Annotated in this window: 42 protein-coding genes (1 of these 42 running past the window's edge); 26 read left to right on the forward strand and 16 right to left on the reverse strand. The window is 52.7% G+C overall.

Features of this window, described 5'->3' with window-relative positions:
- Positions 1-290: 290 nt before the first annotated feature.
- The 7 genes from V8I28_RS11915 (at position 291) to V8I28_RS11945 (ending at position 16621) form a co-directional block, all read left to right on the forward strand.
- Positions 291-1661 carry an MFS transporter gene (locus V8I28_RS11915; RefSeq protein WP_341780313.1) on the forward strand — a complete coding sequence of 457 codons (1371 nt, stop codon included), beginning with the start codon at positions 291-293 and terminating at the stop codon, positions 1659-1661.
- A gap of 14 nt (positions 1662-1675) precedes the next feature.
- On the forward strand, positions 1676-3724 hold the full coding sequence (locus V8I28_RS11920) for a glycoside hydrolase family 31 protein (protein WP_341780314.1): 2049 nt from the start codon (positions 1676-1678) through the stop codon (positions 3722-3724).
- A gap of 328 nt (positions 3725-4052) precedes the next feature.
- Positions 4053-6224 carry a MucBP domain-containing protein gene (locus V8I28_RS11925; protein ID WP_341780315.1) on the forward strand — a complete coding sequence of 724 codons (2172 nt, stop codon included), beginning with the start codon at positions 4053-4055 and terminating at the stop codon, positions 6222-6224.
- 282 nt (positions 6225-6506) lie between these two features.
- The gene (locus V8I28_RS11930; protein WP_341780316.1) at positions 6507-9116 is read left to right on the forward strand and encodes a MucBP domain-containing protein; all 2610 of its coding nucleotides are present in this window, start codon (positions 6507-6509) and stop codon (positions 9114-9116) included.
- Positions 9117-9356: 240 nt separating this feature from the next.
- Entirely contained in the window at positions 9357-11465 is a 2109-nt protein-coding gene (locus V8I28_RS11935) for a MucBP domain-containing protein (RefSeq protein ID WP_341780317.1), read from the forward strand.
- 425 nt (positions 11466-11890) lie between these two features.
- Positions 11891-14254: a MucBP domain-containing protein gene (locus V8I28_RS11940; RefSeq protein WP_341780318.1), complete on the forward strand. Its 2364-nt coding sequence runs from the start codon at positions 11891-11893 to the stop codon at positions 14252-14254.
- Positions 14255-14476: 222 nt separating this feature from the next.
- Positions 14477-16621, forward strand: coding sequence for a collagen-binding domain-containing protein (locus tag V8I28_RS11945; RefSeq protein WP_341780319.1), 2145 nt, complete (start codon positions 14477-14479; stop codon positions 16619-16621).
- Between the two features lie 285 nt (positions 16622-16906).
- Here V8I28_RS11945 and V8I28_RS11950 read toward each other — a convergent pair whose 3' ends face one another.
- The gene (locus V8I28_RS11950) at positions 16907-17650 is read right to left on the reverse strand and encodes a sulfite exporter TauE/SafE family protein (protein ID WP_341780320.1); all 744 of its coding nucleotides are present in this window, start codon (positions 17648-17650) and stop codon (positions 16907-16909) included.
- Positions 17651-17789: 139 nt separating this feature from the next.
- Here V8I28_RS11950 and V8I28_RS11955 point away from each other — a divergent pair, with 139 nt between their 5' ends.
- Positions 17790-18512, forward strand: coding sequence for an SDR family oxidoreductase (locus V8I28_RS11955; protein ID WP_341780321.1), 723 nt, complete (start codon positions 17790-17792; stop codon positions 18510-18512).
- Positions 18513-18567: 55 nt separating this feature from the next.
- Here V8I28_RS11955 and V8I28_RS11960 read toward each other — a convergent pair whose 3' ends face one another.
- Positions 18568-19269, reverse strand: coding sequence for an SDR family NAD(P)-dependent oxidoreductase (locus V8I28_RS11960; protein ID WP_341780322.1), 702 nt, complete (start codon positions 19267-19269; stop codon positions 18568-18570).
- Between the two features lie 305 nt (positions 19270-19574).
- On the opposite strand from V8I28_RS11960, the gene V8I28_RS11965 reads away from it, so the two are divergent.
- Entirely contained in the window at positions 19575-20432 is an 858-nt protein-coding gene (locus tag V8I28_RS11965; protein WP_341780323.1) for an AraC family transcriptional regulator, read from the forward strand.
- A gap of 75 nt (positions 20433-20507) precedes the next feature.
- On the forward strand, positions 20508-21371 hold the full coding sequence (locus V8I28_RS11970) for an SDR family oxidoreductase (RefSeq protein WP_341780324.1): 864 nt from the start codon (positions 20508-20510) through the stop codon (positions 21369-21371).
- 287 nt (positions 21372-21658) lie between these two features.
- On the opposite strand, the gene V8I28_RS11975 is transcribed toward V8I28_RS11970, so the two are convergent.
- From V8I28_RS11975 to V8I28_RS11985, 3 genes are all read right to left on the reverse strand, one after another.
- Positions 21659-23974, reverse strand: a complete 2316-nt coding sequence (locus tag V8I28_RS11975) for a CDP-glycerol glycerophosphotransferase family protein (protein WP_341780325.1) — start codon at positions 23972-23974, stop codon at positions 21659-21661.
- 10 nt (positions 23975-23984) lie between these two features.
- The gene (locus tag V8I28_RS11980; RefSeq protein ID WP_341780326.1) at positions 23985-24917 is read right to left on the reverse strand and encodes a hypothetical protein; all 933 of its coding nucleotides are present in this window, start codon (positions 24915-24917) and stop codon (positions 23985-23987) included.
- 541 nt (positions 24918-25458) lie between these two features.
- Positions 25459-25821 (reverse strand): winged helix-turn-helix transcriptional regulator, encoded by a 363-nt coding sequence (locus V8I28_RS11985; RefSeq protein WP_341780327.1) that lies wholly within the window; start codon positions 25819-25821, stop codon positions 25459-25461.
- A gap of 122 nt (positions 25822-25943) precedes the next feature.
- Between V8I28_RS11985 and V8I28_RS11990 the strand changes: the two genes are divergently transcribed.
- Complete coding sequence (locus V8I28_RS11990) at positions 25944-27149, forward strand: MFS transporter (RefSeq protein ID WP_341780328.1); 1206 nt, start codon at positions 25944-25946, stop codon at positions 27147-27149.
- Between the two features lie 174 nt (positions 27150-27323).
- A complete protein-coding gene (locus tag V8I28_RS11995; protein ID WP_341780329.1) occupies positions 27324-29453 on the forward strand; it encodes an L-type lectin-domain containing protein in 2130 nt (709 codons plus the stop codon).
- A gap of 220 nt (positions 29454-29673) precedes the next feature.
- On the opposite strand, the gene V8I28_RS12000 is transcribed toward V8I28_RS11995, so the two are convergent.
- From V8I28_RS12000 to V8I28_RS12010, 3 genes are all read right to left on the reverse strand, one after another.
- A complete protein-coding gene (locus V8I28_RS12000) occupies positions 29674-30327 on the reverse strand; it encodes a TetR/AcrR family transcriptional regulator (RefSeq protein ID WP_341780330.1) in 654 nt (217 codons plus the stop codon).
- Between the two features lie 208 nt (positions 30328-30535).
- Positions 30536-30802, reverse strand: a complete 267-nt coding sequence (locus V8I28_RS12005) for a hypothetical protein (RefSeq protein ID WP_341780331.1) — start codon at positions 30800-30802, stop codon at positions 30536-30538.
- 441 nt (positions 30803-31243) lie between these two features.
- Entirely contained in the window at positions 31244-32194 is a 951-nt protein-coding gene (locus tag V8I28_RS12010) for an aldo/keto reductase (RefSeq protein ID WP_341780332.1), read from the reverse strand.
- Positions 32195-32877: 683 nt separating this feature from the next.
- On the opposite strand from V8I28_RS12010, the gene V8I28_RS12015 reads away from it, so the two are divergent.
- From V8I28_RS12015 to V8I28_RS12045, 7 genes are all read left to right on the forward strand, one after another.
- Positions 32878-33636, forward strand: a complete 759-nt coding sequence (locus V8I28_RS12015; RefSeq protein ID WP_341780333.1) for an ABC transporter ATP-binding protein — start codon at positions 32878-32880, stop codon at positions 33634-33636.
- Between the two features lie 11 nt (positions 33637-33647).
- Positions 33648-35468 (forward strand): FtsX-like permease family protein, encoded by a 1821-nt coding sequence (locus V8I28_RS12020; protein ID WP_341780334.1) that lies wholly within the window; start codon positions 33648-33650, stop codon positions 35466-35468.
- Positions 35469-35506: 38 nt separating this feature from the next.
- Positions 35507-35884: a GntR family transcriptional regulator gene (locus V8I28_RS12025; RefSeq protein WP_341780335.1), complete on the forward strand. Its 378-nt coding sequence runs from the start codon at positions 35507-35509 to the stop codon at positions 35882-35884.
- 351 nt (positions 35885-36235) lie between these two features.
- Positions 36236-36640, forward strand: a complete 405-nt coding sequence (locus V8I28_RS12030) for an iron-sulfur cluster biosynthesis family protein (protein WP_341780336.1) — start codon at positions 36236-36238, stop codon at positions 36638-36640.
- A gap of 204 nt (positions 36641-36844) precedes the next feature.
- On the forward strand, positions 36845-38185 hold the full coding sequence (locus V8I28_RS12035; RefSeq protein ID WP_341780337.1) for a collagen binding domain-containing protein: 1341 nt from the start codon (positions 36845-36847) through the stop codon (positions 38183-38185).
- 251 nt (positions 38186-38436) lie between these two features.
- A complete protein-coding gene (locus V8I28_RS12040; protein ID WP_341780338.1) occupies positions 38437-40230 on the forward strand; it encodes a heavy metal translocating P-type ATPase in 1794 nt (597 codons plus the stop codon).
- A 191-nt stretch (positions 40231-40421) separates the two neighbouring features.
- Complete coding sequence (locus V8I28_RS12045; protein ID WP_341780339.1) at positions 40422-41957, forward strand: multicopper oxidase family protein; 1536 nt, start codon at positions 40422-40424, stop codon at positions 41955-41957.
- Between the two features lie 399 nt (positions 41958-42356).
- Here the strand turns inward: V8I28_RS12045 and V8I28_RS12050 are convergent, their stop codons facing one another.
- Complete coding sequence (locus tag V8I28_RS12050; RefSeq protein ID WP_341780340.1) at positions 42357-42695, reverse strand: ArsR/SmtB family transcription factor; 339 nt, start codon at positions 42693-42695, stop codon at positions 42357-42359.
- A 73-nt stretch (positions 42696-42768) separates the two neighbouring features.
- Between V8I28_RS12050 and V8I28_RS12055 the strand changes: the two genes are divergently transcribed.
- A complete protein-coding gene (locus V8I28_RS12055) occupies positions 42769-43383 on the forward strand; it encodes a cadmium resistance transporter (protein ID WP_341780341.1) in 615 nt (204 codons plus the stop codon).
- 164 nt (positions 43384-43547) lie between these two features.
- Complete coding sequence (locus V8I28_RS12060) at positions 43548-44324, forward strand: CPBP family intramembrane glutamic endopeptidase (protein ID WP_341780342.1); 777 nt, start codon at positions 43548-43550, stop codon at positions 44322-44324.
- 86 nt (positions 44325-44410) lie between these two features.
- Here V8I28_RS12060 and V8I28_RS12065 read toward each other — a convergent pair whose 3' ends face one another.
- Positions 44411-45454 (reverse strand): YeiH family protein, encoded by a 1044-nt coding sequence (locus V8I28_RS12065; RefSeq protein ID WP_341780343.1) that lies wholly within the window; start codon positions 45452-45454, stop codon positions 44411-44413.
- Between the two features lie 113 nt (positions 45455-45567).
- Here V8I28_RS12065 and V8I28_RS12070 point away from each other — a divergent pair, with 113 nt between their 5' ends.
- The 4 genes from V8I28_RS12070 (at position 45568) to V8I28_RS12085 (ending at position 51638) form a co-directional block, all read left to right on the forward strand.
- Positions 45568-46443, forward strand: coding sequence for a LysR family transcriptional regulator (locus tag V8I28_RS12070; RefSeq protein WP_341780344.1), 876 nt, complete (start codon positions 45568-45570; stop codon positions 46441-46443).
- Positions 46444-46542: 99 nt separating this feature from the next.
- Positions 46543-47748, forward strand: a complete 1206-nt coding sequence (locus V8I28_RS12075; RefSeq protein WP_341780345.1) for an MFS transporter — start codon at positions 46543-46545, stop codon at positions 47746-47748.
- A gap of 1272 nt (positions 47749-49020) precedes the next feature.
- The gene (locus V8I28_RS12080) at positions 49021-49881 is read left to right on the forward strand and encodes an AraC family transcriptional regulator (protein ID WP_341780346.1); all 861 of its coding nucleotides are present in this window, start codon (positions 49021-49023) and stop codon (positions 49879-49881) included.
- Between the two features lie 131 nt (positions 49882-50012).
- Positions 50013-51638, forward strand: coding sequence for an ABC-F family ATP-binding cassette domain-containing protein (locus tag V8I28_RS12085; RefSeq protein ID WP_341780347.1), 1626 nt, complete (start codon positions 50013-50015; stop codon positions 51636-51638).
- Between the two features lie 291 nt (positions 51639-51929).
- Here the strand turns inward: V8I28_RS12085 and V8I28_RS12090 are convergent, their stop codons facing one another.
- Positions 51930-52874 (reverse strand): DMT family transporter, encoded by a 945-nt coding sequence (locus tag V8I28_RS12090; RefSeq protein ID WP_341780348.1) that lies wholly within the window; start codon positions 52872-52874, stop codon positions 51930-51932.
- Positions 52875-52967: 93 nt separating this feature from the next.
- The gene (locus V8I28_RS12095; RefSeq protein WP_341780350.1) at positions 52968-53909 is read right to left on the reverse strand and encodes a nucleoside hydrolase; all 942 of its coding nucleotides are present in this window, start codon (positions 53907-53909) and stop codon (positions 52968-52970) included.
- A gap of 179 nt (positions 53910-54088) precedes the next feature.
- Between V8I28_RS12095 and V8I28_RS12100 the strand changes: the two genes are divergently transcribed.
- Complete coding sequence (locus V8I28_RS12100) at positions 54089-54307, forward strand: hypothetical protein (RefSeq protein ID WP_341780351.1); 219 nt, start codon at positions 54089-54091, stop codon at positions 54305-54307.
- A 132-nt stretch (positions 54308-54439) separates the two neighbouring features.
- On the opposite strand, the gene V8I28_RS12105 is transcribed toward V8I28_RS12100, so the two are convergent.
- The 4 genes from V8I28_RS12105 to V8I28_RS12120 all read right to left on the reverse strand — a co-directional run.
- Positions 54440-56158, reverse strand: a complete 1719-nt coding sequence (locus V8I28_RS12105) for an aryl-sulfate sulfotransferase (RefSeq protein WP_341780352.1) — start codon at positions 56156-56158, stop codon at positions 54440-54442.
- Between the two features lie 323 nt (positions 56159-56481).
- On the reverse strand, positions 56482-56697 hold the full coding sequence (locus V8I28_RS12110) for a helix-turn-helix domain-containing protein (protein WP_341780373.1): 216 nt from the start codon (positions 56695-56697) through the stop codon (positions 56482-56484).
- Between the two features lie 150 nt (positions 56698-56847).
- Positions 56848-57366 carry an amidohydrolase family protein gene (locus tag V8I28_RS12115; protein WP_341780353.1) on the reverse strand — a complete coding sequence of 173 codons (519 nt, stop codon included), beginning with the start codon at positions 57364-57366 and terminating at the stop codon, positions 56848-56850.
- Positions 57321-57671: the final stretch of an amidohydrolase family protein gene (locus V8I28_RS12120; RefSeq protein WP_341780354.1), read on the reverse strand. 441 nt of this gene lie beyond the right edge of the window; the window shows 351 of its 792 coding nt (coding positions 442-792); its start codon lies off the right edge, out of view — the gene reads right to left on this strand; it ends in the stop codon at positions 57321-57323. Before V8I28_RS12120 ends, V8I28_RS12115 begins: the two co-directional genes overlap by 46 nt.

The following is a 57671-nucleotide window of genomic DNA, read 5'->3' on the forward strand; positions in this document are numbered from 1 at the left end:
CTCCTAAAAAATGGGTTTGTGGTAAACACCATTTTAAAGGAAGCTGATCTTTTTTGTCCGAACAGCGTTCGGATTAATTTTACAATCTACCGTTACCACTTGTAAAAAAGGCCAGAGGTTTAGACAAATCAAAGGTGTAATAAGGCATTGTGGGTTCCTCCTAAAGTTAATGTGGCTTAAGTTCCTTTTTGACACAATAAGTATAATGTCATGCATTTTATTCAGGTCAAACACCAGTTACAATTAACAACGTAAGCGCTTGCAAATAAATTACAAAGGGAACGGGACTTATGGAAAATCAAACTACAGGGGTCACCCAGACCGATAATGTTAAATTGTCATGGCGGGAACGAATCGGTTTTGGACAGCTCGATTTGGCCGGACAATTAGTTTTTAACATGATTACGGTATATTTATTATACTACTTTACGGACGTTGCATTAATTCCTGTTGGAACAGCTGGTACAATTTTGTTTGTAGCAAGAATATTTGATGCATTAGATGCACCAATTTGGGGGACATTAATTGATATGACCCATACTCGTTGGGGTAAAGCCAGACCATATTTTTTGTGGGTCATTTTCCCATTCACAATCAGTGCTATTCTAACATTCTCAGCGCCTAGTTTATCATTACATGCAAAAATCTGGTATTGTGCCATTACATATATTTGTACTGGAGTTTTGTACACGGGGTTAAATACACCGCTAGCCACTGTTTTACCGCTCTTAACTCGTGATCCACAAGAACGTTTGACTTTAAACTCCATCCGTATGACTCTGGGACAAGTTGGTGTCTTAATTGTTAATGCGTTTGGACTTCCCCTGGTTGCATTCTTTGGAAAAGGGAACAAAGTTGCTGGGTTTCGTGGGACCATCATCTTATTTGCTTTAGTCGGGATGGTATTGACCCTATTCTCATTCGGAAACATTAAAGAGCGTGTAAAGCCAGTTGTTCAAAAAGTTTCAATTAAAAAGAGTGTACGAGCAATGAAGAATAACTGGCCATGGGTAATTATTATTATCAGTAACTTATTCCTTTGGATTGCGTTAACGTCACGTTCATCAACGATTGTGTATTACATGACGTATAACTATGGAAATCAAGATATGACGTCTGTTCTCAATAGTATGAAAGTTATTCAGGTAGTGACAACACTCTTAATTCCGTTGTTTGCCCGCAAATTATCTAAGAAGATTATCTGGATTACCGGTCTAGTCATGTGTATTGCTGGACAATTAATTATTGGGGTCGCAGGTATGAACTTACCAATTATTATTGCAGGTTGGTTATTAGGATGCTTAGGAATTGGTTTTGCTGTAACAATGCCATTTGCATTGATTGGTGCAAGTGTCGACTACGGAGAATGGAAAAATGGAATTAACGCTGCGGGATTATTGACCGCAATTGGAACTTCATTCTGTATTAAATTAGGTAGTGGAATTGGTGGAATGATTTCGGCTAAAGTTATGGCGGCTTTTGGATATGTTGCAAATAAAACGCAAACGGCAGCTGGATTACAAGGTATTAGCATTTCCTTTGTGTGGGTTACAATTATTGCGTTAATTATTGCAATGATTCCATTGTTCTTCTACGGGAAATACGAACGTCTTGAAAATCAAGTGACGGATGATTTAAATGCACGTAAAGCCCAAGCGTAGAAAGAAGGAGAATAATGATAGTTGCTGAAGATAATAAGTTAGTTTACGAAAATGAAGGAGAACACTTGGAAATAATTCCTTGGGGAACTGATGGGTTCCGAGTTCGCTCCACCAGATTTCCTATGTTAAGTACAGAATCAAATGCACTTTCTATGGATGTAAGTCATAAGGCAACTCAATGTTTAGTTGAAGGAAGCCGTGGCGAAATCACTAATGGAAAAATTAAAGCGGCAATAAATGGACGCGGAAAGATTACACTTTATAATCAAAATGGTGCAATTGTCCTTGACGAATATCAACGTAGTCGTAATGCAACGATGAAAAAGGGTGTGGATAAAGACAGGACAACGCGATTCAATAGTGCGCTAAAGATTGAGCCACGGATGTTTACTGGCATTGCAGGGGGTGATTTTAAATTAACACTACGTTTTGAGTCTGATCCGGATGAGAAAATTTTTGGAATGGGCCAATATCAGCAGGATAACTTGAATTTAAAAGGCACTGAATTAGAATTAGCTCAGAGAAATTCTCAGGCGTCTGTACCGTTTATGATTTCTAACCTTGGCTATGGATTCTTATGGAATAATCCCGCCATAGGTCGTGTCAGTTTTGGGAAGAATATTACGACTTGGGAAGCAGAAGCCACTAAAGAACTTGATTATTGGATAACGGTAGGTGATACGCCACAAGAGATTGAACGGCATTATGGCGAGGTGTCGGGAACAGTGCCGGAAGCTCCGGACTATAGCCTAGGTTTTTGGCAAAGTCGTCTTCGCTATCGAACGCAGGAAGAATTATTAAAGGCTGCTCACGAATATAAAAGGCGTCATTTACCCATCGATGTGATAGTTATCGATTACTTTCATTGGCCAAAGTCTGGTGAATTTCGTTTTGACAGTAAATATTGGCCAGATCCAGAAGCAATGTGTAAAGAACTAGAAAAGATGGGAATTAAGTTAATGGTTTCCATTTGGCCTACGGTAGACAATACGGCAACTACTTTTGATGAACTAAATGAACGAGGGCTACTAGTTAGAGCCGACAGAGGGCCTCAGATTATGATGGACTTTCTAGGCAATAACGGATTTGTTGATTTTACCAATCCAAAAGCCCAAAAGTATGTTTGGAATCTGGTTAAGCAGAATTACTATGATAAAGGTGTGACACTGTTTTGGTTGGATGAAGCAGAACCAGAATATAGAGCATATGATTTTGACAATTATCGTTACTATGAAGGGTCTGCTTTAGAAGTTGCTAATAAGTATCCAGTAGGATTTTCTAAAGCATTTTATGATGGCATGTACGCTCAAGGTGTTAAAAATCCAATGAATTTGGTTCGATGTGCGTGGGCAGGAAGCCAAAAGTATGGGGCACTTGTTTGGTCGGGCGATGTGGATTCTAGTTTTAAATCACTTCGTAACCAATTAGCTGCGGGGTTAAGTATGGGAATCGCTGGTATCCCGTGGTGGACAACTGATATTGGTGGCTTTCACGGTGGTGTTGATACAGACCCTGAATTTCAAGAGTTAGTAACTCGGTGGTTCGAGTTTGCTACTTTCTGTCCAGTAATGAGGATGCATGGTGATCGGGATCCACATACAGAACCATTAGGAGATGGTGGTGGCCGTCAACCGTCAGGTGCAGAAACAGAAATTTGGGCTTATGGTGATAAAGCATATGATATCATGAGACGCCATTTGAGTATTCGTGAAGCACTCAAGCCATATTTAAGAAAACAAATGGACACGGCCCATAAAAGTGGGGACCCTGTTATGCGACCGCTGTTCTTTGACTTTCCAGATGATAATGTTTGGGATATAACTGATGAGTATATGTTTGGTACAGATATTTTGGTAGCACCAGTATTGTATGCAAAACTTGAAAAGCGTCAGGTATATTTACCAGGAAATTCTGATATAAATTGGATTGATGTATACACTGGGGAGAAGTACTCTGGCGGGACGACTATTGAGACTGAATTGAAATTGGACCATTTGCCAGTATTTATAAGAAGTGAAGAATTACTCGAAGCATTTAAACCTTATCATAAAGCTAATGATTAAATTGGTTTAGAGAATACGGCTGGGATTGTCCCAGCCGTATTTTTTAGACCATGATTCTATACTTTCATTGAGTACCCAATAATAATCGTGACTTATGTGTAAGAAATTTTACGTACGATTAATATAATTATAGGATACGACATTTTTAATTTGTCGACTTGTCAAGCAATGCCACGTATTGTAAATATTAACGCCTATATACTAGATATTTTACCCCTTTCTAGGTATACTAAGGGCAACGTGCAGGCTTCATCTTTGAGCGGCTAACTGTTTGATGCATCACACAAATAGGATACTTTTCTGAGCAATCATTGAGGAGGAACAAACAATGACTAACTCACCAAGCGCCACCCAACGAGGGAAAACCTGGCTTTACGCCGGTGTCATTTCAGCCGGCTTGAGCTTGGGCTTCCTGGGAACTCAGGCTACGACCGTCCATGCGGCTACGCCCACGGTTCCCGACAAGTCAGTGACAACGGACGGAACGACTCAAGAAACCCGGGTAACCCTGAGGACGACGCCAGCTCATACGCAAACGGCGGATGGCGCCACTGTAGCTGAGTCCGAGCAGACGACCGAACCCGTAGCGGAGACGGATTCGGTGCAAGACGAGAGTCTAGAACAGAATGAAAATGTAAGCGATAACATTAATGACGTTGATTCCGACGACACGGAAACTGCCGGCACAACGCCAGTAGTGGATGAAACGACAGAAACGGTAGAAGCGGCCGAATCAGCAGAACCAGCAGAACTAGCAGAACCAGCAAGATCAACACCAGATACGACGCCAGCGGCTTCCAAACGAGCCGAGACAGCGGCGGTCGCAGCGTTAGCGGCCAAAGCGGCGAGCCCCGTTGCGGTGACCGCGAAGACCACGCCACAGGTAAAGGCCGAGATTGACCAGTGGATGCCCAACGAGACGCTTCAGGATTTAGTTTGGCAGACGCTGAAATATTATAACAAGGACCGCACCTGGGCGAGTGCCAAGGACATCACGCAGGAGGACATGCTGCTGTTGACCGAGCTCAGTGCGCAAACTTTTCTGGTGTCGTTGTATATCGATGGCCAGTCCGAGTTTTCGCTAGAGGGCTTGCAGTACGCCACCAACTTGGTGAAACTGGACCTCTACAACAGTTTGAATATTCCGAACAACGCGATGCGTGGTGACATTGTGGATATTTCGCCGCTCAGTGCGTTGGTGAACCTGGAGTACTTGCAGCTGGGCGGCAACCGGATCAGCGATATCCGGCCAATTGCGAAGTTGGAAAGAATCACGGAGTTAATTATCGGGACGAACTGTATTGCCGACTTTTCTTCGTTGAACGCGGCGCAGTACACCAAGAAGCTAAACATAGAGGGTCAGGTGCTGAATCCGGCGGTGGTTTACGTCAACAAGAAGACCCGGACCTATTCCCTGACGAATCCTATGAAGGCGCCGCAAGGAATGACGCTGTCTCCGGCGCCCGTAAAGTCTGTGATGGGCATTCCGATTTTTCCCATCGGCGTTGCGGACAAGCCGCTAGCTAGAATTTACTACAACGGCGCCGCCAGTCAGAAAGTCGTGGGCGATCAAATTGTCTATACCGGAATCGTCGATCAGAAGATGCCCGGCGTGACTACCAGTCCATTCCCGGGATATGGCGCCTACCCAAGCGATTACACCTACTATCTGATTTCGACCTACGAGACTTCGGATGGTGCGAAGACGATTAACCTCTTCACGCCGTATATTCTGGCCGATGAGGCTGAACCGGTGACGGTGAACTATGTGGATGAGCAGGGCGTGGCCTTGAAAGATCCAGTAGTTCTGACCGGGATGATCGGTGAAACGTATGTCGCGGTGGCGGAAGACTTTGACGGCTATACCCTGACGGAGACGCCGGTGAATGCGACCGGTAAATTTGGCGAGGAACCGGTGACCGTGACCTTCGTTTATCAAAAGGACGGGGAAGTCACGCCACCCGTCGATCCCCAGCCGGATACCACGGTGACGATTACGGTGCAATTCCTGACGGCCGATGGGGTCAAGGTCGCCGCTGATCAAACGCTGACGGGGAAAACGGGCCAGAGCTATACCACGTCACCCGTGACGGTGGCTGGTTATGAGCTGGTGACCACGCCGGCCAACGCCTCCGGCACATTCGGTGAGACCGATGCCACAGTGACCTATCTCTATGCGGCGGTGGTCGATGAGGGCGATGGCGACCAGATCACGACCGATCCGGATGAGGTTAACCCGGGCGGTGATGACGAGGCAGACGGTCAGGTCACGGTGGATCAGCCGGACACGTCGACTGGTGGTCAGGGCGACCAGGTCTTGGCGACTAGCCAACGCCCAACGGGAACGGATCAAACAGCCACGCAACCCCTAGCAGCGCAAAAATCCCGGCAAACGGCAACGACCCTACCACAGACGAATGATCGGGCCATTTCTCCGATTTGGGGAGTGGGCCTGTTACTCGGCTTAATTGGATTCTTCGGTTTCAGACGGAAACGGTAAAGCTAGATGTTTCAAGAGACACCCCGCTAAGTTGGCCCAAACGGCCGACTGGCGGGGTGTTTGTGCATTTCACCGGTAATCGGTAGCGCGACGAACCAATAGAATTGTGGACAATCAAGTGTCAACTTTCACATGAATTTTTTTGTTTTTTAACTATTTTCTCTCCGGACCACTCTTTTCGGATATACTCACGTCATTGGTAAACGGTGGTTGTCCGCGACAAGACCGTTTCTCAAAGCATTGTCCATGACATCAGTTATTAAAATTTAGGGGAGTAAATGAATGCATAAATCGATGGGGACCAAGACACACTATAAAATGTATAAAAGCGGTAAAGCTTGGGTTATCGCCGGCATCGTGACCGGCTGCTTAGCCGTGGGGGGCGTAACCGCCCAGGCCGATGAACAGGGGACCACGACCACCGAAACGGCGGTGGTGACTCAGCCGGCCACATCAACACCAGTAGCCAATACCGCGGGGAACGACGCCAGTGCGACCGAAACGCCAGCGGGCGAGGCACCAGTGGCAGAAGCGCCAGAGACTGAAGGTTCGGTGTCCGAGACTCCCGTGGCGGAAACGCCGCCGGTAGAGACACCGGAGACGCCGGTAACGGAAGCGCCAACGCCTGAGGCACCCGCCACGGGAGACTCGGCAGTAGACACGCCGGTCAGTGAAGTACCAACGCCGGAAGCGCCGACAGTGGAAGCGCCGGCCACGTCAACGACGGATACCCCAACAGTGGACACGCCGGCTACAGACACACCGGCCGCAGAGGCACCAGCGTCGGAAGGACCAGTAGGCGAAACGCCAACTGCGACAGCCCCCGTGGTGGACACGCCGGTGATTGATGAAAGTATCGACGATGCCACTCAGGCGCAGGACGCAACGACCAGCGAAATGGATAGCTCGGCGGCTGAAACGGTCACCAAGCCGGCATTTGACGAAGAAGTGGTCGCAACGCCCACGGCACCCGTGACGCCAGAAGTGACTACGCCGGCCGTAGTTTCAGAGGCGCCAACCGCTTCGGTCGATACCGTACCGATGACGCGGCCGGTCGTGGAGTTGGCCCGGCCCGTTCAACCGGAGATGCTCTCAACCATGGGGGCCAGTCACACCACCGCGGCCGTGGCGATGGTCCAAGCGGAGATGCTTAAGCCAGCCACCATGAAGGAAACGCACGCCCCAACGGCAACGACCATCGACGATTGGATGCCGAATAAGGTCTTACAGCAGGCGGTCTTGCTTCATTTGCAAAGGCTCACCGGGGTCGATAAGCAGTGGCATAGCGTGGCCGACATTACGCAAGAAGACCTGCAACTGCTCAAGAAGTTACTGGTTTTAGGAAATGACGGCTTCGATACCTATATCGACGGGCATACGGCCTTCTCGCTGGAAGGACTACAATACGCTACCAATTTGGAAACCATCATGATGGAAGCCTCATTGAATCATAAGCCGGGGGCCTTCTTCGGGGATATCGTGGACGTGTCACCGCTGGCAAACCTACAGCATTTAACGACGGTCCACCTGCAACACAACCGGATTGAAGACGTCACGCCGCTGGCCAACTTGCAAAATGTCACGAGCATGGCACTGGCGTACAATCACATCCATGATTTCTCGCCGCTTAAAGGGAAGCCGTACGAAGATTTTACCTATACGGGTCAATTTATTTTCTTGGACCCGCTGATGGTCAACGATGCCGACAGGGAAGGCCACTTGCAGATTCAATGCACGACAATTAATGGTGACGTGGTGACGTTAACGGCGGGAATGGCGTTGGCTGAGCCGGTCTTCTACACCGATGAAGCGGGACACACCTACCACGTTTACTATACGGGGGGGAATCCTAAGCCGGATGGTCAAGGCGGGATTTACTACACCAACATTCAGAATCAGAAGCCGGGGGCCACGGAATTCCCGGGTGCACCGAACGTGGCCGTTTTACCGGACTACTACTATCTTACCGGAAATTATAAGCCGAGCCCTGGTGTAGTAGACTTCGCGGTTGTTCAACCTTACGTGATCTCGCATGCGGCGAACAATGTGACGGTCCACTACCAGGACCAGGAAGGCAATCCGATTGCGGACGATGTTGTGCTGAAACCAGGTTTGGTCGGCGAACACTACACGACGACGGCGCCGGAACTGCCGGGTTATACGTTGACGACGACGCCTGAAAACGCCAACGGCACATACAGCGACGAGGCAATCGACGTGACGTACGTGTACGCCCTGGTTGAAGATGGCGACGAAGATACGAATACGCCGGGCGAAACCCCGGGTGGTGAAACGCCAGGAGGTGAAACCCCAGGAGGTGAAGCGCCAGGAGGCGAAACCCCGGGTGGCGAAACGCCAGGAGGTGAAACGCCAGGTGGCGAGACTCCAGGAGGCGAAACGCCGGGTTGCAACACGCCAGGTGAAACCCCAGGAGAAACACCAGGTGGCAACACGCCGGGCGAACAACCAGGCACCGGTGGTCAAGACGACAATGGCTCCGAAGGTGATGGTGTTGTCTCGGAAACGCCAGGCGGTAACCAACCAGGCACGAGTCAACCAGAATCTCCAGTTGCGGACGATGAAGGGAGTTCGGAAGCCGGGACGGAAGGCGATACGGTTTCGACTGGCCAGGGTACGAGTAACGGCAGTACTGGCGGCACCACGACTACGGTCGCACACACAACTGCTGGACACCCCGTTCAGTTGGCAACCGGCCAGAGTGCTGCGACCGCAGAGACTGCTCCAGCAAACGACAATCAGCTGGGCAGTGGACTGGTACCGGATGCCTTACCACAGACAGATGAGCAAGCCACGTCCCCAGTGTTAGGCGTCGCACTGCTAGCCGGATTGTTCGGATTCTTAGGATTTAAGCTGAAACGTAAACACGAATGATTCGATTAAAGATCGCTTCTCTAGGTCACTAGGGAGGCGATTTTTTCGTGAGTCAGGACAATCTGGTAGCAGACTAATACGAATAATAAGGAATAAGATTGTAAAAAATCAAATATGGCACAATCCAGTTTGTTTTTTGATTTTCCGCCGATTAATTTAAAAGGTTTGCCTATACTGGATTTAGGTGGTTAACCACCTTGGATCATTTCCGAAAACGATGATAACTTGGGGAGTTTGAATATGTCAAAGAAAATTAGACAACATGTGCAGTATAAGCTTGATAAGAAATGGGTGATCGTTGGGGCCGTGAGTGGCTGCCTGGCCCTGACTTTCGATGGGCTAACCGCGCAGGCCAGCAACAGCGGTGAAGCGCGAATGAAAACAGCGGTTGTGGCGAATCCGTCAGGCACACCAACTAATGTTGTGTCGTTATCCGGGCAATACGATGGTGAGACTGACGATTCTAAAGTGCCTGTTGAAGCGGCCCCCGTGGTAACTGAATCGGTTGACCTTACCATTCAGAATGCGGAAAAGCCAGCAGTTCCGCAGCCAAGTGAGCAGGGACCGACAGATATTTCGTCCCAGTCGGTAGGGGATCCTTACTCAGAGTCACTGCCAATTTCGGCTGAGCGACCAACCCTGCATTCGGAGTCTACAGTATCCGCTGAAAATGTGGCTAAGCGACCGATTCGGCAAGAGCACGGTAAGGAGACCACTACAATGGGCGCCAGTCATGCGGTTCCCGCCGTGGCTTTGGTCAGAACTGAAGTGACTAAGCCGGTGACGGTTGCTACATCAACCGTGCCGGTTACCTCGGATATTGACCAGTGGATGCCGAATAAACGGTTGCAGGAAGTGATACTGTCGGCGTTACAGGAATTTCGTTCAGAAAACTTAGGTAGTGTGACGAAAGATTGGCAGAGTGTCACGGATATCGCGAAAGAAGACTTAAAGTTGCTCAGTGAAATTGTAGCAACTAATTACAGAAAGGATACTTATATTGACGGCCACACGGCTTATTCCCTAGAAGGACTACAATACGCAGTTAATCTCACAACACTGGTTTTGAGAACTGGAACAGACCAAGTCTCGAATCATGTGTTTGGTGATATTGTTGACATTACGTTATTGGCTAGTTTGTCGAAGTTAACGCATCTTGATCTCACAGGCAATCGAATTGAAGATGTGACTCCTCTGCTTAATTTAAAAAATGTGACGTCTTTGGATATAAGATCCAATCATATCCGTGATCTTTCACCACTTAAAGCGATGAAATTGAATTCATGTTATTGGGATAATCAATTAGTGACGTTAGAGCCGATTATTATTGATGGGGCCAAGCGAGAGTATCATTTACAGATTCAGTGCATTACGCCAGAGGGAAGTGTGTTAGAGTTATGGGCCGAGGATGATTCAGAAGTGGCCCCGCTAGTCTACACCAAAGATGAAGAATTCAGATATCGTGTCCTTTTTACTGGTGGTGTAGCAAATCCTGACGGTCAGGGGGGACTTTACTATACGAATATTCGTGACCCAGAGGAAGGGTTCGATGCGTATCCCTGGCCAGATGAGAATACGGACGATTATATTAATACCATAGAGTACGTACCGTATAAGTATGCTTTAACAGGGATGTATGGAAGTGGCGTGAATCCTAACTTTACGGTCATTCAGCCCTACACCCTGTCTCACCCTGCCGCCGCCATTACCGTCCACTATCAGGACCAAGAAGGCCAGGCCATTGCCGACGATGTGGTCTTGCCTCAGGGCCTGGTCGGTGCGTCATACACCACTCAAGCGGCCGATGTTCCGGGCTATACGTTGGTCACCACGCCAGAGAACGCCACGGGGACTTATGGGGATGACCCGATTGACGTGACCTACGTTTATGCGCTGGCGGAAAAGCCGGGTGGGCATCAGCCCGGATTACCGGAAATACCCAGCGTGAGCCAACCGGATACGGACTTGGACCATTCCAGTTCGGATCACTCGAATGGTGGCGGTGCGGTCACGCCAGAGACTCCCGACACTTCGTCTCCTGGCGACCAATCGGAACCAGTGGTGACCGGGGATGTCGAACTGCCCGCCACGTCTCTGGAACAGTCTACGAGTGGCGCGTCAGATACGTCGGTGTCCCCAATGCATCCGGTAAACGGGCAACCAGCCCAACTAGCCGTGGTGACCGGTTCTGCCGCACAACTAACGGAACCGACCACGCCAGCGATGGCAGCGTCCTCGGGTAAAACATCGCTCCCTCAAACTGGCGAACGAACGCGCTCACCACTCTGGGGTATCGCCCTATTAACAGGCCTATTGGGTCTCCTGAAAATTAGAAAGCGAGTAGAGTAAACGACTGGTTTGATAGTTGGACAAAGCAACTAAATCACCGTTAAATTAGGAACGATCCGACAATTGTTGGATCGTTTTTTAGGTCAGAAAGTGACAAATATTCGAATCTGAAACATAAATCACCACAAAAGTAGTGGCCAATTAATGTTTATGCCCATAAAACGACTGATGGCTGAACCATAAACCGGGATGGCTAAGTTAGCAATTGACCGAGCTGTGTAACGTTTTACGTATTCCCCTGATCGACCGCTTTCCAGAGATAAAAGACAGAATCTAAGCAACTGGTCAGGAAATAACCTATCTTTCACAAGTGAAACCGGTTACAATAAGATTGAATATAAAAATACACATATTGATAAATATGTAACATTAAAATTGACTAGGTAAAAATAGGTAGGGTTATAAATAATTAGGGAGGAAATATCATGCGTAACTGGGTACGGGATACGAAAGTCCATTACAAGAGCTATAAGGCAGGGAAGCACTGGGTCGTTGCCGGTATTACCGCGGCAACCCTGGGATTAGGCATGATGGGTGCCACCGAGACGGCCCAAGCTGATGAGGCTGCGCCTAACGCGGTGGGCGAGGAAACGGCCAGCGCACAAGCAGCTCAACCGGAGCAGAAGGCGACTTTGCGGACGCCAGTAACTGAAGTACCTGCCCAAGAGGCGCCCGAGAATGAGGCGCCCGCCAATGATGAGCAGGTGGTCACAGAAGAACCAGACGTTAATCCAGACGAGACGCCACAAGGAATTGTTACCGACGATAAGCCAGACGTTAATGAACCTGCTCAGCCGGAGACGCCTAAGACGCCAGAAACGCCAACGGCTCCGGACAATCCGGTCGAGACACCAGCAACGCCAGCCCCACAACAGCCCGCAACGCCGCAACCTGAAGACGTAAAGGGTGCCCCCCAAGAAGAAGTAACGCCGCAGACGCCAGCGCCGAAAATGCTACGTGCAATGGCCGCAAACGTTAAGGCCTCGCCGATCGATGGAATCGATGCTAGCGAGTGGATTCCGGACGCAACGCTCCGTTCCCTGATTATCAATCAACTGAATAAGCAAGTGCCCAAGTCGGGAATTACGGGCCAGCCGTATTATGTTGCGGATGATAGTAACCTCTATCGGTATGTTGGGGATTTAACGAGCTTATACGATTATGATATTAGAGGAACCGTGAACAGTCTGGAGGGGTTGTCCTATTTCCAAAATCTCCATACGATTAACCTGATTCACGTGAAGGTGGCCTCGACTGGCCTCATTGATTTTTCGGTATTGCCATTACTCGACGATATTAATATGAGTTTAACCGCTGATAACGGCAATCATGATTTCACGACGATTATGGATACGTATTTCTCTAAGAGTACGAACTTACGCTTCTTCCGGATGTGGGATAGTCATCTGACGGGAAATATTCCCGACTTGAGTAAATATTCCAAGTTGGAAATGGTCTATCTGCCCAATAACAACTTGACCGGTAGCATTCCCGACCTGAGTAGCATCCCTAATCTGTGGTCTCTCATGCTCAACAATAATCAGTTAACTGGTTCGCTGCCTGACATGGCGCACTGGCCAGCTCTCAGCGATCTCGATGTTTCTTACAACCAGCTATCGGGAGAGTTGCCAGATATTGGCAGTTGGCCGGCTCTTGAAGATCTCAACGTTTCCTATAATAACTTCACGGGGGCCTTGCCCGATTTGAGCCAGTTCCGTGGGACACTCACCTACATGTTCAACCGCCTTACCAATGGGGTCGTCACATTATTGGGTAAGGATAACCAACCCATCATAAACTATGGGGTCTACCAACGGTTGGACGGGAAGACCTTCAAGCTCAGTCAGGATAATCAGAGCTTTGATCCCGTGAGTGGCGTCGTCATGCGGATGCAGGACATGACGACCGGTCAACCCGATGAGAATGAGGGCGTCTGGACCGCGCAACTGGGTGGTCGTGTTGCCATCGCCTACGGGGACCTTAACCCGAACCTTCCAACTACCGACATTGCGAACTGGGCAACCACCACGGCCGAGGACGCCACGGGTTGGTTTGAAGTTAAATGGTACGGTGATCAATGGGGCTTAACCTTTACGCCAAAACAGGATGTGCCGGATGGCATGTACACGATTCAAGTGGTCAACCAGAGCTTTGGGACTAACTCTAACTGGGGGTACAGCGCCTATATCACTTTCAAGATTGAAAACGAAGTGCCGATTGATCCGGACCCTGGCAATCCCGATCCCGGCGTGACGACGGGGACGGTGACCGTCATCAATGTTGACCAGGACGGCAACGTCATCAGTCAATCGCAACAGACCGGGAACGTTGGTGACGCCTTTACCATCAACGCCCCAACGCTCGATGGTTATCGGCTAGTCGGCGATGGTGTGGCCAGCGGGACTTACACGGCGGCCAATCAGACGATTACCTTCACGTACCAGGCCGTTGAGTCCGGCGGTGATGGCGACGCGGTCGATCCCGATCAACCAGCTGTCGATGAGTCGAATAACGACGGTAGTGATGTCGTAACCGGTGGCGATGGCGACCAGATTGCCCCAGACCGGTTCACCACGACAAAGCCGGGCGCGGCAACCACGTCGCTGAAGACTGCGACTGGTGCGGCGGCCGCCCAAGCGACGACCACGAAGTCCGATGTCGCGACGGCGAAATCCGCCACAACTTTACCACAGACGGATGAAGCCACGGTTTCCCCGTGGGCCGGCTTGGCCTTACTGCTGGGCGGTGCGCTGACGGGCTTGGTATTGAAACGTAAGCGTAACCATTAACTCTTCAATTAACGGAGCGGCTTCGATGATGAATCGGAGCCGCTTTTTTCTGACGTATTTTGGAAAAACAATCGGCTAGGGCCATGACTGAGTGGTCAAGTCTTGACGAGATACTGCCAAGTCTAAACGATATTAGCGTTAATTTGTTAATTTAAAAAATAATTTCAAAATAACGTTGATTGTTTTTCTTCGGAGGACGAAAATGGAGATGGATTCTTTTTGATGAAAGGTAGGGATTTAGTCGATATGGAATTGAAACGGACGCATTTTAAGATGTATAAAGTTGGGCGTAAGTGGGTCTTCGCCTGTGCGGTCGTGCTCGCCATGGGGAGCAGCGCAACGGTGACGGCCAGTGCTGATGCCAACAGTAGTAGCAGTCAGCCACGGGTTTCGCAAGTTGGCAGTAGCAGTGAATCGGAGCAGTCTGGAGAGTCGGACTCGGATACACAGAATTCGACGGCCAAGCAGACTAGCGAGGAGTCGGACAATCAAGTTGGTGACAACGTTGATAACGGTAACCAATCGGATGGTGAATCTCAAAGCGACTTGAGCAGTCATTCAGACAGCGAGTCTTCCAGCGAAAAGCAATCTTCTCAGGAGTCTAGCAGTTCGGCAAACAGCCAAAAGGAGATAGTTGCCGAGAGCGAATCGGTGAAATCCAGCTCGTCGTCGCGTAACGTTGAGCAGGTGAAGTGGACGGCACCAGTCAAGAAGAACAAAAAGGTCAGTTATCAACATCAATCTAAGCTCAGTGCTGCGGCATTGGCGGCACAGCAATCCGTTAAGACCTTAACCTCCGCGCAGGTTAGAGAAAAGGTCAATGCCTTGATTGAAAAGGCCCAGGCCAAGTTGCCGGCAACCACCACGGCTCTGGAACCAATTGCCGAAGCCGAAATTCAATCCGGTGGGACCGTCTACGATGACTATCCGGACTTAGATAATCTGTTGGGCGTTTCCTCCGTCTTCCATATTTTCGCGCGGGAAGCCGAATTGAATGCGCATACCAACGGGAACGTTGCCGTTCAGAATCTGATTGGGAACGTGAACTTCGGGACTAACGTGATCGAAGAGTTACTGGACAAGGATATTTCTTACATACAGAACATCACCAACATTGCGGGAAGTTCCTTCGTGTCTAAGGGTGATACGCGTGAAAACAAGGTCGTCTTCGGTGATGGGATTACCATCGATATTAGTAATCCCAACCGGCCAATGGTCAATGGCGTGTACATCGACCACTTGCTGGCTTCCGAGGTCTACCAAGACCAGAACGGGCAAACGTACATCGACTTTGATGCCGAATTTGCCAAGTTAAAGGCCTTAAATGAATCGCTTACGGGCAAGCCGAGTGAGGCCACTTACAGCAATAGCGACTTTGCCGACCAGAATAGCCGCGTCATCGACATCACCGACATGACGCCTAACGCCAACAATCAGATTGTGATTAACTTGACGCCGGACGTCTTGAACGGCAATACGCCGCTGACCATCAAGGGCTTATCGCCGGATGCTGAGGGCACCACGGTCATCATTAACGTGGATACCGGCGGCCAAGCCGACTACGACGTGAACTCACAGATCAAGCTGATCTACAGTGACGGTAGTGAGCGGGATAACCAAGAAACCGAACACTTCGGCGATAACCACCTGTTGTGGAACTTCTACGACAGCACCGCTAGCGACAAGCAATACGGCGGAACTATTAACGTCAATGCCCCATTCCAAGGCAGTCTGTTGGCACCATCCGCCACAATCATTGCCAACCAAAACATCGATGGGAACTTGATTGCCGACAAGGTGATTGTTAGAGCCGAAACTCACCGCTGGGACCTGCAAGGCAATAGCGATGAAGAGGATGAAGACGAAGACGTCGAGGAAGAGGACTTTGAAAAGCCAATTCACCCCGGGATCGACGTTGAAATGCCGAACATCGAAGAACCCGATACGGAAGAACCCGGGACTGAAGAACCCGGCACCGAAGAACCTGGCGAAGAAATTCCGAACGAGGGCGGCGATGAAGATTTAACCTACGAACACGAACATCCCGACTATGCCGAGGATGAAGAGACCGCGGATTTGTGGGACGATCTAATTGACGCCGAGGCCGAGGAACCAGCCGCAGCGCACGCCGATGAGCAAGCGCTGTTAAGCCGGGTTGACCAGGCGATTGCCAACGCCAAGGCGCAGGGCAATACCGCACTGGTCGCTAAGCTAGAAGCCATTCGTAGCCGGATCTTAGGCGATCTGGGTGGTTTGCCACAGACCGGCGAAGCTCAGAATAACTGGGCACCGGCCGTGGGAGCAGCCCTCTTAGCTAGCCTATTGGGAACCTTAGGCGCGGTTAAGATCAAGAAACGTCGGAATTAATTTTTTCCAAAATGAAAAGCATGACCTCGCCAAATGGTGGGATCATGCTTTTTTTGCGTTCATCGCTAGAGAGTTAAAGGTTGAGAAATATAAATTGACCAAAACTAGGGTTGTCGTGCGACCCATGACGTTAATTTTAGTCGTTAACCGTTCCGTAGCGGAAATTGGTTGCTTTGCCGTTCGCAAAATGTGGGGGGGAACGCGGTGGACGGACCGGACCTGAGAAGCGGTCTCGCTTTAAGACGAAGCTGTATTTGACGAACTCTTGGTTACAAGGCTTCCAAGCTAGAGAACCATCTTGACCGCCATGGCCATGATGAGAACCCCCATGAATGGCTTGAGATAGGCGTTGAGCTTCTGTGGATCGGCGTGCATCAGCAGGCGCGGGGCACAGAAGGCACCCAACATCGCGCCAATCATCAGGCTAATTCCGATCTGCCAGTTGACGCTGTTGGCCGACATGTGGAAAATCAGGCCAACTAGCGTGGTTCCGACCAAGACGTAGGCGGAGGTCGCCGCCGCGGGAATCATGTCTAGGCCGAGAACCAGAAGCCCGGCAATGATGGGGCCCCCGCCGGATAACCCGGCAACGCCGACCATCAGACCACTGATGATGCCGTAGCTGGCGGCCTGCAGACCTTGATGGTGAACTACCTTGGCCTGCCGATGACTAAATCGTTTAACTAGGATCTGAATCCCCAGTGAAAATAAAATAATGGCGACCAGCCAAGTGTAGATTCTAACCGGAATGTAGGGGGAAATCAGTGCCCCAACAATGGTCGCCGGAATGGCCGGAATTAGCATTTGATTTCCAATTTTAAAGTGAATTTGACCGGTGCGGTAATGGCCGTAAGCTCCGACCAGTAGCGAAGGGAAGGCCGTGAACAGTGAGGTAGCGGCAGCCGATCCCGGGGCGAGGTGGAAGACGGTGGTCAAAAGGCCTAGATAGATGGCCGCGCCGCCACCGCCGGTTGAAATCACCAATAGTCCAACAATAAACCCAGTAATTAATAAAGTTAACCCTGTCATTGACCCGCACAGCTCCTTACCCATTAAATCGTCTGGTTTCAGTGTACAAGTCGGGGGGCGGAGCGTCAATTTTTTCAGATGATTTGCGAATGTTGCGGTATGATAGGAATTAACTAGATTTTTAACTGGAGGTAAGCGAATGAAATTAGCACAGCAACGACTCGTCATTGTCGGTGGAACCTCAGGATTTGGGGAAGCAGTGGCTGCTCAGGCCTTGGTTCGGGGGGCCAATGTTCAAGTGGTTGGCCACAGTCAAGCGCACGTGGATGCCGCGGTGGCCCGCCTCAAACAAACGGGAGCGACCATCACCGGTACGGCGTTGGACGCTCAGGACAGGCAACAGCTCACCGCGTTTTTTGCGCAACAGGAGAAGCTCGACCACGTTCTGTCATTTCTCGGTGGAGCCATGGGCGGCGGCTTTTTGGACAATTCGGTGGCGGCGATTCGCCAAGCGATTGAGGATAAGTTCTTCGCCAATCTTCAACTGGCCCAGATTGCAGCGACTCGGCTGAAGCCGCACGGGTCGCTGATCTTTACCTCGGGTGCGGGGGGGCATCCCCACGATGCCTCCGGCGCCATCGTGGGTAACCAAGCGATTAATACGATGGTGGCCGGTCTGGCGGTTGAAATGTCACCGGACTATCGGGTGAACGCGGTCGCGCCCACCTGGACGCCCACCGGCCTCTGGCGAAACTTAACGTCCGAACAGGTCGAACAACAGGCCACCGACTTTGCTCAGGGAGTACCGTTGAAACGCGTGGCTACGCCGGATGAGGTGGCGGCGGCTTACATTTACCTGATGCAAAATGACTTTGTCACCGGACAGGTTTTACACGTGGACGGCGGCGTGGATTTGATGTGACGCGAACGAGCCTGGGCGATTTTGTCCCAGGCTCGCTTTTGCGAAGACTTATCGTTTAAAATTTTACCGGTACAATCACGCCGTTGACATAGCTGGCGGCGTCGGAACACAGGAACAGGGCCGTCTGGGCAATCTTGTTGCCACTCGGTGAGGTTGGGACCGTAATGCCCAATGGCGTCTCGGCATCTTTACTGCCGGGGGCGATGGCGTTGATCCGAATTCCGGCGTTCTGGTACATGAAGGCTGTATTCTTGGTTAAGCCGACCACGGCATGCTTAGACGCCGCGTAGGCCGCGCTGGCCCGGTCGCTGGTGTCGCCTTCCACGGCGGCGATGTTCAGGATGACGCCGGAACCTTGCTGCGTGAAGCGTTTGAGGGCTTCTCGCGTGGCCAACATGACGCTGGTGGTGTTGACCGTCATCACGCGATCCCACAGCTCGTTGGTTAACGTCTCGGCGGGGGCTAATTTATCTAGCATCCCCGCGTTGTTAACCAAGATATCCAAATGACCAAAGTGGTCGATGGCCGCTTGTACCATGGCGGTGACGTCCGCGTCTCTGGTGACGTCGGTGACAGCGGCAATGGCCGTTCCACCGTCTGTGGTGATACCGTCAACCACGGCGTTTAACGCCTCGGCATTGCTATCAGCGGCGACGACCTGGGCGCCTTCTTTGGCGAAAAGTTCGGCGATGGCTTGACCCTTACCAGACCCGGCACCGGTGACAATGGCAACTTTTTTCGTTAATTGTTGAACCACGTTACTCACTCCTCATAGAAACTATTTTAGGGGATTGAAAGGTTGGGGGCTAATGCTTAGCCGTGACGTTCGCCAATCTCAGATCATCCTCACCTTCATTATAGGCGTTTGCGGCTGGCGTGCGGTGTCTTTTTTGAAATGACGACCGGTTCATCCGCTTCATGGTTTTGCAAAAAATAAGATACAATGAGTTTACCCATGATCTTTAACAGCCGGCCCTACCCGACCAAAGTGGGCTGACGATTATCAAGTTTTTCGGTGGTTCACCGAGTAGACTGGCTTTAGGAATGAAGGAGGACTTTCTCATGCAACCCTTGAATCAGTTGATTGATTTTGTTGAAGCACATTTGACGGACGACCTCTCGTTTGCCGCGGTGGCTCGTCAGCAAGGGGTTTCGGAATATCACTTGCGTCGGACTTTTTCTTTTATTGCTGGGATGACGCTTCATGATTATGTGCGTCAACGGCGGCTAGCCGTGGCTAATGGGGATTTGGTCAATGGACAGTCCGTCACGACGGTTGCCTTTAAGTACGGCTACCAATCCGTTGAGGGGTTCTCCCGGGCCTTTCGCGAGTGGAGTGGTCATCTGCCATCTGAGGTTCGTCAAAGTGGCTTGCAGAAGGCCTTCCCTAAACTTTTATTCCACATTGAAATCAAAGGAGGCATCCCGATGAACTTTAAAATTGAACAGAAACCCACCTTTAATCTGGTTGGCGTCACGGAACGCGTCCCCATTCAGTTTTCCGGGGAAAATCCAGCTATTCAGGCGTTGGCCCAAAGCATTACGCCCGCGCAACGGGCACACATGCACGCGTTAGGTGATCTCTATCCCCATCAGGTCTTAAACGCTTCTTATGCCTTTGACGAGGGGCGGCTAGACGAGCAGGGTCAGCTTACTCAGATGATTGGCTTTGCCACAACTAAGGAAAACCCTTATGCTGACTTGAACCAGGTCACGGTACCCAGCCATACCTGGGCCATCTTCCCCAATAAGGGTCCCTTCCCACAGCAACTTCAAGAGACCTGGGGCCGTATCTATAGCGAGTGGTTGCCCGCTTCTGATTACGAGCTGGTTGAGGCGCCCGAAATTTCCTTTTCACAGTTTGGCAGTGCGGATGTTGCCAGTGAGATTTGGATTGCGGTGACGTCAAAGAAGAAATAGCGGGTCAGCTTGATTGACCGGGGGAAGATGGGATGTTACTTTTAAAGTAACATGAATTTGGAGGCGTTTATTCTGATGAAATACGTTGTTACCGGTGCCACGGGGCATCTTGGAACGCAAATTGTAACGGCTTTAGCGAAATTAGTGGTGCCCACCACCATGACGTTGGGCGTGCACACGCCGGCCAAAGCCGCGGCATTCGCCCAGCAGGGGATGACCGTTCTGCCGCTGGATTATCGCCAGCCGGCAACGGTGACGGCCGTCCTGGACGCGGCGGACGTGGTGATTTACGTCCCCAGCAAGAGTCACGACAGTTTTAGCCGGGTCACGGAATTTGAAAATGTCCTAGCCGCCGCTGAGCAAGCCCACATTGGCCATCTGATCGTGATGGGGTTCATCGCCGACCAGACGAACAATCCGTTTGACCTGTCCGCCTTTTACGGGTACGTGCCACGGCGATTGGCGGCTAGCGGCCTGTCCTATACAATTCTGCGTAATGCGCTATACGCCGATCCGTTGGTGCCTTATTTACCGGAATTAATCGACCGCCACAACGTGATTTATCCGATGGGGGATGCCTCGCTTAGCTTTATCAGCCTGCAGGATAGTGCGGCGGCCTTTGCCAAGGTCGCGGTGACGCCGGCTTTGTGGCGGCAACCCAGCTACACCCTGACGCAGGAGCGGTCCTACACGATGCCGGCACTGGCCGCCGTCTTGAGCCAAGTATCCGGTCAGTCGATTGGCTACGCGCCGGTCACGCTGCGTAAATTCGCCGAACTGTACAATCAGGGTAATGAGGGCCACATGCTGGCGTCCATGTACGCTGCCGGTGCGCGGGGTTTGTTGGCCACCGTAACGGACGATTACCAGACGATTATGGGCCATCCCGCCCAGAGTTTGCCAGACTTTTTGACCGCACAACTGGCCAGCCAAGGCTAGAAGCTGTTTAAGCGAAATAAACCGGCTTAACCGCCGAGGATCGGTCGCGCCTGCTGAGCTATAACCGCGGTGGGCGTTGTATTCAGCGATTACCTTCGCGTTTTGAATCGACAATAGGTTTGTCAGACTAATCACAGAGATTAAGTCAGTGAAAAACACCCCCGTTAACGACGATGCTTGTCGTTGACGGGGGTGTTTTCGCTGTTTAACAGCGGGTTGAAAGTGGAATTAACGCGTTAATTCCCAGAATGATGGTGTGCCGTCACTAAAATTAGGGTAACCACCGCTTATTTCAGATCGTCTGCATCGAAGAAGGCTTCGACCACCCGTTGCGTGGCGTGACCGTCTTCCCAGGCGTTGAAGCGTTGGCTGAAACGGTCGTAGGCTGCCGCGTAATCTTGCGTGACCTGGGGGAGATGGTGCAGGGCATCCAGAACGTCATCGTTGGTCTTCAGCAGCGGTCCGGGCAGGTCCTTTTCCATGTCGAGATAAAAGCCACGCAGGACGCTGCCGTATTTCTCATAATCGTAAACGAAGTAGAGAATCGGCCGCTTCAGGATGGCGTAGTCGAAGAAGACGCTGGAGTAGTCGGTAATCAGAACGTCCGAGATCAGGTAGAGTTCAGCAATGTCGTCGTAACTGGACTCGTTGTAGACGAAGTCGCCGAAGCCGGTGGTGTCGAGATGCTCCGTAATGAAATAGTGGGTTCGCAAGACCAGCACGTACTCATCGCCCAGCTCGCGTTTCAACCGGTTAATGTCCAATTTTAACGTGAACTTGTAGTCGCCGACGCCGTAGTAATCGTCGTCTCGCCAAGTCGGTGCGTAGAGAATAATCTTCTTGTCCAGGGGAATTCCCAGCTTCTCCTTAATCTGCCGGGCGCGGGTATCACGGCCCGGGGCGCTGAGGATATCGTTGCGGGGGTAGCCCGACTTCAACATCTTAGCGACCGGATACATGAAGGCGTGCTCGAACACGTCGACCGAGAATTGGTTGGCCGTGACCAGGTAATCCCACTGCCGCGATTGCTGGAAGAAGATCTGTTTATACAGCGGGTTGGCGCTGGCCACGTTGTCCATGTCGAAGACCAGGTGCTTGAGCGGCGTCCCGTGCCAGGTCGCAAGGAATTTCGTCCCCGGCCGCTTGACGAACCACTTGGGCTGGCGCATGTTGATGACCTGAAATTTGGCCGTGGCCAGATAGTACATGTACCGCCAACCAAAGCGTTTGACAACCTTGGTATTCGGCTGGCCGGTCGGCATACCCGTCACGCCGGGATTGGAAATCCAGACGTGCTTGAACTGGCCGGGATAGGTCGTTTGTAAATAATTGTAGACGGCCTTGGGACTATCCGAAAAATTTCGTCCGAGGAAGGATTCGTAGAGAATGGTATTCGGCTTGAGCGGGAGCTTGGTGAACCACCACATGTAGGATAAGCGGGTAACCCCGCGGCCGCGGTGCTTGATGACCCGGCCGAGTTGGCGCAGGTGGACAATTCGGTCGACGGCGCGTTGTGGACAGGTGGCGTGTTGGCGAATGTGTTTGAGAATCCGTCGACTGAGTAACGAAACCTCATCGAGGGCGGTCTCGTCGACCAGCCGTAGAAAGGCCTGTAGCTGAACCATCAAGCCGGGCACGTCGGTTACCGAAGGGTCCTCGGCGGTGGCACCGGTCGCGAGCGCCATATAGAGAAAGCGGTGCAGGCGATACAGGCAGTAGCGACTGAATGCCAGGTGCAGGTCGGGTGCCGTGATGGCCGCCAGACTGGCCTGCCAGGAGGCGATTCGCTGTTGCCAACGGTCGGCGACGACCAGCTGGTGCACGGATGGCTGATTGACCGGGTCGTTGTGTTTAACGCGAATGTAGGTGGGGTTGGCTAGCCGCACGTAGCGGTTGGTGTGGGCCATCACCTGCGTGAGAAAGGGATAGTCGGGGTACAGAGCATTGGTCTCGTCAAAGGCGAGGTGGTGGTCCTGAACCAATTGCCGGTTAACGACCTTCCCGGTGATCTTAAGTTGCCGGTTAAATTGGTTCCAGCGCGAATCGCCGGCTAGGCTCACGTATTTATGCTGAAGCCAGTTATCGGCGGTGGGCGTCACGGTTAGGCCAGGCGTTAGTTGCCCCAGCATAGCCGTGCTGAGGTTGACGGCGCGGTTCTTGGGTTGGCGGCGTTTGGCCCCGCCCCATTTCGGCAAATTGTCTTGTACCGCCGTCTGGGCCGAGCTCGCCACGAAAGAGGTGTGGGGCTCGTAAGTCGGGTACTGGTAGAGGTCGCCGAACGTCTCGGCGGGAAATGGCGTAATGGCGGCCAGGGTTGCCAGGGCATCGGCGGTTAAATAATCATCGCTGTCCACGAAGACCAGCCAGTCACCACTGGCGGCGGCCATTGCGGCGTTGCGCGCGGCCCCCACGGTTGCCCCGTGAAAGGTCACCTGGCGCACGGCGAAGGGCACCTGCCAGTCGGCGCTAGTGAGGTTCAGCGGTTCGTTTAGGGCAATCACCCATTCGAAATCCGTGGTCGTCTGGGCCAGTAAGTTGTGGCGGAGCGCCAACAGTTGGGGAAGCTCTTCATTTTGACAGGGTGTGATTAAACTAAATTTCATGGTCGGCCTCCTAGTAGAACAACTGATGGGCCACGCGAGGTGACAGCAGTTGTAATAATCTCAGGCGGGACCAGTGATGGAGCGGCCTAGTGGTGTTTTGTTTGATCCGCGCCAATAGTTCGGTGTGATCTTCTTTGGTCAGTTGCTTGCGGTCGATGCTCTTCAACAGGGCGTTGAGTTGCCGTTGGAAATAGGCCTGGTAAACGGGCTGCCACATGACGTCCAACTGCTCAACATCGATTTTCTCCAGTTCGTTGAGCCAGGCAATCGGCGTAGCTTCGACCCACATGGCGCGTTGCAGCGTGGGGACGTGGAGCCGAACCACATCCGGACTCTGCCGCAAGACGGCGAAGGCCTGGGCGGCGGAAGCCAGCGGGAGCGTGGGGTTAAGCAGTTCGGTCGGCAGGAGAATGCCGGTCGGCCGAATCCGTTGCGTCAGGTGCCGAACGCTTTGCAGGTTGGTCTGTACCGAGTAATTTTGCAGGCTCCAGAGCGTCAGCAGTTGTTCGTCCGGGTTATCGAGTGAATCACTCGCCAGTTGCCGGTAGGTCTGTTGCAACGCGGCTTCCTGGTGATCGACCACGTAGGCGGCGATTTGGTCGTGAAGTGGTTGGTGCGCGTCAAAAGCCGCCAAACTGATGGGACTGCCCGGGTGTTGGGCCGTGACCTGGGCCCACTGTTGCAGGGCGCCGGGTAAGACGTGATCAGTTTCGCGGAGGTTAATGAGATAATTTTGCGGGGCCAGGGGTAACTGGAGCTGGTTAATCGTCAGTTGCCAGTCCTGGGCCTGCTTTTGTTGCGTAGGCGTTAATTTTTGGGGCGCGTTTAAGTGCAAGTTAAAAGATGCGGCTGCAAAGTGCTGGTTGGTTAATTCCCCGATGAGAGTACTGAGGCACTCCCAGTCCAACGTGGCTTGCGGCACGATATTGATGAATACGTGCATGATTTTTTCCCTTCTCCGATGAAATCTGTAGCTAGTTAATAACCTGACAGAGCTATAACAGCCCTATTATACAGAGTTTGTTTGCTGGGTGCACGAACTCTTTAAGAATGAGGCGAAAACTTAAGGATTCTCAATCTTTTTGACCATGAAACGTCCAGGCGGGGGATGTTTCATGCCGCCTTACCGTTCGCGCCAGATGAGCTGGAACGCGGTGGGCAGGACGGTTAAAGACTGAGGAAGCGGTCTTTAGCCTCGCTTTGAACCGCCCAACCCGTGTTTCAAAGTCGCCATTATCTAACCGGCTGACGCCGCTCAGATGATCCCACGGCTGAGCTCATCTGGCGCTTCACTCTCGGCTACTGCGTGTCAATGCCGAAGCCACGCCGATTTTAGTAATCAGCGTGGTTAGCGGATTGTGCCGAAACATTTTTGTAGGAAGCGGCCAATTCCGTAAGACGACGCCGGTTCTATAGCCACTAACATCTGGCGCGAACGGCAAGGCGTCCAGCCCGCACCCACAACCAGAAAAAAAGCCGGATGGCTAAACGTCATCACGGCTAAGTAAGGTGATTTTTTCGCCCGCGGCCTCGCGGCGGTCGATGTTGTCCTCGCCCCAGACGCAGAGCTCGTGGAGGATGCCCGACAGCGTCCGGCCGTAGTCGGTCAACGCATAGTCGACGCGCGGGGGAACCTGTTGGTAGACGTGGCGGGAAACGATGTCCGCCGCTTCTAACTCCCGGAGTTGCTGGGTCAACATCTTTTGCGAGATTTGCGGGATGGCGCGGGCGAGTTCACCTGTCCGCATGGTGTGGTGGCGGAGATGGCAGAGAATGATGGATTTCCATTTGCCGCCGATGATTTCCATCGTGGCTTCGACACCAATGTGATAAGTTTTTGTGGGCATGAAACGGCCTCCTGACTGATGGTTACTTTTTGGTGGGTAGGGCACTTTAAAGTGGGTTCTTGTTCTAAAGTTCTTAGCAAGTATAATCAATAACTATCGTATTAGCAATCAAGGAGGTCATGATGACACAAAAAATTTCACCAACTTTAACGTTACTGGCGTTGGCCGTGAGTGCCTTTGCCATTGGTTCTACCGAATTCATCAGCGTGGGGCTGATCCCGCTGTTGATTCAAAGCTTTCACGTTAGCCTGGCTCAGGCCGGTCTGACGGTCTCGGTCTATGCGCTGGGTATCATGGTCGGCGCACCGGTGATGACGCTATTGACGGGGCAGATTAACCGCCACACGCTGATGGTCATCATCATGTTACTCTTTATCACGGGTAACCTGGTGGCGGCCTTCGCCCCAACCTTTACCGTCTTGCTGGCCGGGCGAGTAGTCGCGGCCTTGGCCCACGGTATCTTTATGACGGTGGCGTCCGTGATTGCCGCGGACGTCGTGGCACCGTCTAAACGGGCATCGGCCATCGCCGTCATGTTTACCGGGCTAACCGTCGCCACGGTGACTGGGGTTCCGCTGGGGACGATGATTGGACAGTTGGGTGGCTGGCGTTGGTCGTTTATCTTTATCAGTCTGATTGGGTTGATCGGGTTGGTGGCCGACTACGTCCTAGTTCCCCGGAATTTGCCGTTGCCGAGCAAGGCGACCTTCCGCGGGATGCTCCGGGTGCTGAGCAATCCCCAGTTACTTCTGGCCCTATTGGTCACGGCGCTGGGATACGGCGGGACCTTCGTGGCCTACACCTACCTGTCCCCACTCTTGGAGCAGCAGATGGGGTGGTCGAGTAGCGCCGTGGTCGTGATTCTGGTGATTTACGGTCTGATGGTGGCGTTCGGCAACACACTGGGTGGTCGCTGGGCCAATGCCAAGCCGTTAGCGGCGTTGCTGAAGATGTTTACCGGCTTATTCGTGACGTTGTTGGTATTGACGGTGACCGCCAATAGCCAGTGGCTGGGGTTGCTGACGGTTCTGGCCATGGGATTCTTCGCGTTCATGAACGTGCCAGGGCTGCAGTTATACATTGTCCAACTCGCCGAAGCCTATACGCCGGCCGATATTACCATGGCCTCGGCGTTAAATATCTCAGCCTTCAACGTGGGCATTGCCCTAGGTTCCGGGATTGGTGGGCAGGTTACTCACCAACTGGGGCTGGCCTGGACGCCATTCTTCGGCGCCATTATGGTCGCCCTCAGTATTGGTTTGACGTGGGGACTGATTCGCTTGGCCCGGCCGTCGAAGCGACTGGTTCATAAATTCAATCATAATTAGGCAACATGACACGGCAGGGCTGTAACGGCGCTGTCGTTTTGTTTTAATCGCAAATGGAATCGCTAACATAGGTTTGGAAATAACTAATTATTTATATTCAAAAAATTACATAGGATTAATGATAATTTTCTGTATAATTTAGTATTAGTAAAAAAATATAAAGGGGAGAGGACAGTGAAAAGAATAGGACAAGCCCTGCTGTTGCTGGGTCTAGCGTGGGTCGGTTGGGGTCAGCCGGCGCAAGCTCGAGCCGATACCGGCGACGTTGATCTCGCTCACGCGATTGCCACGGCGCCACGGGGGATTCCGTTATCGCGGGAGTTTGCGGTCGATATTCCGGGGTCCGCCACGAAGTTGTTGGATTCCCCCACGGTACCGCAGTCAATCGCGCAGATTACGCCGGATGCGCCCAATCAGGTGGGCGCCGTTTGGTCACGAATGGGCAGCGGTGGCCAGCAGAATCAATTCGATCTAACCCAGGACATGGAGATGGGGTTTTGGCTGTATTTCGGCAATAAGCAGGCATCCGCCGGTGAGGGACTGGCCTTTGTGGTCCAAAACTCGCCGCAGGGCGACCACGCGCTGGCCAGCGGCGGCCAATCGCTGGGCGTCTGGGGACGGGCAACCACGGTCAAGGAAGGCCACGCAGCCGAGATTGCCCAGACGGCGATTCAAAACAGCTGGGCGTTGGAGTTCGACACGCACGTGAACGCCGAAATCACGGACGTAGCAGGGTATTTCGATGGGGCCGAAGCCACGAAGAAAACTCCTCACATCGCCTATGCCTCACCGGCCGACCCGAGTTATTACAAGTGGACGCCGGAACTGATTAACAGTAGCTGGCAGGCGGGCTATCTATTGCGGCACTACCACGCTAACCCGTTAAACCACGCCGCAGATGGGAATTGGCACCATTTCTCGCTATTCTGGCAACCAACGACGCGGCGGCTAACTTACTACTATGACGACCGGGACCCGGCGACGAATCAGGCGCGCGAGATATTTGACTCCGATGTCTTTGACGTCAATCCCGAGGACCTGGCCAATGGGGTGACGGACCCGACCAAGGCCTACTGGGGGATCACCGGTGCGACGGGTCCCACGAACAGTGCCAATCAGCTGGTAATGGTCGACCACGCCTCATCGTTGGGCAAGGTCACCACGGCCGTTCATCTGGACGACGAGACCACTCATAGCGAGGTGCAGGCCGACACCACGGTGGCCGCGGGAGATCGGCTCACCTACCGCTACGAGTTTGACTATCAGCCCACGGTCGATGAGCAGGCGCTGGCGCCGCTAACCATGACCATGCCGGTACCGGAAGGACTCGAGGTGAGCGGTGGTCGCGTGACTTATGACGATCAGACCGCCGATCAGATTGCCAAGCCCACGGGAAAGACCATTCGGGTGACGTGGTCCAGGGGGCTCACGAAGCGCCGACACCACGCCACGGTCACCGTGACCGGGCATGCGTTGCCGGCTAAACAAACCGTGACTCGGCCGAGTGTGACCGCGGCCTTCTACGGCGACAATTATCAGGCCAGTCTTACGTCCTCTACTTATCAGGTGAAAGGTGGCTTGTATCTGCGGTTAACCAACTTGGGGGATGAGGTGGTTGTGGTGAAGCGCCACGAGACGGCGACCGTCAACGTTCGGCTGCAAAATGGCGAATTTTCCCTGAGTCCGGCGGAGATTGCCCAGTATCCCTTGCAGATTCACCTGAACCAGCGCGACTACCAGCTGGCCGATTTTGCCGGTCAGCAGGCGGCCAACGGGGATTATCGACTCCACATTCCGGGAAAATTACTGGCAGCGGGGGAGAATACGCTGGCGGTGCAGGCCAAGAACGCGCAACACCAGTCGAACGTCCTGAACATTTCGCTGGTCCGGTCCCCGGGGACGCTGAGTTTCGAGCGAATTCCGGCGCAGGCGTCCTTCGAATCGTACAGCCTGACCGGCCAACACCTGCTGTTGCATCGGAATAACGACTGGCAGTTGGCTGTGCGTGACGAGCGAGGCACCCATCAGCGTTGGCGCCTGGAGGTGGCCTTGCGCGGGGCCTTTGAAACGGCGACGGGTCGGCAACTCAGTGGTCAACCCCTCCTGGTCGGTCCTCATGGTCAGGCGCCCATTGACGCTAAAGGCGCGACTGTGGTGGACAAGGTCAGCCAGTCCGACGATGAGGTGACGGCGGTCGACCGGGAGTGGACCACCAACACGGGAATCCTCCTGGACGTGGCTGCGGACGCCCTGGCCGGCGACTACCAGGGAACGTTGCAGTGGTCGCTGGTCAATGCGGAGTAGCCGTGAGTTAAATTTGGTCTCAGCCGTGAGATTATCCCAAACGTTTTACTGGGGATAACGGCGACTTTGAGCCGTGGTTTTCAGCTCAAAGCGAGGGACCAGACCGCACCGCGTTCCAGACCAAATTTAACGAACGATAAGGCGGCCAGCGCAGGCGCAGAGCAATCATATTGGTCAAAAAATCCCAAGAAGGTGAATAATCACCATCTTGGGATTTTAGTTATTCGGGTTGTAAGACTTTCTCCAATTCCGCCACCATATACTTGGCCTCATCGGCGTCCTGCCAATCCCGATTGGGAAAGAGGACGTAGCGGTCCAGGATGTAACCGGCAATGATTGACGCGATATACCGAAAGATCATATTGAAGGGCCAGTCGATAATCAAGTGGTGTTGCTGGAGCTTCGTGACGGTGCCCTCGAAGGACCCCATGAACTGGTCGCGGGCAACCTCGATAAATTCTTGGCGGAGATCTTCATTATAGAGAAGTTCGCTGAAGAAGACCTTGATGGCGTCCTGGTTGGCCGCAGCGAATTCCATCCGATTCTGAACGAAGATGACGAGAAAGTCGTGGAGATTCGTGAAGGGCTTGCTCAGGGTATCCTTCTTTAACTCGGCGGCAACATCGGGGATGATTTGCTGGATGACCGGTTCCAGGGCCACCCGTAAGATGTTGGCCTTAGACTTAAAGTGCTTGAACATCGTGCCCTCGGACTGATGGGCGGCAACGGCGATTTGGTGCGTGCTGGTGTTGGCATAGCCCTGCTTAGCGAAGAGTTGGATACTCGCAATCAGCACGTCCTTTTGTTTTTGCGTAAGATCCTTCGTCGCTTGAATCGTGGCGGGAAATTGGTCCAAAATTTTATTAATCGACATGACGTGACCACCTTTACGAGTGTTAGGGGTGACCGGCGTGACGCGGCGGCTCCCGTTTCTTTCGAAAAAAGCTTCTGTCATCATCTTACCAGCTTGAAAGGGAAATGCCAGCCAAATGGTGACCAAGCCGGCGAGGTCGCAGACATTAAAAATCGGGCATGCTCGCAGTCATCCCCGGTTTTTAAGTAAAGAGCTTATTGTATTTAACTTAATGTGCCTGTGCGGTCGTCTTTCTGTAGGCGAAGTAGAACTGTGTAATCGCCAAGATAACGTTAATCCAGTTGACTGCCGTGAACCAACCCGTCAGACCAGCGACGCCAGCAACCCCGTAGAATACCCAGAAGCCGGCAATAATAGCAACTACGTTAATCCAGCCGAACCACTTCATTAATTCCCGGTTTGTCGTTGCCGTGCACGTCCAAATACCATTGATAACTAACCAAATAGCAAGAATCCAAAATGTTGTGGTAAACATATTAAAATCCCCTTTCTAGTTATCGAGCGAGTAATCACTCGCCCTTGATTACACCTACAGTGTATCACCATCTTGGAAAAGGTCAACCCCTCTGGCTAATCTTTTTGCCGGGGTCATAATCTTTTTAAAATGGTGGCCGTTAATCGCTGATGTGACAGTAATTGTGGCGCCTGATGGCTATCGAAAAATTCGAGAGATGAGTGGCTTATTTGTCTAGACGTTGGTCAATCGGCCGGCCGGTTAACGGTCGCGGGTGACGACCCCAGCGAAATCGGCAGTTGAACGCAGAAACGGTGGATTTTGGAATGGGGAGGCCGGCTGTTTTGGTAAAAACAAATCGCTTTAAGTTTAGTTAACGGGGTGTTTCAATTGTTGCGGAAACTTTGACAAAAATAAAAAGCGCCCAGCCTACGCCAGACGCTTCAAATTCACACGTTAGATTTAAGGTAAGACATTCCCGGCAGCCAGGTAGATGTCGTACCATTCCTGCTTCGTCAAGGTCACGTCGGCACCGGCCGCGCTGTCCTTGATGTGGGTCGGATTCATCGTTCCCAGTAAGACTTGAATGTTGACCGGGTGCCGGAGAATCCAGGCTACGGCAATCCCGTTCTTGGAGACGCCGTACTTGTCGGCCAGCTTTTGGAGAACCTTGTTGAGGTCGGCATACTTCGGATCGTCGATGAACATGCCGGCAAACAGGCCGTATTGGAAGGGCGACCAAGCCTGAATGGTAATGTGCTTGCGCCGAGCGAATTCCAACATCCCAAAGTCGTTGTGCGTTGGCACGTCGCCCATGTTGACGTGTAGACCTTCCGTAACCATCCCGGAGTGGGCCGCACTGAATTGGAGCTGGTTGAACATTAACTTTTGATCGACGGCCTCTTGAACCATCAGATATTGTTGGACGTTAAAGTTGGAAACACCGAAGTGCCGAACTTTTCCTTCGCGTTGTAAGGTGTTGAAGGCGTCCGCGATTTCTGCGGGTTCCATCAGTGGGTCTGGCCGATGGAGTAAGAAGGCATCCAGGTAGTCAATGCCCATGCGTGACAGGATGCCATCCACGGCGTCAATCAGATGTTGCTTGCCAAAGTCGTAGCGGGACCCGAAGACCAGGTCGTCGTGGCTGCGGTTCGGGTCGAGGATAATCCCACCCTTGGATTGGATGTAGAAATCGTCTCGCGACAGACCAGAAGCTTTCAGGGCTTGGCCGAAGACTTCCTCGGACTTCCCGTTGACGTAGATGTCCGCGGAGTCAATGTAGTTAATGCCGGCTTCGTGAGCAGTCTGGAGGGCCTTTACGGCGTCTGCTTGATCCAGAACGCCCATGCGCATGATTCCTAGCGCAACGGCGGATGCTTGCCAGTTACTGCCACCTAATTGCAGTTGTTTCATCAAGAAAAACCCCTTCATTTTGAGATTTGAAACTTACAACCATAATTGTACAACGAATAGGCTGAAATATCTCGTGAGGACATCCCTGAGTGGGTGATGGGCCGCTAATGGGTGGTGAATGGCGCGGCTTAATGATGGCATGGCGGGACCTCCCCTATTTTCGGAAGTGAATGAACCAAGTGTTGGGGGATTCGGTTAAGTCAGGTGAGCAATGACGTTGTCCATTTTGTCCACCTTACCGTTCACCAAATAACCCGCCGCTCACCTTCCGTTAAAAGCTAAAGGTTGAAAGTAGAATAAACGTGCTGATTCCCGTAACAGCAGTGTTCTGGCCACTAAAATTGGTGAAATCAGGAGCCTACGCCTGCCAGGGGTTCCGCCTGCTGTGGGGGACACCTCCAGCCTGAGAGGCGGGCTTCCGGTTCGCTGGGAAGCTTTGCCGAACGGTAAGGCGACCGTTTTCCACTACGAAATTGTAAACGACTAAACTTAACGCGATGACACTAGTTTTAGTCGATTTCTGTCTTTCAACCTTCAGTTAAAAGAATTAAGACCTAACTTTCCTAGCCCGGCGGCGTTTACGACCGGTCCGTAAAAATTGAGGTTGACAATTCGCGGCGAACCATTATAGTTAATTACACAAGTAACTAACCAATACACTAAAGAGCGGGGGATTTTTAAATATGACAACGAATACTGTGGTTGATGTCCACAATTTAGAGAAAACATACGGCAAAGCCAATGAACGCCAGTACCGGGCGTTAAAGGGACTGAACTTTACGGTGGCGGCCGGCGAATTCGTCGGGATCATGGGGGCGTCCGGGTCGGGGAAGACGACGCTGCTGAACATGCTGTCCACGCTGGACGTCCCTACGCGCGGCGATGTGGTGGTCAACGGCCACGACGTCACCAAGATGCGGGGCAATCAGCTCGCGGACTTCCGGGCCCAAGAAGTCGGCTTTATCTTTCAAGATTTCAACTTACTAGAGAGCTTAACGGCCGAAGAAAATATCGGCTTACCGCTGGCCTTGAAGGGCACGTCCTCACGGGTGATGGATCAGGCGATTCACGAGGTGGCCGAGACGCTGTCGATTGCCGACCTATTGCCGAAGTACCCATCCGAGTTATCCGGGGGGCAGAAGCAACGGGTAGCGGCGGCGCGGGCCATCGTCCACCATCCCGCTATCCTGATGGGAGACGAACCCACCGGGGCGCTGGATTCCACGAGCGCTCGCGACCTGCTGGACCTGTTGACGACCATTAACCAGAAGCAGAAAATGTCCGTGCTCCTGGTCACGCACGATCCCTTCTCCGCCAGTTTCTGCCAACGGATTCTATTCATCAAGGACGGTCAGATTGGTTCCGAGATTAAGCGTGGCGATCAGGACCGGAGCGCCTTTTATCAACAGATCTTAAACGAGCTGGGCACGTTCAACGAGTAGGGGGAGTCGAAATGTTAGGAAAATTAGCACTGGCCGGGATTAAGCACCGGCGGCGAGACTACCTCGTCTTATTGGTGGGACTGACCATGTCGGCCGCCATCTTCTATATGTTTGCCAACCTAGCGACCAACCAGGCCTTCATCAAGGCCAATGCGGTCGTGAGTCAGGCGTCACTTATCTTCGGGTTTGGCGCGGTTTTACTGATTTTAATCACCATTGTCTACATTATGTATGCCAATAGCTTTCTGCTCAGCATGCGCCAGCACGATTACGGGCTGTTCATGATGCTGGGGGCGACCCGTAAACGTGTGGGCGAACTGGTCTTCCTCGAAACCCTGATCCTGGGGACCCTGGCGACCGCCGTGGGCATTGTCCTGGGACTGGCGATGAGCCAATTCCTGGTGGGCCTTCTGCTGGATAGCTTAGGTCTGCACCTGGCGCACCTCTCGGCATTTTATCTGCCGGCGATTGTGGTGACCGGCGTGCTGTACGTGGGGCTATTTATCCTGGCCTCCCTCTTTAATCTGGTGCGGTTGACGCGGACGACCGTCTTGAAATTATTGCACACCGACGAGCAGGCCAATCAGCCGGTGATTCATCCCTTCCGGCAAATGGTGGCGGCCGTTTTCGGCGTCCTCTTCCTGGCCGTGGGCTACTGGGCGATGGCTGCGATTACGGACTTAGAAATGACCGCGATTCCACTCGCCCTGGTCACCATCACGATTGGGACGTATCTGCTCTTCCGGGCCACCATTCTGGTGATTATCCAGGGCCTAAAAAAGACGCGCTGGGCGAAGAAACACCTGAATGGTTTTCTCCTCGGTCAGCTGAACTTCCGGGTTTACAACTACACGCGTATGCTGACGATTGTGTCGTTGCTCTTTGCGATGGCGCTGGGAGCGATTACGGTGGGGTCCGGGTATCACCGCCAATTGCCGATGATGGCCAACAGCCTGGGAACCTACACGATTGCCGTCCATAACAAGACGGCGCAAGAGCAACGGTTGATTGATCAACTGAACGTGAAGCACCAAGCGACCTACACGCAGAAACGCCAAGGGAAGGTCGTGTACTACAACGCCGCCGAACTGCAGCGGCAGCCGTTTGAACTGAACAAGGGGACCACGGAGGCCAAGTACGCGACCCATCCGAAGTATTACACGGAATCCCTGAAGCAATTCAAAAAAGGTGGCAGTCAAAGTTTGGATTTCCTGAGCCTAGCGATTCGCAGCAAGCAGGGCTTCTACGCCCCACAATTCCTCAGTGCGCGGCAATTCGCCAAGCAACCCGGGAAAACGGTGACGGTCACCACGGTACGGGTCAAGGACCTCAACCAGGACCGCCGGATTTTGAAGCGGCTGAACAAGCTGGAGTTGAGTCGCTTCGCCCAACCGGCCGCCATGACCGTGGGAAATTACCAATCCTATGAGTTGATGAGTGGCTTCTTCGGCGGCCTAGAATTCATGGGCTACTTCTTAGGGATTGCCTTTCTGGCCATGCTGGCCTCATGTCTGATGTTTAAGATTCTTTCCGGCGCGCCCGGGGACCAACGGCGCTATCAAATGTTGTACAAGGTCGGTGTGCGTCAAAAGCTGATGCGCACGGGGATTGCGAAAGAAATCGGGATTTTATTCCTAATTCCTGGTATCATGGGAGTAATCGATGTTCTGTTCGGTCTTCAGATGTTTAAGCCGTTGATGCAAAGCCCAATGAGCCCCTACCTGGGGATTGGGAGTATCTTTGCCATCTTCATTGGTCTCTATGCGATTTACTATGTGATTACGTTGACGCTGTACTGGCGAATCGTGTTACCCAAGGCGCCGACTGATTAGGCAGCAGGACGAGTTCACAAAGAATGTGGGAAAGCATAATGAAATTTAATTTTGATAGTCCGGAACCCATCTATCTCCAGGTCGCCGAACAGGTGGAAGAGGCGATCTTCACGGGGATCTATCGGGCGGGAGAGCAGGTGCCCTCCACGACAGAAATGTCCAAAGAATTTCATATTAATCCGGCGACGGTGCTCAAGGGCATCAACCGACTCGTGGCGGCCGGCGTGATTGAAAAGCGCCGGGGCGTGGGGATGTTCGTGACGGCCACGGCCGCAACAACCATCCGCGAGAAGCGCCGCGCGGAGTTCTACGACCGTTATGTGAGCAGCTTTACCAGCGAGGCGCAGAAGCTCAATCTCTCCGAAGACGAGGTGATTGCGCTAATCAAACGCGGGTACGAAGCGCACGATGACTAGTCGTTGCCTGCGATGTTGCGAGCTGGCCGCCTTACCGTTCACCAAATGGGGGTTGGAGCGCGGTGGGCGGACCGGAAGCCCGCCTCTCAGGCTGAAGGGGTCCCCCACAGCAGGCGGACCCCGTGGCAGGCGCAGGCTCCTGGTCTCACTAATTTTAGTGGACAGAACACGGCTGTTACGGGAATCAACGCGTTTATTCTACTTTCAACCTTTAGTTGGCAATGCTTCATGCCCTCATGAATTAACAAAGCAACTGTTGAGGCGAAATGTTTTACAAACGGGTCCAATCACGTTATAGTAGATTGTGCACAATTGAGTGCGGCTTAATTGGCAGGAAAGAGGGAACTAATAATGGAAATCACAATTAAAGATGCAGCTAAAGCGTACCTGACCGAAAACATTCAACCAGGTAGTGTTCTGTTGTTAACCACGGACGACGGGTCCAACCGTTATTCAACGGTGGGCGGAACGTGTGCGATTGGTGATAAATTCCAATTCGTCGCGCTGACCGCTGACGACCCCGACTATGCCATTTCCTTAGACAACAACGCCGGCTTGAACATCAAGACTAACGCTGATACCGAGCTTTACCTGAGTAACGGCTTGGTTTTGGACCGCGTCTTCAACCAACTGTCCTTGCGTGATGATAGCGGGATTCTCGACAGTGCAGTGGGCCTAATCACCTACACCGCTGAAGAGAAGTCCGAGTTGGATTTGAAGAAAGAAATGCAAACGCTGGGAACCCGGATTTGCTAAACGGCACAACCACTGACAGACTGATCAATTTTTAAGGGAACGGCTTCGGCCGCTCCCTTTTTTTATCGCCATTTTCCGTATCCGGTTTCTTCGTTGCCTCTCAGGGCTTTTCGTCCATTTTCAACAACTTGTCCGGTACCTATTGCCAAGCGGTTGCACAGGCCGTATACTTTGATTACGTAGAAGTTTTGGGAGGGGATATTTTTGAAGTTTAATAGTAAAGTTTGGCGATGGCTAATCGGGCTGTTTAGTTTAGTCTTTCTATTAGTCGTCGGCCAAACGACACTGGCGCAGGCCGCCACCAACCACAATGGCGCGGACTTTACGACCTCGGCCAGCGTGACGAACGGACCGGATTTTAAGCATGCCGACACGATTGATGTGCAGTACAACTTGGATTTCGGCAGTACACCCATCAGCAATGGCGATACGATTACGCTGGATTTTCCAGAGAATTTAAAGGGCAAGACGCCCGGCGATACGTTTAAGGTTTACGATCAGGACGGCACCGTGATTGGTGAGGCCGTGATTTCCGATAAGGGCGTGGTGATTACCATGAACGATGCCCTGGAAGGCAAGACCAACGCCAAGTTAACCCTGAATATGATGACCAAGTACCGTTACGAAGATACGGGTGAAAAGGACGTCGTGTTCCCGCTGGAAAATGGCAAGACGAGCACGTCTGAAATCAACATCGTGGCCAACGAAGCCAACCTTTCCAAGAAGGGAACCCTACAGGACGACGGCACCATCAAGTGGACGATTCTGGTCGATCGGCGCGAGATTGAACTGAAGAACCTGGACATCAAGGATACGATTGGTGCAAACCAGGAAATGATTCACGGGGTGACCGTCAGCAATGGCCATTGGGAAACGACCACGACTTACAAGCGTGAGAAGCCCGCAATGACCGAAGGCACGGATTACGACATTACATATAACGACCAAGGGTTTGATTTGTCATTTAAGAATACCGTCAACAACCTGGTCGTGATTGACTACTACACCAAGGTGACCGACACCTCCCTGATTGATTCCGGCTATAAATTCAGAAACAATGCCGTGATGACCTGGGGCGGTGGCACCTCTGGCAATAAGAATTCCGAAGAGGCCAACGGAAAAGTCTCCTCGTCTAACGGCAACAGCGGTTCTGGGAGTGGCGACACCAACGAAACCGATGAACCCGGTATCGACACGGATGAAGACACCGGCACCGGGACCACCGATGTCGATGGCGGCACCGAAACCGATGAGGAAGAGGCCGCTCGTGAAGAAGACGAGGCCAAAGAAGAGGCCGCTAAGGAAGCCGCTAAGCAACAGGCTGCCAAGAAGGCCAAGGCTAAAGCTGCTAAGGCGGCCGCTGCCAAGGCTAAGGCTGCTAGAGCAACGGCTAAGGCCACCGCTACCGAGAATCCCGGGACGACGCGGACGACCAACACCAAGTTGCCCCAGACCGATGATCGCGGGAGCTTAGCTAGCGTGATCGGGGGCACTCTGGCCCTGGTAACGTTAGGATTGGGCGTTGTTTTACGTCGGCATCAATAAAATTTGAAGCGAAACGGAAGGTCTGGGACAAAGGTCTCAGGCCTTTTTGTCGCCGAATACCGGGCATTGAAATCGGCGACAAGGGCAGCTAGTTCCGCTTAAACCAGATAATTTGGGTATCGGTCTTCATGCTCGCCGGCCAGACGGCTTGGGTCTCACGCTTTTCTTTTAGGTCGAAGTCTAACTCATGTGGAAAAATACACAAGCTCTGGTATACTCTGGTTAAGAATGATTCTTAGGGAGGGACCACGATGCAACGATTACGACAATATCGTCAATTCTGGTTTGTGATTATTTTAGGGGTGCTGGCTCTGTGGCTACAGTTCGTGAGCCATCAGGCGAAATGGGCCCAACTGCTGATTACCGGCTTGGGCCTGTTACTGGCAATTGTGATGTTTGTCGAGATGGTTAGGACTCTGCGTTCTGGCAAGTTCGGCGTCGACCTGCTGGCCATTACGGCGGTTCTTGCGACGTTAGCCGTGGGAGAATACTGGGCCGCGTTGATTGTGCTCCTGATGTTGACCGGGGGCGATGCGCTGGAAGACTTTGCGGCCAGTCGCGCCAACAGTGAATTACAGGAGCTCCTGAACAATTCGCCTCAGACGGCTCACCGTGCGGATGGCGAAGCGTTGACGGATATCGCGGTCAGTCTGGTGGCCGTGGGTGACCGCTTGCTGGTGAAGCCCGGCGAGGTTATGCCGGTCGACGGCACGCTATTGACCGGGCCAACGACGGTGAACGAGGCCTCGCTAACCGGGGAGGCCCGGCCGATTGATAAGCGGGTCGGCGAAACGGTCATGTCCGGGAGTATTAACGGCGAGGCTTCCGTTTATCTGCGGGCGGACCAGACGGCCGACAACAGTCAGTATCAAAACATTGTTCGGTTGGTCAAACAGGCCGAGGCTCAGCCGGCGAAGTTCGTCCGGATGGCGGACCGCTACGCCGTACCCTTTACGCTACTGGCCTATGTGATTGCGGGATTAGCGTGGTACTTCTCCGGCGACCCCGTTCGGTTGGCCGAGGTCCTGGTGGTGGCGTCGCCTTGTCCCCTGATCTTGGCGGCCCCGATTGCCCTCATCTCGGGGATGAGCCGGGCCAGTCGAAACGGGATTATCGTTAAGACCGGGACTACGCTGGAGAAGCTGGCGCAGGTCAAGACGTTTGCCTTCGACAAGACCGGGACGATTACTCAGGGCCGCTTGGTCGTGGACCGCGTGGTGCCGGTCACCGCGCTACCGGCCGAAAAATTACTGCAGCTGGCGGCCAGCACCGAGCAGCACTCCGGGCACGTCCTGGCGCAGTCGCTGGTTGCGGCCACCCAAGCGCCGCTGTTACCCGCCACGGACGTCAACGAGACGACTGCGCAGGGGGTCGCCGCGGTGGTGGATGGCCAGGAGATCCGCGTGGGGAAGAGTTCATTTGTGACCGAAGAAACGGTTGAGAAGTCCGATCAAACGGCGGTTTACGTCGCCATCGCCGGAATTTATCAGGGCTACGTCAGCTTCAATGACCGCGTCCGACCGGAAGCCCGTGAGACCATGAGTGCGCTACGAGCGGCCGGCGCCCAGCACCTGGTCATGATTTCCGGGGATCGCCGGCCGATTGCCGAAACCATTGCCGGCGAGGTCGGTATCGACCAGGTTCATGCGGAATGTTTACCGGCCGACAAGATTAAGGTCCTGGCGGATTTACCCGCCGACCAACGTCCAGTCGCGATGGTCGGCGACGGGATCAACGATGCCCCCTCACTGGCGACCGCGGATGTGGGGATTGCCATGGGGGCGCACGGCGCCACGGCGGCCAGCGAATCGGCCGACGCGGTGGTCTTGAAGGACGATTTAACTCGGGTGAGTGCGGCCAGGGGGATTGCGCACGACACCATGCGGGTGGCCAAACAGGCCGTGTTGATTGGCATCTTCATCTGTACGGGGTTGATGTTAATCGCGAGCTTCGGTGTGATTCCGGCAATTATCGGGGCAGTCTTCCAAGAAGTGGTCGATACCGTCACGATTCTTTACGCGTTGCGGGCCCGGACCGATCGTTGATAATGAAGATTTAGGGAGAAGGATAAGGGGCCTAATCCCCTGAGTATCGAAATAAAAAACGTGAGACTAGAGGGAATTAATCGCCTTCTGTCCCACGTTTTTTCCTATTCCGATTCGTTTCTTTCAGTTAGTGAATGCGGTATCATGGAGTTGGACAGTGTGCCCAATCTAATCGAAGAGGAGCTTGAAAGATGACAAAATCAATCAACACCGATTATTTCTTTGATGAACCGGCTTTTAACACGCACGATGGGGGTTACGTTCCGCTGGAAGAACCCAACGTCCCACAACAACCACTGCGGATTCCACCGCTATTGAAGCCCGATAAGGAGACCACAACCGACACGTACTACACGGTCGAAGCGCAGGCGGGGGAGACCCAGCTGTTACCAGGCAAGAAGACCAAGACCTGGGGGTATAACGGCAGTTTATTGGGGCAAACCATTGTTTTTCCAAAAGGTAAGACCATCCACATTGACCTGAAGAATAGTTTGCCCGAGTTAACCACGTTCCACTGGCACGGGCTAAATGTTCCCGGCCCTTACACGGATGGCGGATGCCACGCGCCGGTTTACCCCGGCCAAACGCGCCACATTGACTTTAAGGTCGATCAACCGGCCGCTACGCTGTGGCTACACGCGCACCCGTGCCCATCGACGGCCGAACAGGTTTGGCGCGGCTTAGCGGGGCTGGCCTTGGTTACCGATGAACAAGAAGCCCAGCTCCCATTCCCTCGCAATTATGGGGTCGATGACATTCCGTTGGTTCTACAGGACCGGCGTTTCCATGAAGACAATCAGTGGGATTACGACGCGGACTACGACCCAGACGGGGTTCAAGGGCCAACGCCGATGATTAATGGCACGATCAATCCCTACTTTGACGTGACCACGCAACGCGTTCGCCTGCGGATTTTGGACGGGGCGAACCGGCGGGAATGGCGGTTACATTTCAGCGACGACCTGCCATTTACGCAGGTGGCTTCGGACGGCGGTGTGATGCCAGAACCCGTCGAATTTACCCATCTGATGTTGACCTGTGCCGAACGGGCGGAAGTCATCGTGGACTTTGGCAAGGTCACGCCGGGTCATACGGTCACGCTGTATTCCGACGACGTGCCGTTGGTTCGGTTCCGGGTCCACGACTTTGAAACGGACACCACGACGCTGCCCGAGCATCTGGTCGATATTCCCGACCCAGAGGTAACACCCGACACGCCAATCCGGAAGGTCGTCATGTCCGGGATGGACGAGCAGGTCATGATTGACGGTAAGAAATTCGAAATGCAACGGATCGATGCCAAGCAAAAGGTCGGTAACGTTGAACTGTGGGATGTTACCAACACCAACGACATGGACGGTGGGATGGTCCACCCGTTCCACATGCACGGGACGCAATTCCTCGTGGTCTCACGGAACGGTCACGACCCGTATCCAAACGAACACGGTTTCAAGGATACGGTCGGGGTCAACCCCGGTGAAACGGTACGGCTGAAGGTCTGGTTCGACCACACGGGGGTCTACATGTATCACTGCCACATCATCGAACACGAAGACGGCGGTATGATGGCCCAGATTGAAGCGTACGACCCGGACCATCCGCAAACGTATAAGCTGATGGATATGGACACACTGATGAACGCGGTAGCTAAAGAGCGGGGAATTGATGTGAAGGACCTCCATCTCGCGGGAATGAGTTCGTATGAGAAGATGGGGATGAAGATGTAAGAGAGTGGAGCAAGGCGCTTAGGTTCTGAGCATTAGGGAGCTAAGGGACTCCTGTCCGGCGAAGCCGAACAGGAGTCCCTTAGCTTTCTAAGCGCAGGAATCTGGCTTGCGGAACTCGTTTCAGAGGCCGCCAGGACCGGGATATCAAAGGCAAAGCGCCAGCCCAACGGTCCCAGCCAATATAATCAGTTAGGTGGAAACCGATCCGGTGCTTATCTTTGCTAAGCGGAAGGGTCTGCCCTTGCGGAACTCGTTTCGGAAGCCGCCAGGACTGGGATATCAGGGACAACGCGCCAAAACGGTATCGCCAGTCAAGTTAATTTCGGCTTTCTCAGTTATCTCCCAAACACCACAATCAAACAAAAATGGCTTCGGAATCTTAAAATTCCGAAGTCATTTTTAATGCCCATGGGTCTTCCCGCGTAAGACGTGGTCCACGTGGGCCAAGGTCTCGTTGACGATGTCCAAGATGTGGGGATCATCCAAACGGTAAAAGTTTTGCTTACCCACCCGGCGAACCGCGACCAGTTGTTCCTTCTTCAACATGGCTAATTGATGGGAAATCACCGACTGTTCCACGGTTAATAGGTCGCTGAGTTCACTAACGTTGAGTTCCTTTTGCTCGAGGAGGTAGAGGAGCTGTAGGCGCGTGGGATTGCTCAGTAACTTGAAGATGGTCTGAGAGGCTTGGACCATCCGGGGAGCAATTAAGGTGACTTTTTCGGTAGAATTCGGCATAAAAGACTTGCTCCTTTCATATGTAGATGATAACATATGTTATGGATAACATGTATGGGGAGAGGATCGCATAATGAAAACAATTTTAACGGGCGTCACGGCGTACATTTCCACCGGACTCGACTACTTAATTATTCTAATGGTAATCTTCGGTCGCGTAAAGCATCAAGACCGCTGGCTGGTCCTAATCGGTGACCTTTTGGGCACGACCGTCTTGGTTGGCAGCTCTCTAGCCATTGCGTTTTTCCTCGGCTTCGTGCCGGCGTCGTGGTTGTTGGGATTGTTAGGGCTGATTCCGATTTACCTGGGTATTAAGTTATGGTTTCAGGGGGATGACGACGATACGGACGCCATTGCCAATAAGGTGGCCCGTCCCCAGGGGTTAATCGGTAGCGTGGCGCTGATTACCATGGCTACCTGTGGCGCGGACAACGTGGGCATTTACGTCCCCATCTTCACGACCGTGGCACCGAGCACGATTCCTTTAATTCTCGCGACGTTTGCCGTGATGGTGGTCATTTTCTGGGAAATTGGCTACCGGCTGGCTTGCCTGCCCAAGGTCGCGGACGTCTTGGAAAAACAGGGTCGTTATATCACCATTGCCGTGTACATCTTAATCGGATTGTACATCATGGCGGACAGCGGAACTTTCCAGCACTTGATTCAACTAGCCGTGGGGTTAGTTTAAAGCTTTAGCGGCTAAAGGCTGTGAAGAAAAATGTGGTCGCCGATGTCCCTCAGAACGCAGCGTTTTGCCTATAACGACAAGGTGGGGAGTTCACCGACCGGAATGTCCTTTCACCCGGGTTAGCAGTATACTGGGACTGTATCGGAAGGGGACGTTGGGATACTTTGGCAACAAGAAAGACGGCGACCAGTTTATCAATTGCTGGTGCCTTGGTTTGTGATGACGGTGCTCGTGTTTTGTTTACCGCTGGTTCTGCCACGGCGCACTCGCGGATAGCGACGACAACGGTAATAGAGGCCATCACATTGTTAGTGATTGGGTTAGTCAATCGGTATTGGGTACACGTATCCTTGAACTTTCGCTCACCATTCACGCTGGGGCAGCAACTGCTAATGACTTGGCCGGCGGAATTACTCCTGGCCTTTTTCGTGGTTGCGGCCATGATTAAATTTCCGCAGGACATCGGTGTGGGTAAGATAGCGGTCCGCGTCACGCTAGGTTTACTGGTAGCGGGACTGGAAGAGACCGTCTTTCGGGGAATCCTACTCGGTGGCTTGTTGCAACGCTTACGGCTACGGTTGACGCGGCGACTATGGGTTGCGGTGCTCGGCAGTAGCTTGTTGTTTAGCCTGAGTCATGCGATGAACTTGACACACCAGAGTCTACCCGTGACGCTGATGCAGATGGTCCAGGCGTTTGGCCTCGGTCTGGTCCTCAGTGCCTTGTATTTACGGACCGGGAGCCTGCTGTGGGCGATGCTGTTTCACTTTGGATTAGACACGGCAGTGATGATCGTTGCTTTGACGCCCCACGCGACGAGTGCCGCCGGCGGATCACCCGCGGATATGATGCCAGTCGTGGTCTATCTGGTCATCACAGCAATCCTATTGCGGCCATCGCGGTGGCGGCGAACTGACTTTCGACGCCTCGGGGTTCGGTAGTCGTTAACTAAAAATGAAAAAACGCGAGTAACTTTCCGGAAATGGGAAAGTTACTCGCGTTTTAATTTTGGCCTAAAGATTGAAGGTTAGAAGAATAACTTGCTGGCAATCGTCACGCAGGTCATCAGGATAACCGATGAGATGGTTGCGGCGAGAAAGACGTTACCGCCCCGCTGGAAGATGACGCGGAAGTTAACGCTCATACCCAAGGCGGCCATAGCCATGCCGAGGAAGATGTAAGCGAGCTTGACCAGTCCGGCCAGCGCGACATCGCCGAGTGGCAGAAAGGTCCCGATGATACTGGTCAGAATGAAGCCGGCCATGAACCAAGGAATTGGTAGCTTGGCTGGGCCTTGATTGGCGGCTGCTTCCGGGTTAGCCTTACGGGATTGCCGTTGGTACCACCAGCCAATGATGAGGGCGGCCGGGGCCAGCAACAGCACCCGGGAGAGCTTGGTGATGATGGCGGTGTCCAGACTGATTGGACCACCGGCACTCCCGGCAGCGACGGCGTGGGCGATTTCATGAAGAGATCCCCCGGTCAGAACGCCGAATTGAACGGCGGTTAAATGCAAGAGGGGCTTCAGTCCGATTTCAATCAACGTGAAGACCGTCCCTAAAATGGCGACGATGGCCACGGCGAGGACTTCGTTTTCCCGTTGCCGTTCGGCCTTGTCCGCGGCGACCTTAATCTGGGGAGACACGCCCATGACGGCGGCGGCCCCACAGATGCTGGTCCCGGTGGCCGTCAGGATGGCGAGTTCTTTTTCCACGCCGAGCTTGCGGCTGAAGTTGTAGGTCAGTAGCACCATGCCGGTCACCACGAAGACAGCGAGCGTAATCGTCTTGACGCCGGCTTGGGCCAGTTGAACCAGGTTGAGCTTGAAGCCAAGTAGAATAATACCTAAACGTAAGAATTTATTGCTGATGAAGCCAATCCCGGCCCGGTTCGCGTTGATAACCTGGGGCTGAACCTGACAAGCCATGCCCAGTAGCAGGGCAATGACCAGCGCGCCCACCAGATTCAGGTAGGGCAGTTGGGCCAGCAAGCTTCCCGCCACGGCGCAGACTAAAGTTAAGAGGGAAGCCAGCCAAAAGCCCCGGCTCACCACAGTTGTCCGAATATCCAAATGAATCTCCTCCTCAAAAATGTCTACGCCTAGTTTACCGGAAGTTGATTATAAGATAAAATTGGAATGAATAATAAGGCTATAACGATAGCTTATGACAAGGAGGTTTACCGATGCTCGATCACCGGTATCAAACGTTTTTGGTCCTTGCGACAACGAAATCCTATACGCAAACCGCGCAGCAACTTTATATTAGTCAGCCCGCGGTTTCACAGCAGATTAAGAATTTGGAGACGGAACTGAACTTAGAATTGGTCCACTACGAACGACCCCACTTGACCATCACGCCGGCCGGTCTGGAACTGGCGGCCTTTATCCAACGGGTGCAGGTGCAGGCCGACAAGGTGGTCACGACCCTGCAGCATCCACAAAAGACCCGACAGGTTACCTTCAGCACGACGCTTTCGCTCAGCGAATTTCTAGCGCCGCAGCTCATCACGCTTCTCCAGCAGCAGGATTATCGCGACATCAATTGTCAGGTGACCAATACCCAGGATGCGCTCCGAGCCATTGCGGCGGGCACCAGTGACTTTGCGCTGATTGAGGGCAACTTCGATAAGCAGCAGTACGGCTACGAGATTGTCCGGCAGGAACCGTTCGTGGGCGTGGTCGCCGCCGACCACCCGTTGGCGCAGCAGCCGACCGTGAGCTGGGCGGATTTGACGGCCTATCCCTTAATCAGTCGCGAGGTGGGGTCGGGGAGTCGCGAGATTCTGGTGAATTTAGCCCACGCGGCCAACGTGACTTTTGCCGAATTCCCCCAGGTGGTCACCGTGAACAATCTGGCCGCCATCCGCGAGATCTTGCTACGGGGGAGTGGCGTGAGCTTCGTCTACCGGTCGGTGGTGGCGGACGCGTTGCAAGCCGGAAAATTAAAGGTCTTGCCGCTCCAGGCCGGGCAACTCCGCCACGACTTGGACCTGGTGTATCCGCGCGAGAGTTATTTCGCGAAACGCTATCGCCAATGGGCCGCGGCCCTGCAAAAATAAACTTTTTCTGAGAAAATGAGCTAAAGGTTAGACAAGCGCCCCTAAATATTGATATATTTATCGTATTGTTGTAAAAAATATCGAGAAGGGGTGAGCCACGTGACGAAGAAAACGAGACGGGCCATTTTTATTTTAGTATTTAGTGAATTTTTAGTATGTTTGGGAATTAGTTTGGTCATTCCGGTGATGCCGTTTTTGAAGAATCAACTGCATTTAACCGCGACGGACATGGGGATTATGAGTGCCTTGTTCGCCTTCGCTCAGTTCGTGGCGTCACCCTTAATTGGGCGATTGTCCGATAAGATTGGCCGGAAGCCCGTGTTGACTGCGGGCCTCTTTCTCTTCATGGCCTCCGAAGTGCTGTTCGCCTTGACCAACCAGTTAATGGTCTTCAACATTTCGCGGATTATTGGTGGCCTGTCGGCGGCGATGGTCGTGCCCACGGCGATGGCGTTGGCGGCCGATATCACCACGAAACGGCAGCGGGCCCGGGTCATCGGCTGGCTATCGGCGGCCTTCAGTGGAGGTCTGATTCTGGGCCCCGGGATCGGTGGAATCTTGGCCGGTATCAGCTACAAGACGCCGTTCTGGGCGGCCGGGGCATTGGGCTTAATCAGCGCGATTGTCCTGATTAGCCTGTTACCGAGTGATGCGGAGACCAGCCAGATTCGCGATGCCGAGGCCCCCTCTGAAATGGTGGTTAAACCCACGGCGCACCCCATGACGCGGGAGTTCTGGACGGTACCGATTATCATCTTGTTCACGATGATTCTGGTGTCTTCGTTCGGCCTGCAAGGGTTCGAGAGTATCTACAGTATCTACGTGAACGAGGTCTTCCACTTTAGCCTGAGCAACATCGCATTAGTGTTGACCCTCAATGGGTTAATCTCATTATTCTTACAAGTCGCGATGTTTGATACCCTGGTCAGCAAGTGGGGCGAGCGCCGGGTTATCCGGGCCTGTTTCTTCCTGGCGGCCATCTGTGTGGTTTGGATTACCCAGGCACACGGCAAGGTGGCGGTGATGATTGCCACATTGATTATCTTCTCCGCGTTTGACCTGTTGCGGCCGGCCATTACGACGCTGCTGACCAAGGCCAGCGAATCCAATCAGGGCTTGATTAATGGCCTTAACATGTCGTTGACGAGTGTCGGAAACATTGTGGGCCCCATCATGTCGGGGATGTTGCTGGATATGAATCCGCACTATCCGTACCTGGTGGTCTCGGTCTTCCTGATCGTTTCCTACCTGATGGCCTTCCTGTTGAAGCGGCCGGATCAGTTGCAGTCGGCGGCGGAGAAGTAACCGGAATGAGTCGAGAAGCGGTTGACTGGGCGAAATGAAACCAGTCGACTCTTGGATGGCGTTTTGACTAGCTAAAGGTTGAAAGATAGAAATCGACTAAACTATGGTCATCGCGTAACTCATGGCGTTAAGTTTAGTCGTTTACAGTTTCGCAGTGGAAAGCGGTCGCCTTACCGTTCGCCAAATATGGGTTGGATCGCGGTGGGCGGACGGGCCGAGCCACAGTGTGATCTCGACACCTCACTTTGAGTCGAAAAATCACGTCTCAAAGACGCCAGTTCCCTAAGCGGCATGAACCGTGCCACTAAGGGAACTCCCACGGCTGAGCCCCTATTTGGCTCACTCTCGGCTACGAAAGTGCTGACCAGCAATCAGCGGCTTAACCCGACGTAACGACTAATTTGTCGATAAACGTCGGTGTTGCTGATAAACACCATCCCGCCGGAGATCGCCAGGGGTGGAGCCAGCTGTGTCGACGGTGTTAGCTGAGGTTCTTTCTCAGCTTACAGAGTGGGGCGACTTGGGAGACTTGCGGGTTTTACAAGGCTACCAAGCGAACCGGAAGCCCGCCTCTCAGGCTGGAGGTGTCCCCCATAGCAGGTGGAACCCCTGGCAGGCGTAGGCCTCTGGTTTCACTAATTTTAGTGGACAGAACACTGCCGTTCCGCGAATCAGCGCGTTGATTCTACTTTCAACCTTTAATTGACTAATCTAGGATTGCGGCATAAGAGTTTAGGCAGTCGGGCCTAAACCCTTTTTATTTGGCCGAAAAAAAACAGCCAGACTAGGTCTAGCTGTCCCCCCTAAAGCCTCCGATGGCCATTATCGATGGGCCGGGCAATTCGTGATACGGGTTCTCCCCACAGAACCGGCACTGTTGGACGGGTGACCGCTCCCCCAAGCGATCGACCGAATTGCGCGGCTGTCTACGTACGACCCAAAAGGTACCGCGTCGTTGGTTACGCAGTACCCCCCAGTAACGCGTAAGTCAACGGATACAATAACTTTCCTGAGATTATCAGTGGTTGGTGATAAGGCACACATACGAAATGGTAATGGTCCTTATCTGATGGTACAACTACATTGTACCGGGGATTGATCGCCGGGATAATCCCGGAATTTAAGAATTGCGTTACTTATTTTAACCACCTTGGTTGTTTACGTGGTATGCTATTGATACAAACGATTCATTGGGATTGGTCTACTTGGGGGTAATAGGAATGAATTCGGTTTCTTTACGAGGTTGTGTTTTACAGAAATGGGGGAGCAAACATGCCACAGCCGTATCATGAACGTTTAAATTTTACCATGCAATTGCCGTTACGGGTGATCAGTCACGGCACGGTTGGTCCAAAATTGGTATTGCCGCATTGGCATCAGGCGGTCGAATTGGCCTACCCGTATTGTGGGCACCCAGGAACGGTTCATATTGGAAACTCGACTTTTGAAATGGCGGCGGGTCACGTCTACGTGATTAACTCCGAAGTGATTCATAGTTACGAGACCTTACTGGACGAAGACAATCAGATTATCACGCTCCTACTGCCCTCGGCGTGGCTCCGCAACGTCGTGGACAATGAGCAACTGCCCATTTGGGGGCCAGTCGATCTGGATCTTCACGATGCGGCCTATCGGGGAATCGGGCAAGCCGTCGGGGTTCTGGTGGACAACGCCATTCACGAGCGGGATGGTCAGGCAGATTACCTCGCCAGTCTTGGTGCGGAGTATCAATTAGTGGGTCAGATGTTAAAGCAGTTGAAAGTTAATGGACAGGTTGATAATGATCAGTTACCACTGCCCGAGCCGCTCCGCGAGGCCGTGGGTGAATTGCAGAAGAACTACGGTGACCCGGTCTCTATCACGGATTTAGCGGCCAAGTTAAATTATTCCAGTGTTTATTTTTCCCGGTATTTCAAGGAATATATGGGCATCTCGCCCAAGGCCTATCTGGGTCAAATTCGGCTGGAACGGGCCACGGAATTGCTGATGACCTCGGACGATTCGATTCAGACGATCGCCACCAAGACGGGCTTTCGGACCGAAAAGAACTTCTTTGTCACGTTTAAGCAGCATTTCTTGATGACGCCCAAGACTTATCGTGACCGTTACGCGGCGCAACGTGCTTGGTCGTAGCGTAACCGTTGCTTGTGACGGTTATTTATGGTAGACTAGGCCAACATAACACAACGAATATGCGTGGAAACCAACGTTGCCGTTAAATGACACGTTGGTTTTTTATGCAAAAATCCAGGAGGTATCGTTCAATGTTAACCGTCAATAATGTCAGTATGCAGTTCTCCGACCGGAAGCTCTACGACGAAGTCAATCTCAAGTTCACCCCGGGGAATTGCTATGGGGTCATTGGCGCTAACGGCGCTGGTAAGTCAACTTTTCTCAAGATTATCGAAAACAAGCTCAAGCCGACGACCGGGACCGTTTCTATGGGCCCCAACGAACGGATGTCCAGCCTGAACCAAGACCACTTTGCCTTCGAGGACGAACTGGTCTTGAACACGGTCATTCAGGGACACAAGCAGCTGTACGATATCATGACCGAGAAGAACGCCATCTACATGAAGGCCGACTTCAGCGACGCCGATGGGATTCGTGCCGCTGAACTTGAAGCCGAATTTGGCGAAATGGGGGGCTGGGAGGCCGAGGCCGAAGCTAGCCAAATGCTCCAAGCCTTAGGCATCGACGAGTCGCTTCACCAAGTCAAGATGAGCGAACTGACCGAACCACAAAAGGTGAAGGTCTTGCTGGGCCAAGCGCTCTTCGGTCACCCCGACGTCTTACTGTTGGACGAACCGACCAACGGGCTGGACGTGCAATCCATCAGTTGGTTGGAAAACTTCTTGGCCGACTACGAAAACACCGTCATCGTGGTCTCCCATGACCGGCATTTCTTGAACCAGGTCTGCACCCACATGTGTGATGTGGACTTTGGTAAGATTACGCTGTTCGTCGGCAACTACGACTTCTGGATGGAATCTAGCGAACTGGCCGCCCAATTGAAGGCCAATGCCAACGCCAAGAAGGCCGACCAGATCAAGCAGCTGCAAGAATTCGTGGCGCGGTTCAGTGCCAACGCCTCGAAGTCCAAGCAGGCCACTTCTCGGAAGAAGCAGTTGGAAAAGATTACGTTAGACGACATCAAGCCCTCGTCACGGAAATACCCGTTCATCAAGTTCAATCCGGAACGGGAATTGGGCAACGACCTGGTGCGAGTCGAGCATGTATCCAAGACCATCGATGGCGTGACGATTCTAAACGACGTGAGCTTCACGCTGCGTCCCGATGAGAAGACAGCGTTTATCAGTCGCAATGACCTGACGACCACGGTCTTGATGCAGATCATTGCCGGCGAAATGGAACCGGACAGCGGGACCGTGACCTGGGGCCAAACGACCAGCACAACCTACCTGCCTAAGAACGTCAACGATTACTTTGCCAACAATGAGTTGACGGTGATCGACTGGCTACGGCAATTCGCGTCCAAGGAAGAAAGCGACAATACCTTCCTGCGGGGCTTCTTAGGGAAGATGCTGTTCTCCGGCGATGACGTTAACCGTGAAGTTGACGTCATGTCCGGGGGCGAAAAGGTCCGCGCGATGCTCTCCAAGATGATGCTGAGCAAGGCTAACGTGCTGTTGTTAGACGATCCCACGAACCACTTGGATCTGGAATCCATCACGGCGCTGAACGATAGTCTGGTCGGGTTCAGCGGGAGCATCCTCTTTACCTCGCACGACCACGAGTTCATCCAGACAATTGCCAATCGAATTATCGAAGTTAGTCCGAACGGGATTGTTGACCGGGCGGACACCACGTATGATGAATTCTTGGAACACGAACAGGTGCAGGCCAAGGTGGCTGCGCTGTACGAATAAACGAAATAATGATTGAGGACGCTGCTGTTGGGCGTCCTTTTTTATGCGATTGTGTAGAGAATAGCGGTGTAACCGGGATAGTCGGCCAGAACCTGATAGACGAGCAGAGCGAAAAGAAAAGGCGCAGGTCGGTTGCTAGGGCCAACTTGCGCCGGTAAAGATGAAAATCAAAGTAGAATTAGAGTCTCACGGTATGAGGCGGGACATCTGATGCCGAAGTGGGCTATTGTTAGCCATTTAAGCGGTCTGCGTTAATCCTTGCGCTCTAGCCACCTTTTGGCCTACGTTTGCCTAAAAGAGGCGAATCATCACTACACCGATAATCAAGACGAGAAGGCCAAACAGCTGGACCGGCACCACCGGTTTGCGGCGGGCGCCGAGCAAACCAAATTGGTCGACCAGTAGCCCCCCGGTAATCTGTCCCAGCAGGGCGAAGACCACCGTCTGGCCGGTCCCGATGATGGGGGCCAGGTAGGCGTTCCCCAGAACGAAGATGGCCCCGAGCATGCCGCCAATCCACAGCCACCACGGCTTACCATGGCCGGTTGCCCGGCCAATCTCGCGGAAGCCGCGATTGACCACCAAAACGATGACGAACAGACCGATGGTGCCAATCAGAAAGGAAATGAAGGCGGCATGAACGGCCGAGTGGAGGACCAGGCCGAGTCGTCCATTGATGGTGGTCTGCGTAGCCCCCAAAGCCCCAGTAAAGACCCCGATTAAGCGCCACACTAGCGGATTGCCCGCCGTGGATTCGGTGGCGAGCTGGCGATGTTGCCGCCGTCGGAGGATTTCCGGGAGGGCCACCGTGATGAGAATCCCTAGCAGAGCGAGCAGGAGTCCGGTTAATTTAATCAGCGTCAAAGGTTGACGATTGGCGTGAAACCAGCCAAAGTTATCGATAATTGACCCCATCACCACTTGCCCCAGAATCGGCATGATGGCGGTCTGGACGGCGCCAATGTGCGGGAACAGCAGGATGTTGGCCGTTAGGAAGATGACGCCCAGTAGCCCGCCGATCCAGATCCACCACGGTTGTGTGACCAGGACGTGGGGGGCGACCAGCAACGTGTGCTGGTCGATTAGGGTCATGACAGCGAGAAATACCGTCCCCACCGTAAACGAGACGAATGACGCCTGATATGGTGAGCCGATAAAGTGCCGTAACCGCGAGTTGACGGCAGTTTGAAAGGATACAATGATACCGATAGCGATGCCGATGGTAATCGGGAGCATGACTGATCTCTCCTTACGCGCCGAATTTTAGGGATGACCTAATAGCGAATGCGCCGCCGGTAAGCCGTGGCGGGTCACTACTCCCAGTATAGCCTATTTATCCGCCAATTTGGCCAGTTCATCCACACGGTTAAAGAAGCCATCGTGGTCCACGTGAGTCACCAACGTTATCGGGCGGCCGTCCGGCGTCTCGAAGGTGCGGCCACGGCCGGGACCGCTAACGAGGACGTCACTGCGTAGCTCACGGGTCGTCACGATGCCCGGCGTCTCACTGGCCACCGTGGTCAATACGTCCCACAGAAAATAGGTCGAGTTGGTCTCGAAATGTTGTAGGGCTGGGACTAACGCGTAACCCTGACCGATGAAATCCAAGGCAGGATGCTGACGCAACGTCGCCCAGTGTTGGCGAATGGCCGGGGTCAACGGCACTTGTCGCGTGCTCTCCAAGCCAACCATTTGGATGGGAATTGAGCTGTCCCAGACGGTCTTGACGGCGTCGGGGTCCCAGAAGGCATTCCACTCGGTGGTACCGTCTTGTTCGGGTTCCGCCACGTTGCCGCGGCCGTCGAAGGTGCCGCCCATCCAGTAAAGGCGGTCGATCTTGGCCGTGATGGTGGGATCGACCGCTAGTGCGCGGGCGAGGTCGGTCAGTGGGCCGGTCATGACCAGCGTGGTCTGGCCCGGCGTCCGTTGGATCTTGTCGATGAGGTCCAGGTGTGCGGGGCGCGTCGCCACGGGGGTGGTCACCGTCCCGGCTTCGTTGAGAATCGGCAGGGCGTCTAAGCTAAAGGCGTCCAGCCGCCATTCCTTGGGAAAGGGATGCACACCGCGGGAGTCGGAGGCCGCCACATCAAGCTGGGTGCCGTGGCCGAAGCGGTCGATAATTTTACGGCTGGCCGCCAATGCGGGTTCCAAGTAACAATCCGCGCCGATCACGCCAACGCCGGTGAGGTGGACATCGGGCATTTGGAGCAGCAACAACAGGGAAACTAAATCATCAACGCCGCCATCGTGGTTAAAGTAGACATTTCGCATCGGGATAATCCCCATTTCCGAACTTTATTTAATACATGTCAATCTATAGTTCATATATTACCGAATGCCCCTAGAAAACACAAGTAAAGTTTTCCACGAAATTTAGCCACGGTTAAGGAAAGACCGGTACACTGCTCTTTAGGCAATTAAAGCTGATCAGACGAAAGGATGGTAACGTGATGAAACCAAGTCGTTTAGAACCCAAACGGTGGCTAGCCTTAGTCGTTGCGGGCCTCATACTCTTTGCGGGTGGCGGGGGCACGGGCTACATGTTAGGGCAACAACAGGCCAAATCGGCCCAGACCACCCAGATGAAGAAGGCCCCCGGCGGCCTGAAGAATCGGCCGTCCGGGAAACCTAGCGGGATGCCCGGCCAGAGTAGCTCCAGTGGTAATTAGCGAACATTTTCGCCGATCGTTCATCAATTGATGAGTAGTCGGAAGCGAAAAGTTCTGGACAAGCTAAAGGAACCAGACTAACCGGCAAAAGCTGGTCAATCTGGTTCCTTTTTGATGTCTAGTTAGAGCGGCTTACTTTTCCTGAATGTCTTGTAAATTCAGGTTAGCCGAACCGGGATAGAGCGTCATCCGTTGCGCCCGGTAGCTCCAATCGCCGGATTTGAAGCCGGTCCGGTCGACATCGAAGACGATACGGTTGGTCTTGCGGTTGACTTCGACGAACTCGCTACGCTTGCTGCTATCCGCGTAGCCAAAGCCAATCAGCGTGTTGCCCTTGCCCACGGCGTAGCTGCTGCCGACAATGTTCGTGAAATTGCGTTTACCTAGCGTGCGCCCAAAGCTCCAGGTCTTGGTGACGGTCTTCTTGAGCTGGTTGATCGAGACGATCTCGCCGGCCGACCACTGCTTGGACTGCTTGGTCTTGCCCCGCGTGACCGGAACGTTGTTGTCGTAGAATTCCAGCTCAATCTTATCGCCGGTATTCTTCTGGGTGTTAATCAACATGACCGCGTGTTGACCGCCGTTGTAGCGGTAGTGCTTGGTCGTTGGCTTCAACAGGTACTTGTGGTAACGCTGTGGTAGCTTCTGAGGAGCTGCCAGAATCCACTTGAGCTTGGTGGTCTTGTAATTAATGGCCAACATCATATCCTGATTACGCCCGGAAATGATCAGATCGCCATTCTTGCGATTGTAGTACATGGAGTTCTGGTGGAACCAGTCAATCTTGCCGTCGGAACGGTGGGTGCCATCGTATTTCTCATAGGCCGACTTGGGAAGGATTCGTTTGAGGTCAATGACCTTCTTAATCTTTCCAGAGTTGCGGTCGATTTCAATCATGGTATCTTCGACAAACTTCTTACTTCCGTCGTCCACGGTAAGCAGGAGGTTGTGGTTCGGCAACTCGATGGCGTCGTGGTGAATCACGGTGTTGTTGGCCAATTTGGACGGATCGGTTCTCGATGGGAAGAGGCCGTTCATGTTGTACTGGTGGTACACGCGACCGTAGAAGTCGGTTTCCTGCAGGGCGTTAGACTTGGAATCGCTGGTCTTAATCTTGGTGTTAATCAGCAGGTGGTTGTTGGCCAACTGCTTGAAGACGTGGGAAATGGGTTTGGTCGAGTACCAGCGAACCTGTCCACGGGCATCCAGACCATAGGTGTAGCCGAGACTGCTGACGGCAAAGGTCAACCGAGTATTGCCGGTTCCCAGCGCCATCTGCTTGGGCTTACTGGTCTTGAGTGTGTTTTTCCCGATGGCCTTGGGGGCCGCGCCAGTCTTGAGCGTGTAGGTTGTCCGGGTGGTCGTCCCGTTCTTACGGGCAAAGGTTAACGTGACGCGGTTGGTCCGGTCGGCGTAGAGCCCCAGGACACCGACCGCGTGTTGGGTGCGATAACCCTTGAGATGCTTGGTGATGGTCGTGGCGGGCGTGTCGCCGTGAACGGTCAGGGTGACCTTCGTGGCCACCTGGGTCTTAACCAGGATGAGGCCAGTCAGCGGGGAGGTCTTGTAGGGATTCACGATGACCTTCGCATGGGTCGAACCGGGCTTGACCTGCTTGAGGTCGTGCCGGTAGGTCTTACTCAGCCGGTTGGTGGCCGTGGTGTTGGCGGTCGACAGGGCCGGGCGGATGTTTAACTTAATCTGATTGGTCGTCAGAATATCCTTCTTGGCGTAGTGCTGGTGGACCAGCAGGTAGCGGCGAATGTTGTGACGCTCGTGATAGGCCGCAGCGCCACCGACCACGATGAGCGCGAGTAGCACGCCAATCGTGATTTTCCAAAACTTCTTCATAGCTATGTAACTCCCTTTGTCTAAATTCCAGTGATAAGGTATTCCCATTCATTGTAGCAAGCCGTTCTGGTTGCGTGCAAGTTAATATTTTATGTCAGAAGTGGTTTATACATCATATAGATGGTGTGGTGATGGGCTTGCGACTGGTTCAGTTGGTGGGGGATTTTTGCCGAAAATTTTGGAGTGACGGCGTTCGATGGGCGGGGTTCATGGAAAAATGAACAATCCCCATAAGATTAGGCTTACTCGCCAATCTTATGGGGACTATCGGTTCTTGACTTAACGTTTAGGGAAGGGTTTTGCGTTGATTGAATTCACCGTGTTTACGAAAACTGGGAATTGATTTTCCGTTGTGTCTTTTCTGCGATTTGAGCCAATTCTTTGACGGTCAGTTCTTTACTACCATCTTCCATGGCGATAACTTCTCGCTCAGTTTGACCAATTTTTGTGGCAAAGTCTTTTACTGAGAGGCCCATATCGTTGCGTAATTGCCAAACAGCACGGCCGAGTTGTTGATTGAGCTTGGCATCTTCTTTAATTCGGTATAACTATTTGTTGATGCTTATCTATTTCAAATAGTATCTTTATCAATATCAAGCACGTTGTTGGATGATAACAGTAAAGCTAATACTATGTGGTTTATATGATTATTGAGAAAACGTTTGGATAACAACATTCATAAAACTACATTAGATTGACATGACTGCTTTTCCCGCAATCCAGATTTGTTGAATGTCTAAGGTAGCCTGAATATCTTCAAGTGGATCATTCTTCAATAAAACAAGATCAGCTCGCTTGCCACTAGCTATAGTCCCACGATCAGTCGCAAAGTAATCAGCTGGCGTCTTAGTTGCTGCTAACAAAGCTTCAGTGTTAGTTAAGCCAGCTTGTGTCAGCAATTGTAATTCATGATGAAGGCTGGCACCATGTGCTAGTCCACCTAAGTTAGGTGCTGGTTGCGATACATCAGTTCCTGCCAGAATAGCAACGCCACGGTTATGCAATTCTTTTACATTAAGCAGTGATGCTTGAAAGTCCATATTGGTAGCTGTACCGAAAGTTCTCGCTAGGTTTTCTTGCCATTCAGGTGCCAGTTTTGACATGACACGTTGATCTTTAAGCAAATTGGTTGGTAAATTTCCCGTCAATGAAGCATTTAAACTTAAACATGGTGTGACAAAAACGTGGTTTTGCGCAATTGCATCCAAAATTGCTGCGTCTTTTCATCACGTTCTAAAAACAAGTGTGCTAAGCCATCGACACCCAATTCGACTGCTTCCAGGGCAAAATCTTGTGACAAAGCATGGGCAATAACTAACTTGTTTTGACGGTGTCCTTCATCGACAGCAGCTTGTAAAACTTCACGCGGTAAAACTGGTAAAGGCGCTGCATTTTCATAACGACCATCATCAAGCATGATTTTAACATAATTAGCACCATTTTTAATCTGTGCATCGACAAAATGCCGGGCATCTTCTGGCGTTTCAATGTTGCCATTTTTCCCCTGAGCTTT

Origin of the sequence: Levilactobacillus sp. HBUAS70063, from assembly GCF_038374745.1 — a bacterium.
In the GTDB taxonomy this organism is placed as follows: domain Bacteria; phylum Bacillota; class Bacilli; order Lactobacillales; family Lactobacillaceae; genus Levilactobacillus.

What these genes read in the sequence shown, in the direction of transcription:
- V8I28_RS11935 (WP_341780317.1), top strand. Translation starts at nt 9,357, where the DNA reads ATGTCAAAGAAAATTAGACAACATGTGCAGTATAAGCTTGATAAGAAA.
- V8I28_RS12005 (WP_341780331.1), bottom strand. Translation starts at nt 30,802, where the DNA reads ATGTTTACCACAACATTTTGGATTCTTGCTATTTGGTTAGTTATCAAT.
- V8I28_RS11940 (WP_341780318.1), top strand. Translation starts at nt 11,891, where the DNA reads ATGCGTAACTGGGTACGGGATACGAAAGTCCATTACAAGAGCTATAAG.
- V8I28_RS11985 (WP_341780327.1), bottom strand. Translation starts at nt 25,821, where the DNA reads ATGCCCACAAAAACTTATCACATTGGTGTCGAAGCCACGATGGAAATC.
- V8I28_RS12025 (WP_341780335.1), top strand. Translation starts at nt 35,507, where the DNA reads ATGAAATTTAATTTTGATAGTCCGGAACCCATCTATCTCCAGGTCGCC.
- V8I28_RS11975 (WP_341780325.1), bottom strand. Translation starts at nt 23,974, where the DNA reads ATGAAATTTAGTTTAATCACACCCTGTCAAAATGAAGAGCTTCCCCAA.
- V8I28_RS12015 (WP_341780333.1), top strand. Translation starts at nt 32,878, where the DNA reads ATGACAACGAATACTGTGGTTGATGTCCACAATTTAGAGAAAACATAC.
- V8I28_RS11925 (WP_341780315.1), top strand. Translation starts at nt 4,053, where the DNA reads ATGACTAACTCACCAAGCGCCACCCAACGAGGGAAAACCTGGCTTTAC.
- V8I28_RS12055 (WP_341780341.1), top strand. Translation starts at nt 42,769, where the DNA reads ATGAAAACAATTTTAACGGGCGTCACGGCGTACATTTCCACCGGACTC.
- V8I28_RS11965 (WP_341780323.1), top strand. Translation starts at nt 19,575, where the DNA reads ATGCAACCCTTGAATCAGTTGATTGATTTTGTTGAAGCACATTTGACG.
- V8I28_RS11950 (WP_341780320.1), bottom strand. Translation starts at nt 17,650, where the DNA reads ATGACAGGGTTAACTTTATTAATTACTGGGTTTATTGTTGGACTATTG.
- V8I28_RS12020 (WP_341780334.1), top strand. Translation starts at nt 33,648, where the DNA reads ATGTTAGGAAAATTAGCACTGGCCGGGATTAAGCACCGGCGGCGAGAC.
- V8I28_RS11915 (WP_341780313.1), top strand. Translation starts at nt 291, where the DNA reads ATGGAAAATCAAACTACAGGGGTCACCCAGACCGATAATGTTAAATTG.
- V8I28_RS12030 (WP_341780336.1), top strand. Translation starts at nt 36,236, where the DNA reads ATGGAAATCACAATTAAAGATGCAGCTAAAGCGTACCTGACCGAAAAC.
- V8I28_RS11945 (WP_341780319.1), top strand. Translation starts at nt 14,477, where the DNA reads ATGAAAGGTAGGGATTTAGTCGATATGGAATTGAAACGGACGCATTTT.
- V8I28_RS11930 (WP_341780316.1), top strand. Translation starts at nt 6,507, where the DNA reads ATGCATAAATCGATGGGGACCAAGACACACTATAAAATGTATAAAAGC.
- V8I28_RS12105 (WP_341780352.1), bottom strand. Translation starts at nt 56,158, where the DNA reads ATGAAGAAGTTTTGGAAAATCACGATTGGCGTGCTACTCGCGCTCATC.
- V8I28_RS12050 (WP_341780340.1), bottom strand. Translation starts at nt 42,695, where the DNA reads ATGCCGAATTCTACCGAAAAAGTCACCTTAATTGCTCCCCGGATGGTC.
- V8I28_RS12080 (WP_341780346.1), top strand. Translation starts at nt 49,021, where the DNA reads ATGCCACAGCCGTATCATGAACGTTTAAATTTTACCATGCAATTGCCG.
- V8I28_RS11920 (WP_341780314.1), top strand. Translation starts at nt 1,676, where the DNA reads ATGATAGTTGCTGAAGATAATAAGTTAGTTTACGAAAATGAAGGAGAA.
- V8I28_RS12010 (WP_341780332.1), bottom strand. Translation starts at nt 32,194, where the DNA reads ATGAAACAACTGCAATTAGGTGGCAGTAACTGGCAAGCATCCGCCGTT.
- V8I28_RS12040 (WP_341780338.1), top strand. Translation starts at nt 38,437, where the DNA reads ATGCAACGATTACGACAATATCGTCAATTCTGGTTTGTGATTATTTTA.
- V8I28_RS12095 (WP_341780350.1), bottom strand. Translation starts at nt 53,909, where the DNA reads ATGCGAAATGTCTACTTTAACCACGATGGCGGCGTTGATGATTTAGTT.
- V8I28_RS11980 (WP_341780326.1), bottom strand. Translation starts at nt 24,917, where the DNA reads ATGCACGTATTCATCAATATCGTGCCGCAAGCCACGTTGGACTGGGAG.
- V8I28_RS12070 (WP_341780344.1), top strand. Translation starts at nt 45,568, where the DNA reads ATGCTCGATCACCGGTATCAAACGTTTTTGGTCCTTGCGACAACGAAA.
- V8I28_RS11970 (WP_341780324.1), top strand. Translation starts at nt 20,508, where the DNA reads ATGAAATACGTTGTTACCGGTGCCACGGGGCATCTTGGAACGCAAATT.
- V8I28_RS11955 (WP_341780321.1), top strand. Translation starts at nt 17,790, where the DNA reads ATGAAATTAGCACAGCAACGACTCGTCATTGTCGGTGGAACCTCAGGA.
- V8I28_RS12090 (WP_341780348.1), bottom strand. Translation starts at nt 52,874, where the DNA reads ATGCTCCCGATTACCATCGGCATCGCTATCGGTATCATTGTATCCTTT.
- V8I28_RS12000 (WP_341780330.1), bottom strand. Translation starts at nt 30,327, where the DNA reads ATGTCGATTAATAAAATTTTGGACCAATTTCCCGCCACGATTCAAGCG.
- V8I28_RS12085 (WP_341780347.1), top strand. Translation starts at nt 50,013, where the DNA reads ATGTTAACCGTCAATAATGTCAGTATGCAGTTCTCCGACCGGAAGCTC.
- V8I28_RS11990 (WP_341780328.1), top strand. Translation starts at nt 25,944, where the DNA reads ATGACACAAAAAATTTCACCAACTTTAACGTTACTGGCGTTGGCCGTG.
- V8I28_RS12045 (WP_341780339.1), top strand. Translation starts at nt 40,422, where the DNA reads ATGACAAAATCAATCAACACCGATTATTTCTTTGATGAACCGGCTTTT.
- V8I28_RS12100 (WP_341780351.1), top strand. Translation starts at nt 54,089, where the DNA reads ATGAAACCAAGTCGTTTAGAACCCAAACGGTGGCTAGCCTTAGTCGTT.